Below are 46,771 nucleotides of genomic sequence, written 5' to 3' on the forward strand. Positions count from 1 at the left end.
TAGTTTTCCTATTTCTGTTATTAACAAAATAATATCTGCATCTTCCAATGATTTTTCCACATATTGCATCATAATTTTTTGCATAGGGTAAACAGGGTGAATTATTCCTGGAGTATCAGAAAATATGATCTGAAAATTCGATTCATTAATAATTCCCAATATTCTATGACGAGTAGTTTGTGGTTTATATGTTATAATGGAAAGTCTTTCTCCTACTAAAGAATTCATCAAGGTAGACTTTCCTGTATTAGGAAATCCTATAATATTAACAAAACCAGATTTATAAATCACTATTATTATTGAATATTAACATTTTCTAATTTTTCTGATTGACGAAAGACAATTCCTTGTTCTTTAAAAAAATCGATCAATATTTTATGATTTTTCTGTATTTTTTCTCCAATAATTTCTTTGGAAAGATTATTTAAAATTTCATTTTGAATTACTCTTTTTAAAGGTCTAGCTCCAAAATGAGGATCGTATCCTTTTTCCGATAAATATTCTATAGCTTCATGAGTAGATTCTATATGAACATTTTTCTTATTTAAAAGTAAATCACTTAATTTTTTCATTTGCAATTTGACAATACTTCTAATTTCTTTTCTAGAAAGAGGTTGAAACAAAATAATTTCATCAATACGATTAATAAATTCAGGTCTTACAATATTTTTTAATAAATCTATTAAAGCTTTTTTTGTAGCTTCCATTCTATTAGAAGATATTTCTTGATCTAAATTTTCCTGAATAATATCTGATCCTATATTGGAAGTCATAATAATAATAGTATTTGTGAAATTAACTGTTCTTCCTTTATTATCTGTCAATCTTCCATCATCCAAAACTTGCAAAAGAATATTAAAAACATCTGAATGTGCTTTTTCTATTTCGTCTAGTAAAATAACACTATAAGGACGTCTTCGTATAGATTCTGTTAATTGTCCACTTTCATCATAACCTATATATCCAGGAGGAGCTCCTATAAGCCTGCTGACAGAATGACGTTCTTGATATTCGCTCATGTCTATACGAACCATATTGTTTTCATCATCAAACAGATATTCTGCCAATGTTTTAGCTAGTTCTGTTTTTCCTACTCCAGTGCTTCCCATAAAAAGAAAAGATCCTATAGGTCTTTTTTCATCTTGTAATCCAGCTCTAGAACGTCGTATTGCATCTGCTACAGATTGAATAGCATCATTTTGTCCGATCACTCTTCTGTGTAATTCTTTTTCTAGAAACAATAATTTTTCTCTTTCAGTTTGCAACATTTTAGTAACGGGAATCCCAGTCCATTTGGATACTACTTGTGCTATATCTTCTTTATATACTTCTTCTTGTATCATTTTTTTTCCATTATCTTCCTGTTTTTTTAATTTCTCTTTAAATGCTTTTACTTTATTTTCCTCTTCTTTTATTTTTCCATATCTTAATTCTGCCACTTTACCATAATCTCCTGATCTTTCAGCTTGTTCTGCTTCAAATTTAAAATTTTCTATTTTATCCTTAGATTTTTGTATTCCTTCAACTAAATCTTTTTCACTTTGCCATTGAGCTTGTAATTGCATTTTTTTTTCATTTAATTTGGACAATTTATCTTTTAAAGGAATCAACTGTTTTTCATCATTTTCTCTTTTCAAAGCTTCCATTTGTATTTCCATATGCATTATTTTTCTTTGTAATACATCTAATTCTTCTGGTTTTGAATTAATTTCCATTCTTAACTTTGAAGCAGCTTCGTCGATAAGATCTATAGCTTTATCAGGTAAAAAACGTTCATTAATATAACGTTTTGACAACTCTACAGCTGCTATAATAGACTCATCTTTAATTCTTACTTTATGATGACTCTCATATTTTTCTTTAATACCACGCAAAATGGATACAGCGTCAGTAACAGAAGGTTCATCAACGTATACTTGTTGAAACCTTCTTTCTAAAGCTTTATCTACTCTAAAATATTTTTGATATTCATTTAAAGTTGTAGCACCTATAGCCCTCAGTTCTCCTCTTGCTAATGCTGGTTTTAAAATATTTGCAGCATCCATAGAACCTTCTCCTCCTCCTGCGCCAACCAAGGTATGGATCTCATCAATAAACAAAATAATTTCTCCATCTGAAGATGTGACTTCTTTGACGACAGCTTTAAGACGTTCTTCAAATTCTCCTTTGTATTTTGCTCCTGCAATTAAAGATGCCATATCTAAAGAAAAAACTTGTTTATTTCTTAAATTTTCCGGAATATCTCCACTAATAATACGATGTGCTAATCCTTCAGCAATAGCTGTCTTTCCTACTCCTGGTTCACCAATTAAAATTGGATTATTTTTTGTTCTTCTAGATAATATTTGCAAAACTCTACGTATTTCTTCATCACGTCCAATAACGGGATCTAATTTTCCTTTGTTAGCCCATTCGTTAAGATTTTTTGCATATTTGCCCAAAGCATTGTAGCTGTTTTCAGCTGTAGTAGAAATCACATTTCCGCTTTTTTTTCTAATATTTTCAATTATATCTTTAATTTTTTTATCCGTGATTTTCTGATTTTTAAGTATTTGAGAAACATTATCTGAACTCATAAAAATTCCGTAGAAAATATGTTCTACAGAAATGAATTCATCTTTTAATGTTTTAGCATAATCTTCCGCTATACTTAACATTTTTGTTACATGTGAACTCAAATGTTGAGTAAAAGATCCACTTATTATTTTTGGATAAGAAGAAATAATACGGTCTAATCCTGTTATTATTGACTGACGGTTGACTTTTAATTTATTTAAGATAAAAGGTATTATATTTTCCTCTATTTTTAAAATAGATTTCAAAATATGTGCATTTTCAATAGACTGTTGATGGTTCTTTAGTGCAATGTGTTGTGCTTCCTGTATTACTTCTTGAGATTTTATAGTAAACTTATTAGAATTCATATGAAAATGAAATTTTTTGTTCCAATTAGGTTTGATTCTATTCTGAATTGTAATATAAAAAAAATTTATGATCAGCATAGTTTTTGAAAAATATTTATTTTCGTACTATGATAAAAAAAGAAGAGGTTCAATCTATTTCAGAAAGAATTCATAAAATTCATGATATTCTAAAAATTGATAAAATCAAAGCGTCTCTTGAGAAAGAACAAAAAAAAAATACAAATTCTAGTTTTTGGAAGAATTATAAAAAAGACAAAAATTCCATAAGATATATACATAATTTGAAAAAATGCATCAATGATTTCATGGAATTAAAAAACGCTTTAGAAGAATTAGAGATTATATTTTCTCTTTCTAAAGAAGAAAATTTAGAAAAAGAATTTGAAATACAATTGTATAAAACTAAAAAATTGCTTTCAAATATAGAATTGAAGAATCTTCTATCAGAAAAAGAAGATTCATTCAACGCTATTTTGCAAATTTCTTCTGGAGCAGGAGGAACTGAAAGTTGTGATTGGACTTCCATGTTAATGAGAATGTATTTTATGTGGGCTGAGAAACACAATTATTTCGTTAAGAAAATCAATTCCATATCTGGAGACATTACTGGAATCAAGTCTGTTACTTTAGAAATCGATGGAATTTATGCTTTTGGATATTTGAAAGGAGAAAATGGAGTCCATAGATTAATACGTCTATCACCATTTGATAGCAATTCGAGACGTCATACTTCTTTTTCTTCTGTTTATGTTTATCCTATGATAGATGACAATATAGATATAGAGATTAAAATTCCTGATCTCCAATGGGAAACTTTTCGTTCTAGTGGAGCAGGAGGACAAAATGTAAATAAAGTAGAAACAGGAGTTAGGTTACGTCATCATCCAACAGGAATTACGATAGTAAATACAGAATCTCGTTCTCAAATGCAAAACAGACAAAAAGCTTTACAACTTTTAAAATCTAGATTATTTGAAATAGAAATGATTAAAAGAAACGAAAAAAAAGATCAAATAGAATCTGAAAAAAAAAAGATAGAATGGGGGTCTCAAATTCGTAATTATATTATGCATCCTTACAAACTAGTAAAAGATTTAAGAACAGGTTATGAAACTACACAAATTCAATCCGTAATGAATGGTGAAATAGACGTTTTCTTAAAAAAATTTTTGATGTATAAAAAAAACAAAGAAAATCAAATTTAACTATTTTATTCAAATGAAAATTCGTTATGCTGATCTTATAGATCAAACTTTTGATTTTCCCACTGAGGAGTTTTCTATTAAAAATAATCTACTAGAATTTCATGGAATTCCATTAATGGATCTGATCCAAAAATATGGAACTCCGTTAAAATTTACATATTTACCAATAATATCTCAAAACATAAAAAAAGCTAGAATATGGTTTGAAAAAGCTATTCGTTCTAATCAATATAACAATAAATATACTTATTGTTATTGCACAAAAAGTTCTCATTTTTCTTTTATATTAGAAGAAGCTTTGAAAAATAATATAAGCATTGAAACTTCATATGCTTATGATATAGAAATTGTAAAAAATCTTTATCAAAAAGGAAAAACTAATAAAAAAATTGAGGTAATATGCAATGGATTTAAAACAAAAAATTACATTGAAAATATATCAGAATTGATAAATAACGGTTTTTATAACACAATTCCTATATTAGATAATTCAGATGAATTAGAAAAACTAAATTTAGTTATCAATAATCCTTTTAAATTGGGTATACGTATAGCTTCTGAAGAAGAACCAAAATTTGAGTTTTATACTTCTCGATTAGGAATAGGATATAAAGACATTATTATTTTTTATTTAAACAAAATAAAAAACAATCCTAAAGTGGAACTAAAAATGTTACATTTTTTCATTAATACAGGAATAAAAGATACTGCTTATTATTGGAATGAACTTTTTAAATGTTTGCATATTTATGCTAGTTTGAAAAAAATAGCACCAGAATTAGAGATCCTGAATATAGGAGGTGGTTTTCCAATTAAAACATCGATGTCTTTCAATTATGATTATGAATATATGGTTAATGAAATTGTTTATCAAATAAAAAAATTTTGTCAAGAAGAGAATGTTTCAGAGCCACATATATATACGGAATTTGGTGCTTATACAGTAGGAGAAAGTGGAGGTATTTTATATAAAATACTTAATCAAAAACGTCAAAATGATAGAGAAAAATGGAATATGATAGATAGTTCTTTTATGACTACACTTCCTGATACTTGGGCGATCAGTCGAAGATTTATTATGATGGCTATTAATCGTTGGAATGATTGTTACGAAAGAGTTTTTTTGGGAGGATTAACATGTGATAGTGATGATTATTATAACTCAGAACAACATATGAACGCTATATATCTTCCTTGTTTTCGTGAAAAAACTCCACTTTATATCGGTTTTTTTAATACTGGCGCTTATCAAGATACAATTAGTGGATATGGAGGAGTCCATCATTGTTTAATTCCACAACCTGTTCATGTATTGATAAATCATGACGAAAAAAATAATTTGGTATATAGAATATTTCGTCAATCACAGAGACCTGAGGAAATATTAAAAATATTAGGTTATTGAAAATTTTATATGAAAAAAAAACTTTTGCAGGAATATCTAAAAAATATGCTACAATTGAAAAATCTAAAACGGTATTAATTCCTGTTCCATATGATTCCACTCAAACATGGAAAAAAGGTTCTAAAAAAGGTCCTGAAGCTTTTTTAGATGCATCTGAACATATAGAATTATATGATATTGAAACTAATTCAGAAGTATATAGAAAAGGGATTTTTATTGCACCTCCTGTTGCAAATAATTCAACATCTTCTAAAAAAATGGTTCAAAAAGTATACAATGTGACAAAAAAATACCTTTTTAAAGAAAAATTTGTAACTCTTATAGGAGGAGATCATTCTATATCAATAGGAAGCATTAGAGCTTTTGGAGAAAAATATCCAAAATTAAGTATTCTTCATATGGATGCTCACATAGATTTACGTCCTACATACAAAGGAAATCCGTATAATCATGCTTGTTCTATGCATGAAGCTTCTAAAAAATATACCTTAATACAAATAGGTATTCGTAGCATGGATATACTTGAAAAAAAATTTCTTCAAAAAGGAAACGTTTTTTATATGCATGAAATTTATCAAAACGATTTATGGATGCATAAATCCATTCAAAAATTGTCAAAATATGTATTTATTAGTATAGATATAGATGTTTTTGATCCAAGTATAGCCCCTTCTACTGGAACACCAGAACCAGGTGGATTAGATTGGTATACTACTTTAAAATTTTTCAAAAAAGTTTTTGAAAAAAAAGAAATCATAGGTTTTGATATTGTTGAACTTTTGCCTAATGAAAAAGAATCTTCTACAGATTTTTTAGCTGTCAAACTTTACTATAAATTACTATCATATAAATATGAACTAACTACATCATAATATGAATCGTAAGATTATTATAGCTATAGATGGATATTCTTCATCTGGAAAAAGTACTTTGGCAAAAGAAATTTCCAAAAGACTAAAATATAAATATATAGATACCGGAGCTATGTATAGAGGAATTACTTTATTAGCTATTAGAAAAAAAATTTTTAATAGCGACTTGTGGAATATACGAAATTTTATTCCTGTTCTAAGAGATATTAATTTTAAGTTTAGATGGAACAGAAAACTCAATGAAACAAATATTTTTTTAAATGAAGAAAATATACAATCTGAGATAAGGTCTTTAAACATTACAAAAAAAGTTAGTTTAATAGCTCAAATTCCTGAAATTCGTGAAAAATTAACTTTTATACAGAAAAATTTTGGAGAAAAAAAAGGAATTGTTATGGATGGAAGAGATATTGGACATTCTATTTTTCCCAAATCAGAATTAAAAATATTTATGAAAGGATCTATAGAGGTTCGTTCTTATAGAAGATATCAAGACCTCAAAAAAAAAGGAGAAAAAGTTTCTTATGAGGAAGTTCAAAAAAATATTATTCATAGAGATATTATGGATACTTCCAGAAAAATTTCTCCACTCAAAAAATCCATAGATTCTATAGAAATAGATAATACGTTTTTAAGCATAGAAGAACAATTAAATTTGATCTTTCAATTAATAAATAAAATCATAAAAAATAAACACATTATTGTATGAAATTATTAAATGGAAAAATAGCTATAGTAACAGGAGGTTCAGGAGATATAGGGAAGTCTATTGTAAAAACTTTTGCAAGACATGGAGCTAATGTTATTTTTACATTTTATTCCTCAATAAATGAAGCGAAAAAATTGGTTTTAGAACTCAAAGATTCGGTAGAAGCATATCAAATTGATCTTTCAGATTTAAATTCTTCAGAAAATTTAGTTGAAAAAGTCATAAAAAAATACGGAAAAATAGATATATTAGTAAATAATGCTGGCGTGGTCAAAGATAATTTTTTACTTAAAATATCGAAAGAAGATTGGGATTTCGTGATAAAAACCAACCTTTATTCTGTTTTCAATTTAACTAAATATACCATTTATCCTATGATGAAACAAAAAAAAGGAAGTATTATTAATATGAGTTCTGTTATAGGATTAACAGGAAATATTGGACAATCCAATTATGCAGCATCTAAAGCAGGAATTATTGGATTTACCAAATCAATAGCTAGAGAATTAGGAAAAAAAAATATTCGTTGTAATGCTATAGCCCCTGGATATATTGCTACAAAAATGAATTCTCATTTTCAATATAAAATAAAAGAAAATTGGATAAATAATATTCCATTAAAAAGGCCAGGTTCTCCTCAAGAGATAGCTAATTGCACTTTATTTCTTGCTTCAGATTTATCTAGTTATATTACTGGTTCTGTATTAAATGTAAATGGAGGATTAATTTAAATTATCTTAATGTATTCAAACAAAAAAGTGGTACAAAGTTTAGGTGAGATTTTAAAAAAAAAATCCATATTCAATATCGTCATATCTCCAGGATCTAGAAATGCTCCTATTATTATCCATTTTACACAAAATAAAGATTTTCAATCTTATAGCATTGTAGATGAACGTTGTGCAGGTTTTTTTGCTTTAGGAATAGCACAACAAATCAGAAAACCTGTAGTCATTAGTTGTACTTCTGGATCTGCTGTTGTCAACTATTATCCTGCAGTAACAGAAGCTTTTTATCAGAAAATTCCACTTATTTTAGTAACTGCAGATCGTCCAAAAGAAATTATAGATATTTTTGAAGGACAATCAATTCATCAGGAAAATATTTTTCAAAAACATGTAGAAACATCTGTTCAACTAACAGAAGATGAATCTCAATCAGGAATATGGTACAATGAAAAATTAATTAATGAATCCATAAACAAATGCATTTTAAAAAATAAACCTATACATATTAATATTCCTTTTTCAGATCCACTTTATAAAACAACAAATCAATTACAAGTAAAACCTAAAATCATAAAAAGTATACCTGTAAAAAATTGTTTTCTTGAAACATCCAAATCTTATAAAAGAGAACAATCTATGTGGAAAAAATATAAAAGAAAAATGATTTTATTAGGACTACATTATCCAGAGAAAAATATGGAAAAGATTTTGAGAGAATTAAGCCTAGATCCATCTATTATTATTTTGACAGAAACAACATCTCATGTATCCGGAAAATTATTCTTCTCAAATATAGATCTACTTATTTTTAATATGACTGTTAAAGAGTGGATCAGTTTAAAACCTCATATTCTATTAACTATTGGAATAAATATTATATCCAAAAAAATAAAGTTTTTTTTGAGAAAATACCCTCCAATATATCATTGGCATATAGGAGAAAATTATGAAAATTACCCAGATACTTATTATAAATTAACTACTTATTGGCCTATAACTTCAGAATCATTTTTTAAAATTTTTAAAAATTATAATCTATCTGCTTCAGATTATAGATATAAATGGGAAAAATTAAAAAAAAAAAGAATCAAAAAACATAAATTTTTTTTTAAAAAAGAAAAAAGTTTTTCTGATTTAAAAGTTTTATTTTTTGTATTTAAATCCATTCCTAATAATTCAATTCTACAATTAGGAAATAGTATGATAATTAGATATTATGAACTTTTTAATCAAAAAAAATGTTCTATTCAATCTTATTGTAATCGTGGAACATCAGGAATAGATGGGTGTGTTTCAACAGCTATAGGTTCTTCCGTAAGCAGCAAAAAAGTAGTCACATTAATCATTGGAGACATAAGTTTTTTTTATGATAGTAATGCTTTATGGAATAATTATGTTCCAAAAAATTTTCGTATTATACTCATCAATAATGGAGGTGGAAACATTTTTAGATTTATTTCAAAAACCAAATTCCCTGAAAAAATTTTCAATTTTTTTGAAACAAAACATATTTTTTCTGCAGAAAAAATATGCGAAATGTATAGTTGGAAATACGAAAAGGTGTCTAATCAACACACTATGAAAAATAGTTTGTCTTCTTTTTGGAAAAAATCAGAAAGACCTTGTCTTCTAGAGATAGATACTCATAAATACAAAAATGCAGAAATTTTGAAAAAATACTTATCTTATCTATCCTGATTTTTTTAAAATCAAAAAAATATCCCATAAGGCTTTAATTCTAGCAAAAAATTCTCTAATTTGTATTTTACTGTCAAAAGAAAGACTTTGAGCGTTAAACCCAATAACATCTAATCCTAAACAATTTCCAATAAAAATAGCTCTTTCATTGTGAAACTTTTGAGATATAATTGTAAACCTTTTTTGATTAAAAATTTTATAAACTCTTAAAACAGAATGCAAAGTATTAATTCCATGAAAATCTTCATATATAAAATAAGAAGGGATCCCTTTTCTTATTAATTCCTTCTTCATCATTTTTGGTTCATTGTAATTTTTTTCTCTATTATCTCCACTTACAATGATATAACGTATTTTTTTATGATAAAAAAGATAAAATGCAGCATCAATTCTATACTTAAAATAAGCATTTACTCCTCCTCCATGTAAATATTTAGAAGTGCCTAAAACTACACCAAATGTATTATATGGGACATAATCTATACAATCATAACTTTTTCTTGTTGACCATAAACTTATTCCAAGATAACAAGAAAGAAAAAATAAAATTATGAAAAAAAATATACGTTTTATTTTTGATTAATACAATCGTATTGTTCTAAAAAGAATCATCCTCTATAACCCATTCGCCCTGTTCTAAAAGAAACTCGGCTTGTTTAAATTTAATATTCTTCGTTTCTCCTGTAATTAAATGACGAATGTTAATTCTATTATTTCTACCCAATTTTTTTCCACTTTTACTTTTCATTAAAAAATCCATTTTTATATTATTTTTTGGAATACATAAAATATCACCTCTCATTATGGTAGATTTAAGCAAAAAAGAAACAATTTTTTTATTGATATCATAAACTCTTTCTTGAAATAAATTAAAAGCATTTTGTTTATAAACGATCAGAGGATCTTTTTGTTCAAAAACTGCATTTTGTACAGAATATCGCAAACTATCCATATCACGTAAATGTTCCTTCCATTTTTCATCCATAAAACATAATATAGTCTTTTTTTCAAATATTGATAATAAAGATCGTCCTTGGGTATTATAAAAGACCTTCAAATCTGATACAGAAACTACATTTTGCAGTCCATCAGTGAAAATAACTTGTATTTGATAATCTTCCTGATTTTTTACAATAATATTAGATATAATTGGAATGATATCTATATCAATCATTTTTTTCTTTTTTTTATCATAAAAATTGATAATGATATCATGAAGTTGATTCACACAATCACGTTCTTTATAAGATAAAAACTCTCTCTCATGAAACGGAAATTTCATATCAAAAATTTGAAGAAATTCATATTCCAAATTTTTAAAATCGTTTAGAGATTTATTGACCGAGATCATCACATCTAATAAAACATAAACCATATTAGAAATATCTAAACTCAATTCGTTACCACATAATGCATTCTTTCGCTTTTTATAAATAAATTCTCTTTGTTTATTAATTACATCATCATAGTCCAACAAACGTTTTCGCATGCTAAAATTATTATCTTCTATTTTTTTTTGTGCTTTTTCAATAGATTTTGTTAACAAAGGATGTTGTATAATATCCCCTTCTTTATGACCAAATCTATCCATAAGTTTTGAAAGTCTTTCTGAATCAATAAATAAACGAATTAGATTATCTTCTAATGAAACATAAAATTGAGAACTTCCTGGATCTCCCTGACGTCCAGATCTACCTCTTAATTGATTGTCAACTCTTCTAGAATCATGCCTTTCTGTACCTAAAACTGCTAATCCTCCATTTTTTATGACCTCTTTTGAAAGTTTAATATCTGTCCCTCTACCTGCCATATTAGTCGCTATAGTAACAGATCCAGATAATCCTGCTTTTGCTACAATATCTGCTTCTTTTTCATGCAATTTTGCATTTAAAACATTATGCGGTATTTTCCTGAATTTTAAAGCCCTACTTAAAAATTCTGAAACCTCAACAGAGGTTGTTCCAACAAGAACTGGACGTTTTTCATGTCTAGACAAATGAATAATTTTTTCTATGATTGCATTATATTTTTCTCGTTTTGTTTTGAAAACAAGATCCTGCAAATCTTTTCTTTGTACAATCCTGTGTGTAGGGATAACGACCACATCCAGTTTGTAAATATGCCAAAATTCTCCGGATTCCGTTTCCGCTGTCCCCGTCATTCCAGATATTTTTCTATACATTCTAAAATAATTTTGCAAAGTAATTGTCGCAAAAGTTTGACTGGAAGATTCTATCTGTACATTTTCTTTCGCTTCTATAGCTTGATGCAAGCCATCTGAATAACGTCTTCCTTCCATAATACGACCAGTTTGTTCATCTACTATTTTTATTTTACCACCCAAAACAACATAATCCACATCTTTCTCAAACAAAGTAAAAGCTTTAAGAAGCTGATTGATAGTATGTATTCTTTGCGATTTAATAGAAAAATTTTTCAAAAGTTTTTCTTTTTCCTTGATTTCTTTTTCTTTAGGAAGTTTATTTTTTTCTAAATCAGCAAGTTCCATATTCACATCTGGCAATACAAAAAAACTTGCATCTTCCACATTTCCAGATAAAAACTCAATTCCTTTATCTGTTAATTCTACTGTGTTATTTTTTTCATCAATCACAAAATAAAGATCTTTGTCTACTTTATACATTTCTCTTCCATAATCTTGTAAATACTGATTTTCAGTTTTTTGTAAAATCAAACGTATATTATCTTCACTCAAAAATTTAATTAAGGACTTTTTCTTTGGTAATCCACGATGAGCCTGAAATAATTTTAATCCTCCTAATTTTTTATTTCCATTTTTTATCAAATTTTTTGTTTCCTGCAAAAAACTATTAACTATTATATTTTGTTTATTAACAAGGTCTTCGACTTTTCCTTTAAATAATTCAAACTCCTCTTTATTATCTTTTTTAGGGTCTACAGGTCCAGATATAATCAAAGGAGTACGTGCTTCATCTATCAATACAGAATCAATTTCATCTATAATGGCATAATTTAATTCTCTTTGAACTAATTCTTCTTGAGAAGAAGCCATATTATCTCTCAGATAATCAAATCCAAACTCATTATTTGTTCCATAAGTAATATCTGCTTGATATGCTATCTTACGTTTTTGTACATCAGAAGATGAATAATTATCAATACAATCAACCTTTAATCCATGAAACTCCATTAAAGGGGCCATCCATCCCGTATCTCTTCTAGATAAATAATTATTAACTGTGACAATATGCACTCCTCTTCCAGATAAAGCATTTAAATAAGCAGCTAAAGTAGCTACAAAAGTCTTTCCTTCTCCTGTTGCCATTTCAGCTATTTTTCCTTGATGTAATACGACCCCTCCCATTAATTGAACATCGTAATGGACCATATCCCAAACTATTGATTTTCCATATGCATCCCACTTATTTTTCCAAATAGATTCATTTTCATCCAAAAATACATAAGACTTTTTTTCGGATAATTTTTGGTCGAAAGAGGTCGTTTTTACTACAAGTTTCTCATTTTTTTTTAAACGTTTGGCCGTTTCTTTAATTAAAGCAAAGGCTTGAGGTAAAATATTCATCAATTCTTTTTGTTCTATACTATAACGTTTTTCTCTAATTTCTTCTATACTAAAGTATATTTTTTGCAAAACGCTAATAGAACAAAATTTTTCTTGTATTTTTTTTAACAAATTTTTTTCCTCTTCATCAAATTTTTTTATAGACTCTTTTATAATTTTCTTAAAATTATAAGTTTTATTTCTCAATTCATCATCAGACAATAAAGAGATCTTTTTTTCCTCTTCTTTGATTTGAACCAAAAATTTTCTAACCTCTTTAAGGTCCCTTTCACTTTTGTTAACTAATAATTTATTTAATATTTTTCTGATAAAACTCATTCTAAGTCAAAAAATAAATAATTTAAAGTTCATATTCATCTCTATTCCAATAAAAATCTTCATCGTCACGTGGATAATCGGCCCATATATCTTCTATAGATTCAAAAACCTCTCCTTCTCCATTTTCTAATTGTTGAAGGTTTTCAACCACTTCCAAAGGGGCTCCAGTACGAATAGCAAAATCAATCAATTCTTCCTTTGTTGCAGGCCAAGGGGCATCTTCTAAATGAGAAGCTAATTCTAAAGTCCAATACATATATTGATATTTTCTATATTTAATATTAAAAAAAATCAAAAAAATGATATTTTTATATATTTGATTTTCAAAAATCAATGAACTTTTTCATAAAATTACAAGATAAAATTAGTGAATTTAAATTACAAATAAATTACATGAAAAAGTTTCCAAAAATTGTATTCATAGGGTCAACAAATTTTTCACTTTTCTCTTTAAAAGAATTATACATGAAACAATATAATATAGTAGGGGTAATTACAAGTCCTGATAATCCCATTCATAAAAATGAAAAATATTTTTCTCCTGTAAAAAAATATGCATTGGAAAATAATATTCCTTTTTTACAACCTGGAAATCTTCTTGATGATACCTTTTTAAAAAATCTGAAAGCATGGAATGCAGATATACAAATTGTTGTTTCTTTCAAAATTTTACCTAAAAAAGTGTGGGATTTACCTAAAATGGGTTCTTTTAATTTACATGCATCTCTTCTTCCACAATATAGGGGGGCTGCTCCTATCAATTGGGTCATTATTAATGGAGAAAATAAAACTGGATTAACAACTTTTTTCATAGAAGAAAAAATAGACTCTGGAAAAATTCTTTTCCAAAAAGAAATAGAAATAGGAAAAGAGGAGACTGCAGGAGAATTAGAATATAAACTCAAAAAAATGAGTGGATCTATGATTATAAAAACTTTAGAAAAAATTATGAAAAAACAAATAAAACCTATTGATCAAAAAAATATAAATTCTTTAAAGTATGCTCCAAAAATATCTACTAAAAATTGTAGAATACAATGGGACGATCCTTCTATTGAATCCATTTATAATAAAATAAGAGGATTAAGCCCTCATCCTGCTGCATGGACTTTATTATTTTTTCATAAAAAGAAATTTGTGAGATTCAAAATTTTTGTCGTAAAAAAAATACTCAAAAAACATTCTATTCCTATTGGATTAATATTCAATATATCATCATCTGAAATGCGAATATCCGTTAAAGAAGGTTTTATATCTATTATTGAAGGACAAATAGAAGGAAAAAAAAGAATGAATATAAAAAACTTAATTAATGGAATAAAAATAAGAAAAAATCTTTTTGTTCGGTAAAACAATATTTTTATTAGGTTGTATCTATTTATCCTTTATAAATATTTTATATTTGCTATCGTTAATTATAAGATTGTTTTATAGTTAATTAAAATTAAATTAATTATACAAATTCATGAACAAAACGGAATTGGTTAATTCAATAGCTGAAAAAACTGGAATAACAAAAATAAAAGCTAAAAATGTTACAGATGCATTTATTGAAACAGTAATTGAATCATTAAAAAAAGGAGATAAGGTAACCCTCGTAGGATTCGGAACCTTTTCTGTTGTAGAAAGACATCCTAGAAACGGAGTAAATCCTAGAACAGGAAAAAAAATACACATTCCAGGAAAAAAAGTGGCTAAATTCAAAATAGGAGCAGAATTAACAAAATTGTAAATTTCTTAGAAGATAAAGTTTGTTTTCTCTATACAAACTTTATCTTATTTATGGAGACAATCTATACAAAATCCATTTTTTTTCTTTTTCTAGACTGTAAACTAATCTGTCATGAAGTCTATTGGGTTGCCCCTGCCAAAATTCCATATTATAAGGTTTTATAATATATCCACCCCAATAAAAAGGACGTTTTATAATTTTTTTATCAAAAAAATTATTCCATTTATTATATTGTTTTAATAAATATTCTTTGGATGAAATGGTCGTACTTTGTTTAGACGCCCAACATCCTATTTGATTTTTTTTAGGTCTTTTTTGAAAATATTCATCCGATTTTTCTTTTTTTATTTTAGATGTTATTCCTTTAATAAGAATTTGTCTTTCTGTATTTTTCCAATAAAAAGAAATACATACTTTAGGTATGTTTTGAATGGATCTTCCTTTAAAACTATAATAATTTGTATAAAAAACAAATCCTTTTTCAGAATATTCTTTAAGCAAAACAATTCTAGTTTCTGGACCACCGTCTTTTCCTATAGTGGAAATAGACATAGCGTTAATTTCCTCATTATTTTTTTTATGGAAAAGCTTTTCTTGTTGAAACCAATTATGAAACAATTGAAAAGGGTCCTTTGGAATTTCAGATTCTAATAAAGAATTTTTATGATAATTTTTTCTATAATTACTTAAATCAAAAGTCATAATTTTTTTTTAAAAGGTATAAAACAAAAATATACTAACTTTATTATGGTGTTATGTGTTTTTTAAAAAAAAATATCAGGCGTGATAGCTCAGTTGGTCAGAGCGTTGGATTCATAACCCAGAGGTCGGGGGTTCAAATCCCCCTCACGCTATTTATATTCAGATATTAGTTAAAACACAAAAAATATGTATTTCTTTGTTTCTAGTCATTTTCTATTACAAAAATTACATACTTTATATAAAATTGTAAATTCTGAAAATTCAAGTTCAAGATATTTGATTTTTGAAATCATAGAAAATCAATTGAAAATTATTGCTTTCAGTGATTCAGAAAATATAATTAACACTTCTATCAAGGTTTATGCAAAAAAATATACAAAAGAAAAAGTAGTCGTATCTACTAAATTTATGATAGATATTTTAACCACATTTCCGAATGAAACTCTTCTTTTTAAGAAAAAAAAAAATGCACTGAATATTTTTTCTGAACAAGGATCTTATAAAATACCTATCTTTTTTCATGAGGAATCAATTGATTTTTTTCAGAAAAAAAGATCCATATTGAGATCATCTACTATGAAAATAACTTTATTTTCAAATCTTCTTTCAAAGATATTAAATCAAACGTTATTCGCTGTTGGAGATAAAAAATTTCAAACAATCCTGAATGGAGTTTTTTTTAAATTTTCTCCTTATGAAGCAAATTTTGTAGCAACAGATACTTTTCGTCTCGTGAAATATACTATCAAAAATTTGAAATTTGATAAATCTATTGAATTTACTATTCCAAAAAAATCTCTTGATATAATTAGAAAAATTTTAAAAGAGGAAAAAAAGAGCAATGTCATCATTGAATACAACAATGAGATTGATATAGTCTTTCATTTTCAAAATCATATTTTTTCATGTAGATTAATCAATGAAAAATATCCAGATTACAATTCTGTTATTCCTAATAATAATCGTGACGTTTCTCTTGTTATCAATAGACTTTTATTATTAAATACCATCAGAAGAATTTCTATTTTTTCTAAAAATAGAAAGAATTTTATTCGATTTCACTTAAATCATAATAAATTGAAAATACGTGAACAAACCTCTGTTAATAATGATAATTTTGAATCTGAAATTCAATGTAAACCGATTTTTGATGATTTAAAAAAAACAAAAAGTATAAAAATGGGTTTCAATTCTAAATTTTTAATTGAAATTTTATCTTCTTTAAATGAAAACTTTATTTGTTTCGAACTGTATCATTCAAATAAAATAGGTATTTTAAAACCTTTTTCTAATGAAGAGAGTAAAAAAGAAGAATCCATTTCTATATTGATTATGTCTACAATATGAAAATATCATTCAATTGGTTAAAAAAATATATATCTATTGATATTAATGCAGAAACAGTATCTGGTATTTTAACTGATATTGGGTTACCAGTAAAAAGTATAAAAAAAATATTCAATGAGGATGAAATAGAAGACTCTATTTTAGATGTGGAAATAACCCCCAATCGTACGGATGCTATGAGCCATTATGGAATAGCGCGTGATTTGTATGCCTTTTTAAAATTACGTAAAGACACAGTCTATTTATCCAAACCTATAATCATAAATGATGATGTATATCATCATAATAAATATCACGTTCAAGTTTTTATACAAGAAAATAAAAAATGTATCAGATATTCCGGAATGTCAATTTATGGAATAAGAATAGAACCTTCTCCCTATTGGTTAGTTTCTAGACTAGAATCTATAGGGATAAAATCTATCAACAATGTTATGGATGTTATAAATTTTGTGATGTATGAATTAGGGCAACCTATCCATGTTTTTGATATGGATCAAATAGAAGAAAAAAAAATTATCATAAAAAATGCGGAAAAAAATACATATTTTCAATCTTCAGATTGCATTAAACGAAAACTTGATGAAGAAGATCTAGTTATCTGTGATACAAAAAAGCCATTGTCTATTGCTGGAGTAATTAATAGTATTCAGTCTGATATTCATGTAGAAACTAAAAATATTTTTCTTGGAAGTGCTTGTTTTAGCCCTGTTATTATCCGTTTAATTGGAAGAAAACACTTAATAAAAACAGAATCACAATATCTTTTTGAAAGAGGGGTAGATCCGAATCAAACTGTATTTGCTTTACAAAGAACTGCCTTTATTATAAAAAGCATAACAAAAAGAAAAATATTTTTTCATATTATTGATGTTTATCCTAGTCCGATTTATCCTTCAACAATCAAACTCAGATATAATAAAATTAGAAATGTTCTAGGAAAAAAAATATCCAGAAATAAAATTAAAAAAATTTTATCATTATTGGAAATTGTAATTCATTCTGAAAATCACAAATGTTTATTTGTCTGTGTCCCCCTTTACAGAATAGATGTTAAAAGAGAAATTGATTTAATCGAAGAAATATTGCGTATCTATGGCATAAACAAAATTAAAATATCTGATCAAGTAAAAATATCTCCAATTCCTGACTTTTTTTACAAAACAGAACATAAAATACAAAAAAAGCTTTTCGAACAATTAATTTGTTATGGATTTCAGGAAATTATTTCTTCCACTATGAGATATGAAGATCAATATTCCACTTTACTAAATTCTTTTTTTAATAGAGAAAAAATTAGAATTATTAATCCAATTAATCAAAATTATAAATTTATGCGTTCCAGTTTATTATTTGGTATGATAGATTGTATAGAATATAATTCTAACAGAATCAATTATTATAATTCCAATATCAAATTTTTTGAAATAGGAAAAATATACTATAAGCAGAATGATAAATTTTTTGAAAAAACATATCTCGGAATTATTATATCACAAAAAATAGAAAAAAAATATGTTGGATTTCAGACTTTTTTTTATTTAAAAGGAATTATTGAACAAATTTTTCAAAAAAGCGGAATAAACAATTACAGTCAAATATTTTCTAAACATCCTTTATTAGAAAATAGTATTTCTATGTTATATAAAAACAAAAATCTAGTTGTACTAGGAAAATTTAAAAATAATTTTTTGAAAAAAAAAGAGATTTTTTATGCGGAAATTGATTGGGAATATTTAATTTCTATTATTCAAGAAAAAAAAATAATTTATGTTCCGTTTTCTAAATTTCCTACTTCAAGAAGAGATTTATCTTTATTAGTCGATAAAACTATTTCTTTTGAAAAAATCAATCAATTAATAAAGAAAGAAAAAAACCATGTGATTAAAAAAATTAAAATATATGATTTCTATGAAGGAGAAAATCTGCCAAAATCAAAAAGATCCTATACTGTAAGTTTCTTTTTTGAAAGTAAAAAAGAAACATTGACTGACAAAATTATTAGAAATTCCATGAAAAAAATTGAATTTTTCTTAAAAAAAGAATTGAAAGCTGAAATCAGAGAAAAAAAATAGAATTATATAAAATCAGATAGTTTTTTTAAAATTTTTTCTAGTCCAGTTTCATTTTCGATTATTCTGGATATATTTTTGATATGAATTCTTTTTTGTTTCATGCTATCTCTACATCTCATAGTTACTGTATCTGTTTCTATAGTTTTATAATCCACTGTAAAACATAGAGGTGTTCCTATTGCATCTTGTCTTCGATATAATTTACCAATAGATTCTTTTTGATCATAAATCAATTTATGATTCATTTTAAATTCATCAAATATTTTTTTTGCAATTTCTGGTAATCCATCTTTTCCAACTAATGGAAGAATAGCTCCTTTGACAGGGGATAAGTAAGAAGGAAGTTTTAGAACTATACGTATAGTTCTATTTTCTACTAATTCTTCCTTTTTAAGAGAAGAAGAAAAAATAGCTAAAAAAAGACGATCTAACCCTAGAGATGTTTCTATCACATAAGGAATATAGTTTTTTTTTGATTCAAAGACTCTTAATTTTTTTTTTGAAAAAAATTCATGTTTTTTCAAATCAAAATCTCTTCGAGAATGGATCCCTTCTATTTCTTGAAACCCAAAAGGAAAATGATATTCAATATCTGCACCTAAACTAGCATAATGTGCCAAATGATCATGATTACGTAATTTATAATTCTTTTTATCTCCCAAAATTAAGTGCCATTTTAAACGGACATTTTTCCAGTATTCATACCATCTTTTTTCTTCTTCAGGAAGAATAAAAAATTGCATTTCCATTTGCTCAAATTCTCTCATTCTAAAAAGAAATTTTCTTGCAAATATTTCATTTCTAAATGATTTTCCTATTTGAGCTATTCCAAATGGAATTTTCATTCTGGTAGATTTTTTTACATTATGAAAATTACAAAATATTCCTTGAGCTGTTTCTGGACGAAGATATAAATCTTTTTTATTTTCATTTTTTATTTTAAACATCATATTAAAATGACGAATTTCTGTCCAATTTTTCGTTTTAGAAATAGAATCAAAAATATTTAATTCATCAAATAAAATTTTGAGATCTAATAAATCCTTTTTTTTTAAAGATTGAGATAAACGAAATAATATATCTTCTTTTTTTTTAGGATGATTTGAAAATTTTTTTTCTACATGTTCTTTAATCAAAAGATCAGGACGATATCTTTTTTTGGAATCCTTATTATCAATTAATAATTCATTAAACTCATTCACGTGCCCTGATGCATTCCAAATGTCATTACGCATTAGTATAGAGGAATCTATTCCTACTATATTTTCATGAAGAATAGTCATTGTTTTCCACCAAAATTCCTTTATATTATTTTTTAATTCAATTCCATACGGACCATAATCATAAACAGCATTTAATCCTCCATAAATTTCACTAGAAGGAAAAATAAAACCATAAACTTTTGCGTGAGAAACTAAAAAATCAAAGAAATGATCATTCCATTCTTTCATGATATAAAGATAAATATCTTTCCAAATCTAATGCAGCCATGCATCCAGTCCCAGCAGAAGTAATAGCTTGCCTATAATTCGGATCCTGTACATCCCCTGCAGCAAATACTCCTGGCTTATTAGTTATAGTGCTTCCTTTTTTAACAATAACATACCCTCTATCATCCAAATCTAATTTATTTTTAAAAATTTCTGTATTGGGAATATGACCTATTGCAATAAACAACCCGCTAATTAGAAGAGTAGTAATTGTTTTTTTTTCATGATTAAATATCTTAATTCCTTCCAAAAAATCATTTCCAATGATTTTTGTGAGATTAGAACAAAATAAGACATTTATATTATTTCTTTTTGAAATATAGGATTGTAATATTTTGGATGCTATCAAATAATTTTTTCTAACTATCAAATATACTTTTTTGCAAATTTTTGATAAATAATTTGCTTCTTCTAAAGCGGTGTCTCCTCCCCCTATCACTGCTACATCTTTTCCTTTGTGAAAAAATCCATCACAAGTAGCACAAAACGAAATTCCTAATCCTATTAATTTTCTTTCTCTATCTATTCCTAAAAACTTAGGACGAGATCCTGTCGCTATAATAACTCCTCTGCTTTTGATACATTCTTTTTCTTTTTCAATAAAAATACGATGTACTCCTCCTTTCTGATTGGATAAAAATACATTTGTTACGGATTGATTTATAATTATAGTATTAAAACGTTCTGCTTGTTTTTTGCAATTTTCCATAAAATCTATTCCATCTATTCCTGCAGGAAATCCAAGATAATTATCAACGATCGTTGTAGTAGTTAATTGTCCTCCTGGCTGAAATCCTACAAATAAAATAGGATTAAGATCTGCTCTTGACGCATAAATAGCAGCAGAATAACCAGCAGGTCCAGATCCAATAATAACACAATCTTGTATTTTTTTTAGCATAAAAATATTTTTTTCTAATAAAAATTTCTTTTTTTGAACTAACTTCTGAAGTTGGTTTTATTATAATTGTCATGCATATTTTCAATCTTTTTATTAAAAAACATTTACATTTAAATCGAATCAAAAACAAAATCTATATATTTTGTTCGATTAGAAAAAAATTTTATTCATTTACTCAGGAGGAAGTCACACGACAATATATAATTTTTTTGTTAAAAAAAGTAAAAAATTACAAAAACTTGAACATATGGATAGAATTTCCTTTACAAATAAACAAACTAAATAAAAGAATAGATATTCTAGTTCAACTGAATGAAAAACCACATATACTTATTGAATGTAAAGCTCCTAAAATCCCTATAAAACAAAAAGCTTTTGACCAAATTTCCATATATAACACTGTAATACAGTCTCCTTTTTTAATGATAAGTAATGGAATAAAAAATTTTATTTTTCAAGTAGATTCGTGTAAAAAAAAGTTTTCCTTCTTAAAAAAGATTCCATAAATTTCTATCCTAAGAACATATGGAAGACATGTAATGAATAAGATCTACTAATTTTGTGGAATAACCAACCTCATTATCATACCAAGAAACTATTTTTAAAAAGTTTTGACTCAACATTATGCTAGAATTAGCATCAAAAATAGAAATTCTATCATCTCCTATAAAATCTGAAGAAACAACAGCTTCTTCCGTATATCCTAGTATTCCTTTTAATGTTGTTTCAGAAGCTTTTTTCATACAGTGTTTAACTTGATCATAATTGGTTCTATTTTTCAAAATAACTGTAAAATCTAGCACAGATACGTCTGGAACAGGAACCCTAAAAGCCATTCCAGTTAATTTTCCATTTAAATTTGGGATAATTTTTCCAACGGCATTAGCCGCTCCCGTTGATGCAGGAATAATATTATTTAATGAAGACCTTCCTCCTCTCCAATCTCTAGAAGAAACAGAATCAACAACTTTTTGAGTAGCAGTGGAAGCATGGATAGTGGTCATTAAGCCCTCTAATACTCCAAAATTATCATTTAACACTTTGACAATTGGAGATAAACAATTCGTCGTACAGGAAGCATTTGATACTATATTTTCATTTGGGTTTATTTTTGTATGATTAACTCCCATTACAAACATAGGAATATCATCTTTAGGAGGAGCTGATAAAATAACTTTTTTAGCTCCTGATTTCAAATGTGCATTAGATAAATCTCTTGTTAAAAAAAGTCCAGTAGATTCAACAACATATTCTACATTTAATTTCCCCCAATTGAGTTTATTAGGGTCCTTTTGATTAGTCACTCTTACTCTCTTTTCATTTATAACTAAATAATTTTCATCTTCTATACGAATATTTCCTTTAAAATAACCATGAACTGAATCATATTTTAATATATAAGCTAAATACTCTATAGAAACTAAATCATTTACACATACTACTTCAATATTTTTTCTATTTAAAGCAGATAATAAAACTAGTTTTCCTATTCTTCCAATCCCATTTATTCCTATTTTAATAGACATATTAAATAATTTTTTGATTTATGTTTGTAAAATTAATTTTTAACTTTCAAAAAAGTCATAAAAGCAGATGATGGAATTTCAACTTTTCCTATTTTTCGCATTTTTTTCTTTCCTTTCTTTTGTTTTTCTATAAGTTTTCTTTTACGAGAAACATCTCCTCCATAACATTTATCAGTTACATTTTTTCTTAAAGCTTTAATAGTTTCTCTTGCTATAATTTTCCCAGATATAGAAACTTGAATAGGAATACTAAATTGATGTTTTGGAATCAAAACAGCTAGTTCTTGACATATTTTTTTTGCCAAAAAGGAAGCTTTATTTTTATGAACCAAAAGAGATAAGGATTCTATTTTTTTATGATTAATCAATACAGTAATTTTTTTTAAATCTGAATTTCTATAACCAATAAAACTATAATCAAAAGAAGCATATCCTCTTGAAATTGTTTTTAATTTATCATAAAAATCAAATACAATTTCGGATAAAGGCATTTCAAATGTAATTTTTATTCTTTCAGATGTCAAATAATTTTGATTTTCAATCATGATTCCACGTTTACCGATACATAAAGATATTATACTTCCTATATAAACATCTTTAGTAAAAATAGAAACTAGAACATAAGGTTCTTCTACTTTTTTAAATTTTTCCATTTCTGGAAAATCTGAAGGATTATTAACTAAAATAACTTGATCATTTTTCATATGAACTTTATAAGAAACATTAGGAATGGTAAGAATTACAGAAATTCCATATTCTCGTTCTAAACGATCTTTAACTACTTCCATATGAAGTAATCCTAAAAAACCACAGTGAAAACCAAACCCTAAAGCAGGAGATGATTCACTACTAAAAGAAAGAGCCGAATCATTTAAATGCAATTTTTCCATAGAAGAATGTAATTCCTCATATTTATCGGAATCAACTGGATAAATACTTGCAAAAACCATAGGTTTAACCTCTTCAAATTTTTCTATAGCTTGAATAGATGGATTATTAGCGTCTGTTATTGTATCTCCTACTTTTACTTCATAAGTATTTTTTATTCCAGAAACAACATATCCAACATCTCCCGTATTAATTCTATTTTTAGAAACACGTTTTAATTTAAGGATTCCTATTTCATAAGCATAATAAACTTTTTTTGTGGACATAAATCGTAATTTCTGTCCTTTTCGAATAGAACCATTCTTGACTCTAAAAAAAGCTTCAACTCCTGTAAATGGATTATATAAAGAATCAAAAATTATAGCTTGCAAAGGGGCTTCTGGATCCCCTTTTGGATAAGGAATGCATGTTATAATCTTTTCCAAGATATTACTAATTCCTAGTCCATTTTTAGCACTGACAGGAATAATGTCTTCCTTTTTACATTGAACTAACTCCATTATTTCTTCCATTACTTTTTCAGAAATAGAATCCGACAAATCAATTTTATTCAAAATTGGAATAATAACAAGATTTTTTTTCAAGGCCAAAGAAAGATTTGATATAGTTTGAGCTTGTACGCTTTTAGTACAATCCACTACAAGTAAAGCTCCTTCACACGCAGCAATAGAACGTGATACTTCATAAGAAAAGTCGACATGACCAGGAGTGTCTATTAAATTCAGAATGTACATTTGATCATTATATTTATATTCCATTTGAACAGCGTGACTTTTAATAGTTATTCCACGTTCTCTCTCCAAATCCATATCATCTAATAACTGATTTCCTTTTCTTTCTGAAACAGTTTTTGTAAACTCTAATAAACGATCTGCCAATGTACTTTTTCCGTGATCTATATGTGCAATAATACAGAAATTGCGAATATGATGCATACATAATAAGAATTAGGTTAATAAACAAATCAAATAACCTTGAAGGGGTTCGAACCCATACCATAGGAATCGGAATCCTATATTCTATCCTAATTAAACTACAAGGTTGACTAAAAATTATTATTGAATAAATTCATCGTTTTTTGTAGTCCATTTGTTACAAAAGAAAATACTATTTTTACTCCTATATCTAATTTAGAAAATAAACAATTTATTTCTTCATTTTTCCAATTTTCTAATACATAATCATCTAACTTTTTATTCAAATGATTTTTTTTAATCCCAAAACGAAGACGTGCATAATGTGATGTTCCTATTTCTTTTTCTATGCTTTTTAATCCATTATGTCCTCCACTACTTCCCTTTCCTCTTAAACGAAAACTCCCGAAATTAAGATAAATATCATCAGATATTATAAGAACATTTTTTAAGAAAATTTTTTCTTTTATCATCCAATATTTAACAGATTGACCACTATGATTAACGAAAGTGGAAGGTTTTAAAAAAAAAATTAATTTTTTTTGAAAACTGAATTCGGAAATGAATCCGAGTTTTTTCTTTGAAAAAGAAAAAAAATGTTTTTTAGCAATTTGATCTAAAATTAAAAATCCAAGATTGTGTTTTGTTTTTTCATATAAAGATCCAGGATTTCCTAATCCAGTTATCAAAAATTTATCCATTTCAAATTTTTTTAAAAATTTTACTGAATAACAATTAATCCATTAACGAAAAATTAATGAAGAACTTTGTATACAGTCATCCCTATATCTGCGGGAGATTTAACTATATGTATTCCATTTTTTTCCATTATATTCATTTTTACTTGTGCTGTTTCTATTTTTTTTTCTATAATAGCACCAGCGTGCCCCATAGTTTTTCCTTTCGGAGCCGTTTGTCCTGCTATAAAACCTACTATAGGCTTTTTATTGTTCAATTTATTCATACATTCTGCTGCTTCAATCTCCAATCTTCCTCCTATTTCTCCAATCATAACAATACATTCAGTTTCTTTATCCTCTAAAAAAAGTTTCATAATATCTTTGATATTCATTCCAACAATAGTATCTCCTCCTATTCCAATAGCTGTAGAAATTCCATAACCCAATTTTACAATTTGATCAGCAGCTTCATAAGTAAGAGTCCCTGATCTAGAAATTATTCCTATTCTTCCTTTTTTTCTAAAAACTGAATTAGGCATAATCCCTACTTTAGATTCTTCTGGAGAAATAATTCCAGGACAATTTGGACCAATTAAACAAGACTTTTTTTCTTTTAAGAAATGTTTGACTTTAATCATATCTGAAACAGGAATTCCTTCTGTAATACAAACAATTAATTCAACATTCGCAGAAATAGATTCAAAAATAGCATCTGAAGCAAAAGAATGAGGAACAAAAATAACACTGACATTGCCTCCTGTATTTTTTATTGCTTCTTCAACAGTATTAAAAATAGGAACTCCTAAATAAACCTTTCCTCCTTTTCCTGGAGTAATCCCTCCTACTATAGAGGTCCCATAATTCATCATTTGTTCAGTATGAAATAACCCCTCTTTTCCAGTTAATCCTTGCACAAGAACTTTAATGTTTTTATCTATCAAAATACTCATAATCTTTTCTAATTTATGAAAAATTTTTACTTTATAATTTTTTTTATAAGATAATTGATCTTAACAAGTTCTTATTATATAAGAGACCAATAATTTAGTTTCTGTTTTTAAAAAAGAAATTTTATTGGTGTTATTAACAGAATCCCTTTTTTTACAATTTCTAGTTTTAAATGAAAAAAATTATTTGTTCAAGTTAAAATTTTTGTCAAGATTCATAGTAATTTTTAACTACTTTTGCCATAACTTCTGCTTCTATCACGAGTTTTTTATTTACGTAACCTTTTCCTTTCATATAAACTATTCCTCTTTTCATAGGTTCCAATAAATCAACTTTAAAAATAATTATATCTCCAGGGACTATTTTATGTTTAAATTTAACTTTATCTATTTTTAAAAAATAAGTAGAATACAATTCAGGATTGTTTAATTTATTTAACACAAGTATTCCTCCTACTTGTGCTATAGCTTCTACTTGCAAAACCCCAGGCATTATCGGTTCTTTTGGAAAATGACCTATGAAAAACGATTCATTCATAGTTACATTTTTAACTCCTGTCACGCTATTTTCCGTTAAATCTATGATTTTATCTACCATAAGGAATGGAGGTTTATGAGGCAATATTTTCATGATTTTTTTTATATCTAAGATAGGATCCTTTGATAAATTAAATTTAGGAAGATCATTCTTTTTAAAAATTTTAACTTTTTTAATTAATTTCTTTAAAAATTGCATAATAACATAATTATCAGGTTTATAAAAAATTAATCTTCCTTTTAATTTAGCTCCTGTTAAAGTTAAAAAACCTATAATATCTAAAAGAAGATGTTTAGCTATTTCATTAGATTCTTGATAGGAAAATGAACAAAAAGAAGATATAGCTTCTTCTTTCATTTTAAGTTGATTAATTGAAAATAAATTATTCAATTTTATAGATTTTTTAGTTCTTCTTTCCCGAAGAATACAAAAAGTTTTTGAACTAGCTATTTTATGTTTAAATTGATTCAGATGTTTTAAAACCGCAATTTGTCCAAATTGAGAATCAAAATCTATTATGGTTATGATTTCAAATTTTTTATCGGGAAAAGCTATGATTTCTGCTCCTGTTTTTATATTTTCATAAGAAATAATTTCTTTTATCGAATAATATTCTCTGCTTGCATTTTGTTCTATTACTCCAACTTTTTCAATTGCTTTTACAAATTCTTTTGAAGAACCATCCATAATAGGAATTTCTATGTTATCTAATTCTATAATAACATTATCTAAATCCATTCCTGTAAGAGCTGCAAGAACATGTTCAATCGTATAAATCTTAAATCCATTCTTTTCCAAAATAAGACCTTGATCTATTTTTTCTTTTAACAAAAAAGAAAAATGTGCCTTTATACAAGGTTTTTCTTTGACGTCAGTTCTAATAAAAATAAATCCTGTCTGTTCTGGAGCTGGTTTAAAAGTAATAGTCACTTTTTTGTCAGTATATAAACCAAATCCTTGCAAAGAAATTTTTTCTGCAATAGTTTTTTGCTTTTCAAACATATAATATATATATTAGATTTTTCATGAAAACAATTTATATTCTACCTAAATTTTTTTCATGAAAAATAAAAAACTTTATGTAATTTAATCATTGTTGATTGTCTATGTTTATATATGAGTTTTCCAAAACGTGTTACTTTTTTTTTTGTAGGTTTTATTATTGGACTTTTGATTCTTTTATTTTATTCTCACACTTTTAGAAAAAGATTGAATATAAAAAAGATAAAAATAGTAGATAAAAAAAACTTTTATAATCTTACGAAAAGATGAAAAGAACTTATCAGCCTTCTAACAGAAGAAAACTAAATGTTCACGGATTTATAAAACGAATGAATACAAAATCAGGTCGCGTTATTCTATCTAGAAGAAGAAAAAAAAGAAGAACAAAATTAGCAGTTTCTAATTTCAAAAAATAAAATTATAAAACTTTAAAAAATTCCAAATCTCCAATTTCTGGATATTTTTTACCATAAAAAATTTGACCTGGAGTAATAAATTCTTCATAAGCGAAAAAATTGGATAGATCTCCTATATCAACGATTTTAGAAATAAAAGAAAGATTTTTCTTTTCGAAATCAAATTCTTCAAAATTCATCAGTCCTATATCAATTATAAATTGGTTATCATCTTTTTTTATTTGAACTTTTCGATATATTTTGTCTAATAAAACATTTTTGTTTTCTGAAATGGAAAAATAATGTTCATAGTTTTTTTCAAGATTTTCTTTGTGAGAAGAAATAAAATAGAATCCTGCAAGAATGGATAATGCATTATATTTTCTAATTATCTCTTTATGATTATCTTTAGGATAATTTCCTGCTTCAAAAAGAACACAAGGAAATCCCAATTTTTGCAGATTATCTCCAGTTGCTGTAGGATAAAATTCATCAGAAAACCGACCTATAGATCCGACATCGGGTAATATTTTTTGAATTTTTTTCGCAATAAAATGTACAATTCCCATAGATTTTTTTCTATGAATAGAATCAACTTCTTTAGAAGATACAGAAGGTGATAAAAAAGATAAAATTGCAGGATTAAAATATTTATTTCCAACATTATAAATACTTCTTTGATCATGTAAATTAAATAAAATGTGAGGAGATTCTTTGTAAATTTCATGAAAAAGAACTTGCATTTCTGGAGATTGTAAACGAACAGAATCTCGGTTTAAATCAATGTTTATAGCATTTCTTCTTTGGAATTTTTCAGATCCGTCAGGATTTAACATTGGAATATATAAAACAGTTAAACTTTCTTTCAAAAATTTAACTAAATCATGATTTTCTTGTTTTGAAAAAAAATGAAAAATATCAAACATAGATTTTGTTCCCGTGGTTTCATTTCCATGCATTTGAGACCAAATAAATACTTTAATTTTTCCGATCCCCCATTTTATTTTGAAAATTTCTCTTCTTTCTACGGAAAATCCTATAGGAGTAATAGATGTAAAGCATGTATTATTATATTTTTTTATAATTTCCAACAATTTATAATGTCTAAAAATTTTGGAAGGACTAATGCTTCTATCTTTAAAGGATTCATAACTATGAAATATAGATTTTATATCAAATAATGACATAATAATTTTCTAATTTTTATATTAAAAGAGTTCTATATTTATTTTAATTGTTTTATCTTTCAATAGGATCGAAAAATAGGATCGAAAAAATGGAAAGATTATGAAAATTATCAATAAACTTTTACCAATACTAAATTAAACGATTTTGTGGATTATTGATGTATAAATATCAAAATTATATTTTCCGTCTCAAAAAAAATGATATCAAATTTCATCAATAAGTACATATTTCTTATGTCCAAAAAAAAAATGAACTTTTTTGATTATGAAGAATTATTTTAAAATAAATTACATAGAATCTATTTTATTAATAATTGCATTTACTGTTTTAAATTTTTTCAATGCAATTTTTAGAAGATTATTAATTTCTGTTAATTTACCTGAAAGTATGATATTTTCAATATTATATACTCTTCCTTTCATATTTTTATTTATTTTCATTTCTCATAGATCTCAAAAAAAAAATCTTATCATAGACTTATCTATGAAATTTTCATCATGGTATATTTATTTTATTATTTTTTTTATGATGTTTTGTATGATTATTGTCAACGAATATATTTCTTCATTAGTCCCAAGAGATGGTCCTATATTAGGCAATATGTATAAAGAAATTGAAGAATTTTTTAAAGAAGAAATTAAAAATCCAATTCCTTTTTTTTCCACGACAGTCTTATTGGCACCTATATGTGAAGAAGTTCTTTTTAGAGGAATCATTTTAAATGGAATGTTAAAAAATAAAATACATCCAATAAAAGCTATTCTTTTTTCCTCATTTTTATTTGGATTAACACACATGAACCCATGGCAATTTGTAGGAGGGTTTTTTATTGGAAGTTTTATAGGATTTATTTATTTTGTCACATCTTCCATTATAGACTGTATATTATTACATATTTTCAACAACGCTTTTGCTGTATTTAGCATGTTTTTTCTCATAAAAAATGAAGATGTTTTTTCACAAAAAACAGATATAATTTTTTGGTTCGTTTTGACGTTTTCATTCATTACAATAATTACAGGTAGTATTTTTCTATTAAAAAGAAAAAGAAAAATATGAAAAGATTTTTTTTTGTCACAAACAATATTTTTAAAGAACAAGAAATAAGAAATTTTTTTCTATCTAATCAATCTCAAAAATTTAATATATTGTCTTTGACAGATATTGATTTTAGAAATTCAATTCCTGAATTTGGAAATTTTTTTTAAAAAAACACACTATCCCTGTTTTTCAGAAAATTTTGGATTAAAAGTAGAATATTTAAATGGAAAATCTGGTATTTATTCCTCAAAATATTCTAAAACAAAAAATAACATGGAAAATATAAAAAAATTATTATCAAATGTGATAAAAGACACTTCCAAAAAAGAAGATTTTTTTGTATTTTTTGTTTAAAAATCAGTGAAAAATAAAATTATTTCTTTAAAAGAAAATCATCTGGAAAAATTTCAAAAAAAATTATTAACCACAAAGGTTTTGGATATCATCCTATATTTATTCCAAATGATCATAAACAGACTTTCTCTGAAATGAACATTGATCAGAAAAATCAAATCAGTCATAAAATCAAAGATTTCAAGAAATTAATTCAGTTTATAAATAATAGAAATTTTTAATAATGAAAAAACCTTCATTAACTATTTTGGGATGCCACTCTTCTATCCCAACAAATCAGTTTCATCCCACTGCTCAAATATTGGAAATGAAAGGGTTTTCCTTTCTTATTGATTGTGGGGAAGGAACACAAGTTCAATTAAGAAAAGCAAAAATAAAATTTAACAGAATAATACATATATTTATATCTCATCTACATGGAGACCATTTTTTTGGATTGATTGGATTGTTATCTACATTTCATTTATTAGGAAGAGAAAATTCTGTCAGAATTTACGCTCCAAAAGGATTAAAAGAAATTATAGATGTTCATTTTAAATGGTCTTACACTAGACTAAAATACTGTATAGATCATATAGAATTATCATCTAAGAAATTGGAAAAAATCATGGAAAATGAAAAAATAGAAGTTTTTTCTATTCCATTAAAACATAGAATTTATGCTAATGGATTTCTCTTTAAAGAAAAACCTAGTAATAGAAAATTAAATATGGAAGAGATTAAAAAAATTACTGATATAAAAATTGTAGACTACAAAAATCTAAAACTAGGAAAAGATTTCAAAACAAATGATGGAAGAATAATCCCAAATGAGAAATTAACGTTTGATCCTCCAAAAAGACTGTCTTACGCTTTTTGTTCAGATACTTCTTTCTCTCTTCCTATAATTGAACATATAAAATGTGTAGATTTATTATACCATGAATCTACTTTTTTGAAAACAGAAGAAAGTAGAGCGATCAATACAGGACATTCTACAGCCAATCAGGCTGCTCATATAGCAAAGAAAGCTAAAGTCAAAAAATTGTTATTAGGACACTATTCAAATCGATTTCCTAATATCAAAGAATTCGAAAAAGAAGCAAAAGAAATCTTTATTAATGTAGAAGCATCAGAACCCTTAAAAACATATTATTTATAATCTGAAATCATTTCATTTATTCTTCTTGAAGAAAAAAAAGATATAATAATCCCTATTGTAAGAATAATACTTATAACTATACAAGAATCTAACATTGTTACTTTTACAGGAAAAGAAATTTTTCCTATTACTTTAATAAGTTGATATTTCTTTTGGATAAAGGACATTATATATGCCAGAAATAAACCACTAAAACATCCAAAAATAGTAATTAAGAAGCCTATATGTAAAAAAATAGTTTTGATTTTGCATAAAGAAAAACCAATGTACCATAATGTAAAAAGTTCTTTTATTTTATCTAATTGCAAAATAAAAATAGCACTAAATAAATTGAATCCAGTAATCAAAGTCATTAAACTAAATAAAAAATAAACAAATATTTTTTCTGTATTCAGAACTTTGTAAAAAGCTTTTTCTTTTTCTGTTCGTGTTATTATATCAAAATTTGATCCCAATTTTTCTATCAAAATATTTTTTATTTTTTGAATGTCAGCTTTTTTATGAATTTTTATTTCTAATGTTTGAATTCCCTTTTCTTTTATTATATTCTGAATTTCAGATAAATTACAAAACAAATATTCTATATCCATTTTTCTACTAAATTGAAAAACACCTTTTATAGAAATTTTTTTTTGAATAAAAAATGGAATAAAAGTATTATGATCCTTTTTGTAAGAAAAAAATAGAATTTTATAAGGAATTTTGATCTGTTTTCTAAATATTATTGGAAAATAAAATGTCATAGAAGACCATCCTACATACACATTTAAAGAACCAGGACATAAAGTATTTTTTAAATCTATTTTTTTGAATTTTTCCATAACTTTTTCATATTCTGTATCTACCCCTTTTAAAGAAAAAAAATATTTTTTATTGTTATAATGCAAAAAAACTTTTTTTTCCATAGTTTTAGAAAAAGCGATGATTCCTTTTATAGATTTTATTTTTTTTGTGATAATTCCGTTATCAGAAAATAAATCTCCTTTATTAGAAGAAATGATAATGTCAGGATAATGAATTTGATAAAATTTTTTATTCAAATTTTCTAATCCAGAAAAAACAAATAAAATTATAGCCAGAGAAAATGTGGAAACATTAAGAGATAAAACAGATAAAAAAACAATAACATTTACAATGTTCGTTTTTTTTTTAGAAAAAAAATAGCGTACAGATATATAAAATTCTGTTTTCAAAAACTTAATCTTTTATTGATACAAAAAATCTAATCTTGGGATTTTTTTCACACGATATCTAAGTCTTTTAGAAAGTAATTTTCTATAAAATCTAGATTTGGAACGTATAAATTCTAAAATTTCCTTATTAAAATAAGGAAAAATTCTGATATAGACTTTTATTAAATTCATATCGGGAGTTATGCATACTTTAATCAAAGTAACCAAAAATTTTTCGTTATTTTTATTTCTAATTTCTTCTTCTTCATTCAGAATTTCTGCTATTTCTATAGAAAATATTGAAGATAATTTTTCATTTTTAATGAAATTCATTTATTTAATAATAGTTTTGACGAAAATTATAAATGATATAAAAAAAAATTCAGAAAAATTTGTAACAGGAAAAATAATATTGTAAAATTGCAAGAAACCCATTTTTTCACTGGTCCCATAGCTCAGTTGGTTAGAGCACCTGACTCATAATCAGGGAGTCGCTGGTTCAAATCCAGCTGGGACCATTTTTCCACTTGTAACCGGGGAGGGATTCGAACCCACAACCTACAGTTTAGGAAACTGTTGTTCTATCCTATTTGAACTACCCAGTCTTTTTTCTTGATATAACAGAAACAACTGATCTATTTTTTTTTATTTTCTTAAAATAAACATATCCACTTTTTATAGCATATAAAGAGTGATCTTTTCCTATTCCTACATTTTTTCCAGGGTGATGTTTAGTTCCACGTTGTCGAACTATTATGTTTCCGGAATTCGCATATTGATTTCCATATATTTTAACACCTAATCTTCTTCCGATTGAATCTCTTCCATTTCTAGAACTTCCTGAACCTTTTTTATGAGCCATTTTTAATTTTTGTTTTTTTCTAAAAAAGAAATCACTTTAATTTTTGAAAAAATAGGTCTAAATCCATTTTTTACTTTATATCCTTTTCTTCTATTTTTTTTGAAAATAATAATTTTACTTCCTTTTATATGTTGTAATATTTCTACTTGAACACTTATATTTTCTAAAAAAGGATCTCCAAAAAAAGGAATTCCTTTTTTAGAAAACAAAAAAACTTGGTTTAAAAACATTTTATCTCCCAAATTCATAGAAGAAATATAAGGAACATAAACATATTTATTTTCAATAAGTTGGAATTGCTTCCCTTGTATATTTACAATAGCGTAAGTCATAAAATTTTTAATACTTTAATAACAATTTTTTTGCTTTTAAAAGACCTTCAAATAAACAATCTATTTCTTTAAAAGTATTATACACAGAGAAACTAGCACGAACCATCCCTGAAACTTTAAAAAAGTTCATTAATGGCTGAGCGCACAAATGTCCTGTACGAACAGAAATCCCTAAACGATCTAAAACACTTCCTACATCAAAACAATGTAATTTATTTAAATTAAAAGAAATAATACTGGATTTTTGAGAAAAATCTTTAGTTTCTCCATATAATTGAATTCCATCTATGGAACTTAAACTTTGGATTGCATATGACAAAAGTTTTTCTTTATAAGATTGAATATTTGATATTCCAATTTTTTCCACAAAATCTATAGCCGATCCCCATACAATGATTCCTTCTATATTTGGAGTCCCTGCTTCAAATTTAAAAGGTAAATCGGAATAAGTTGTTTTTTCAAAACTAACATTTTCAATCATTTCTCCTCCAAATTGATAAGGAGAAATAGTTTCCAATATTTCTTTTTTTCCATATAAGACTCCAATTCCAGTAGGTCCATACATTTTATGTGCAGAAAAAACATAAAAATCTGTATTTAAATCTTGCATGTTCAAATCTAAATTAGAAGGAACTTGAGCTCCATCAATCAAAACTAAAGCGCCATATTCATGAGATTTATCAATAATATATTTTATAGGATTAATTATTCCTAAAACATTAGATATATGACTAATAGATACTATTTTTGTTTTTCTTGAAATTAAAAATTCAAAAGACTTTAATTGGAAGAAACCATTTTCATCAATGGGGATTATTTTTAAAATAGCACCTTTTTTTTCACAAAGAATTTGCCATGGAACAATATTTGAATGATGTTCAGAACAAGAAATAATAATTTCGTCTCCTTTTCCTATCAAAGAACTAATACTACAAGCGACTAAATTAATGGATTCTGTAGTCCCTTTTGTAAAAACAATTTCTGAAGAATATTTTGCATGAATAAATTTCTGAATTTTTTTTCTTGTATTTTCTACTTGTATTGTAGCTTTTTGACTAAGATAATGCAATCCACGATGAACATTAGCATTCATTATAGAATAATAATTTTGAGTGGCTTGAATAACCTGTAAAGGTTTTTGAGTAGTAGCCGCATTATCTATATAAACCAAAGGATTTGAATAAACTTTTTCATTTAAAATTGGAAATTGATTTCTTATTTTCTGTATTTCTTCTTCTGAAAACATATATAGATTATAAGTGTTTATTTAATTTTTTTTTCATTTTTTGAATGAAAAATTTTTTCAATTCAAAAATATGAATAAGGTTTAATATTTCTTCTATAAAAGAGAATAACAATAACATTTTTCCTTTTTTTTCAGAAATTCCTCTTGATTGGAGATAAAATAACTCTTCTTCTTGAAGATTTCCTATAGTGCAACCATGTGAACATTTCACATCTTCAGAATAAATTTCTAATTGAGGTTTAGTATACATATACGCTTCATCAGAAAGAATAATATTGCTATTTTTTTGAAAAGCATTTATCCCTTGAATACGTTCATTAACAATTATTTTTCCACTAAAAATACCCTTAGATTTATCTAACAAAATATTCTTGTATAATTGATAACTATAAGCATTGGAATATAAATGATCTATCAAAGTATGATGATCTACAAATTGATTTTCTGATAAAAGAGAAATTCCATACAAATAAGAACAAGTTTTTTCTCCACTAGAATAAAATTTCAAATTGTTTCTAATAAAATTTCCTTGAAAAGAAAAAGTGTAAACGGAACATTTGCTATACTTTTTTTGTTTTAAAAATGTATTATCTATTATAGATGTTTCCCCAAAATTATCTTGTATCTTATAATAATCAATTTTACTATGATTTGAAGCGTAAACTTCACTGACTGAATTTATAAAAATTAAATGTTTTTTTAAACATTTATAATGTTCAATCACTTTAACATAAGAATGTTCTCCTACTATAATTAAATTTCTAGTATTCAAAAAAATTTTTTGGGATTCTAAACCAGTAGAAATATGCAATATTTCTATAGGTTTTTCTAAAAATATATTATCAGGTATATAAATATATACACCATCTTTTGAAAAGATGGTGTTTAAAGTATAGAAAACATTATACTTATAAGAAAATTTTCCATAATAATTTTTAATTTGATTTTCTTTTTGTGAAGCTATATTTGATAATATAACATGATTTTCCACTCCAGATAGTCGAGAAAGAGAAGAATTATATTTTCCATCTATAAAAATCAAAAGAAAAGATTTTTCTCTTTTTAAAAAAATTAATTCTTTAATTTTTCGGAATTCTACATCTTGATGTTTTCCTTCTTTACTTCCATAAACTATATGATAATCCTGATTTATAATTGGATTAATATCTGTATTTTTCCACTCTTCATTTTCAGTAAAAGAAGGAAATCCTTTTTTTTGAAAAAAATCAATGTGTTCTTTTTGCAGAAAGGAAATATAAGAATTTTCTTCTTTTTTGGAAAAAAATTTATCAATTAATAAAATTATTTTTTCTTTTAACTGCATTGAATTAAAATTATAACGAACAATCTTTTTTTTTGACAATCCAGTCATATCCCTCTTTTTCTAATTTTTCAGCTAATTTTTTATTTCCCGATTGAATAATTTTACCATTATATAAAATATGTACAATATAATCTGTTAGAATATGATCTAACAATCTCTTATAATGAGTAATAATTAAAACAGAATTTTTTTTATTTCGATAAGTATTAATTCCCTGAGAAACTACACGTAAAGCATCTATATCTAATCCTGAATCTACCTCATCTAAAATTGATAATAAAGGATCTAACATTATCATTTGAAATATTTCATTCCGTTTTTTTTCTCCTCCTGAAAATCCTTCATTTAGAGAACGATAAACAAAATCTTTTTCAATATTTAATCTGGAAGAAGTCTCTTTTATTTTCAATAATATTTCTTTAGCAGATATTTTATTCAGATCTCTTGCTTTTCGTATAGAATTTATAGATGTTTTTATAAAATTAATAACGGAAATTCCTGGTATTTCTATTGGATGTTGAAAAGAAAGAAAAATTCCCAAATGTGCGCGTTCTTCTGGAGATAAATTTATCAAATTTTTATTCAAAAAATAAATATCTCCTTCAGTTATTCTATACTCTTTTTTTCCGGCTACTATAGAAGCAAGAGTACTTTTTCCAGAACCATTGGGTCCCATGATCACATGAGTTTCTCCTGCATTTATTTCTAAATTAATTCCTTTCAGAACTTCTTTATCTTCTATAGATACATGTAAATTTTTTATACTTAACATAATTATTTGAACGTTACCCAACAGACCCCTCCAAAGATATTTCTAAAAGTTTTTGAGCTTCTACTGCAAATTCCATAGGCAATTTTTTTAAAATTTCACTGCTAAAACCATGAACTATTAAAGAAATAGCTTTTTCTGTATCAATCCCTCTTTGATTGCAATAAAAAATTTGTTCTTCTCCTATCTTTGAGGTAGTTGCTTCGTGTTCTACTTGAGAAGTAGAATTATTATATACATGAATGTATGGAAAAGTATGCGCTCCACATTGATCTCCTATTAATAAAGAATCGCATTGAGAAAAATTTCGTGAATGAACGGCTTGAGAAGTCATTTTAACCAATCCTCTATAATTATTTTGGGCTTTCCCTGCAGATATTCCTTTTGATATAATTACACTCTTTGTATGTTTACCGATATGTATCATTTTGGTCCCCGTATCTGCTTGTTGGAAATCTTTAGTCAAGGCTAAAGAATAAAATTTTCCCATAGAAAAATCTCCTTTCAGAATACAAGATGGATATTTCCAAGTGATAGAAGAACCTGTTTCTACTTGTATCCAAGATATTTTTGCTTTTTTTTCACATAATCCACGTTTTGTAACAAAATTAAAAACTCCTCCTTCTCCTTTTTTATTTCCGGGGAACCAATTTTGAACAGTAGAATATTTGACTTCAGAATTTTCCAAAGCTATAATTTCCACGACAGCTGCATGTAATTGATTTTCACTTCTTTGAGGGGAAGTGCATCCTTCTAAATAACTCACATAAGAATCTTTATCTGCAATTATCAAAGTTCTTTCAAATTGACCTGTTCCTTTTTCGTTAATGCGAAAATATGTTGATAATTCCATAGGACAACGAATTCCTTTTGGAATATAACAAAAAGAACCATCTGAAAAAACAGCGGAATTAAGAGCTGCATAAAAATTATCCTTTTTTGAAACTACTGAACCTAAATATTTTCTAACAATATCTGGATATTCCTTTAAAGCATCATTAATAGAACAAAATATTATTCCTTTATCTTTCAATTTTTTCTGAAATGTAGTGGCTAAAGAAACGGAATCTAATACGATATCTGTAGCTACTCCAGAAAGGCTTTTTCTTTCTTCTATAGGAACTCCTAATTTTTCAAATGTATTTATTAATTCTGTATCTACTTCTTCTAACTTATTTAAGTTTATTTTTTTTTTAGGAGCGGAATAATAACTTATTTCTTGAAATTTTGGAACATGATATTTTATATTCGCCCATTTTGGAGTTTTCATTTTTTTCCACATATAATAGGATTCTAATCTCCATTCTAACATCCATGTTGGTTCATTTTTTTTTTCCGTTATTAGGCGAATAATATCCTCATTTAATCCTATAGGGATTTTATCTGATTCTATTGGAGTATAAAATCCATATTTATACTCAGATTCAGTAAAATCTTTTAGTATTTTGTTGTTTTCTTTCATTATGATTTATGATGAAAAACTTTTTCCACACCCACAAGTATGTTTTGCGTTAGGATTTGTAAAATAAAATCCTTTTCCATTTAATCCATCTGAATACTCCAACGTTGTTCCTTCTAAATAAGGAATACTATTTTGATCTATCAATATATTCATTTCTTGATGCTGAAAGAGTTTGTCTCCTTTTTGTTTTTCTTGATCAAAAGTCAGTTCATATGACATCCCTGAACATCCTCCACTTTTAACACCAAACCTTACGAAAGAAACATTATGAGAAAAACCTTCCTCTTTCATAAGAGTAATTAATTTATTTTTAGCTTTTTCAGATATAAAAACCATAATACTTTTAATTTTTTTTAATTTTAAAGTTAAAGACAAAGATATATATAATCAATTTTCATTTTTTTAATTTAAAAACCAAGTTATTTTTGTGATTCCTTCTTTTATTCCCCATTTTTCTGACATTCCAGCATTAATTTCTAAAACATATTTTATTTTCGAAGAAAAATCAACTATTTCAAAATCTCTCATAGGACTAACATCCTTATTCACAAAAATTACAGTATCAAATTGATTTATATAAATAATATCTAAAGGAATTCTCATATTCTTCATATCAATCTTTTTATATTCTTCTTGGTTATTTAGCAAAAACAACATTCCTCTATTTTCTTCCAAAAAAGATCTGTATTTTAATCCATTCATTTTTTCTGTATCTCTATATGCTAATTCTATATCTATTTTTTTGATGATAGAATTTTTATTTCTCATATATAATTCTCCATGTCTAATGAATTTTATTTCCAATAGATCTCCCACTCCCATATTTAAATCTAAAAAAAAATCATGATCACTTCTTTCAGAAGAAAGAATAAAAAGTAATAAAAACACTATCAGTGGAAAAAAAACATTAATTTTTTTCATGATAACAAAAAATATTTTTGATTCTTAATTTAAGAAGAAATAATCCAAAAATAATACAAGGAATACTTAGACATTGTCCTGTGTTTAAATATAAAAAATTAAAAACTTCCTTTCCTTGTGGTTCTTTTAAAAATTCTAATATAAAACGTGCAGACCAAAGAAAAGTAAAAAATATACCAGATAAAAATCCATCTTCAATTTTTCTTCTTTTATTATTATATAAATGCCACAACAATAAAAAAATGAATAGATAACTAATCGATTCATATATTTGCGCAGGATGTCTAGGGACTATTTCTCCATATTCTGTATCCATTTGTACAAATTTCACTGCCCATGGCAATTTAGCATTACATGGTTTTCCTACTATTTCAGAATTAAAAAAATTTCCTATCCTAATAAAAACAGCTGATATAGAGACAGATATACATAGTCTATCACATATCCAAACAAAAGATTTTTTAAGTATTTTTTTACTATAAAAAAAGCTGGATAAAATAATTCCTATAGTAGCCCCATGGCTAGACAATCCTCTGTAACCAATAAATTCATAACCCTTTATCAAACCTAATAAAGAGTGACGATTGTTTTCTCTAATAGGAAGTAATGCTTCTATCCAATGATCCGAAAAATATGAAAAATCATAAAAAAAAACTTGTCCTAATCTCGCTCCAATAATAGTTCCAAGGAAAGTGTATATTAACAAAGGATCCAAATATTTTTGATGTATATTTTCACTTTTATAAATGAATTTCATTATACACCATCCTAACAAAAAAGAAATGATAAACATTAGACTATAAATGTGGATAGAAAAGCCTTTCCATAAATAAAATTTATAAATTGGATCCCAATTAATATATTCTAACATTTTCATACAAAATTAAATCTTAGGAGGATCAAAACCTGAATCCCCCCATGGATTGCATTTAATAATTCTTTTAAGGCCCATGAAAATAGATCTAAAAATGTTAAATTTTTTCATAGACTGAATCATATAATCTGAACATGTAGGAACATATCTGCAGTTATTTCCTATCCATGGAGATATACCTACTTGGTAAATTTGAATACTTTTTAGAAAAAATTTTTTGATAATCTTCATGCAATAAAAATTTGATTTTTTTTAATGAAATTCAAAGAAGAACCAGCTTTAAACCATTGAATCTGCCTTTCATTATAAGAATGTTTAACTCGAATTTTTTCTTTATCTCCATTATAATGAATCAATTCCACATTTATATTTTCTTTTGGGGTAATATCTCTTATATAAAAATTAAAAATATCTTCCTCTTGAATTTTTTGATAATCAGAAGGATTTAGAAAGGTTAAAGCTAAAACTCCTTGTTTTTTTAAATTATTCTCATGTATCCTGGAAAAGGATTTAACAAGAACAACACGAACTCCTAAAAAACGAGGTTCCATTGCTGCATGTTCTCTTGAAGAACCTTCTCCATAATTCTCCTCTCCTACAATCAAGGAGTGAATATTTTTTGATTTGTAAAATTTAGCTATATCAGGAACCGTTCCATAATTTCCTGTTATAATATTTTTTATTTTGTTTCTTTTATGATTAAAAGCATTAACAGCCCCTATTAATAAATTTTCAGAAATTTTTTCCAAATGACCTCTATACCTTAGCCAAGGTCCAGCCATTGAAATATGATCAGTCGTACATTTTCCTTTAATTTTCATTAAAAGTCTTACATTAAGCAAATGATCTCCATTCCATGCTGGAAATGGAGATAAAATTTGTAATCTCTTCGAATTTTTTTTTATTATTACAGATAACTTATCTTTATCTCCTGAAGGAAATTCATATCCTAATTCCTCTATTTTAAAATTTCTTTTAGGAAGTTCCATCGCCTTAGGTTTTTCAAACTTAACATATTCACCCTTATCATTTTTTAATGTATCCTTTCTAGGATCAAAAGTTAAATCTCCAGAGAAAACCAAAGCAGTAACAATCTCCGGAGAAGCAATAAAAGCATATGTATTTGGATTTCCATCATTACGAGATGAAAAATTTCTATTAAAAGAGTGAATAATCGTATTTTTCACATTATTTTTATCACTATTTCTAAACCATTGTCCAATGCAAGGGCCACAAGCATTAGAAAATATTTTTGCTCCAATAGATTGAAAATCATAAATAAAACCTTTTTCTTTCATCAAATAGTAAACTTTATTTGATCCTGGTGTTACTAAATATTCAGAAGATATTTTTAATTTTTTATTTTTTGCTTGTTGAACAATAGATATTGCTTTTGATAAATCTTCAAAAGAAGAATTTGCACATGAACCAATTAATCCAACTTCTATCTTAGTTGGCCAATTGTTTTTCACCGCTTCTTCTTTCATTTTAGAAATAGGAGTCGCTTTGTCAGGAGTAAAAGGACCATTAATATATGGTTCTAAAACATCTAGATCTATTTCTATTACTTGATCATAATAATTATGTGGATTACGATAAACTTCTATGTCTGCTTTCAGAAAATCTTTCATTTTTTCAGTCATAGTAGAAACTTTTTCTCTTTCATTTTTATCCAAATAATTTTTCATTCTAATATCATATGGGAATAAAGAAGCAGTCGCTCCTATTTCTGCTCCCATATTACATATTGTCGCTTTCCCTACACAAGAAATATGGCTAATTCCTTCTCCAAAATATTCAATAATATGATTTGTAGCACCTGAAACTCCAATCATTCCAGATAATTTTAGTATTATATCTTTGGGGGAAGTCCACCCATTCATCTTTCCTTTTAAATGAACTCCAATTATTTTAGGAAACTTAACCTCTAAAAAATAACCAGACATAACCTCTGCAGCATCAGCTCCTCCTACTCCTATTGCTAACATCCCTAATCCTCCAGCATTAGGAGTGTGAGAATCAGTTCCTATAATCATACCTCCAGGAAAAGCATAATTTTCTAAAATAATTTGATGAATGATTCCTGACCCCGGCCCCCAAAAATCTATTCCATATTTATGTGATGCCGATTTTAAAAAATTATAAATTTCTTCATTTTCTTTTATAGCATTTAATAAATCTATCTTTGATCCACTTTTTGCATATATCAGATGATCACAATGAATAGTAGTAGGCAAAAATGTTTTACATTTTTGTGTTTGCATAAATTGAAGTAACGTCATTTGAGCAGTTGCATCTTGCATGGCAAGACGATCTGGTAAAAAATTCATGTAACGTTGATTTCTAAAATTTTTTGATTTAGAATCTATTTCTTTTACATTTAATAAATGAGAATAGAAAATTTTCTCTGAATAAGTCAAAGGATGATCTATTATATTCCGAATTTTTTCAATTCGAAATTGAAAATTCGAATAAAAATTTCGAATCCTATCAAGATCAAAAACCATAAAATTATTTTTATTTAATTGTAAATTTAAGAAATTGTGTAACTTTTGCAAGTTAAGACAATAATATAGGAATTATGTTTTTTTTAAAAAAAAATTTATTTTTCTATGAAAATCTAGTGGGTTGTCTACATGAATCCAATGTTTAGATTTTTTTACGGTTATAATTTCTGCTTTTGGAAATAAATTGAGAATAGAATCATAATCTTTTGGTAAAAGGTAATCTGAGTTTTCTCCCCGCAAAAAAAGTGAAGGGCCATTGTATAAACCTTTTCCAATTTTCTGACGAATTAAACAATCATAATTTTTTTCAATGCCAAATAAAAAAAAATGAAAACCAAGTTTACCGTCTTTTTGTCTATGAGTACATTTTGAAAAAAACAATCGCATTTCTACATCAGGAATCCATGGTTTTAGAAAAGCATCAAGATCTTTTCTTGTTTTTATGGTATCAAAATTAACTTTTTTTAAAACATGAATTAAATTTTCTTGATCTGCATTCCTATAAGCATTAGGACTGATATCTACAATAATAATTTTTTTTGGAATAAGAGGATACTTTATCGAAAATTTCATCACAGCCCTTCCTCCCATAGAATGTCCTAACAATATAGGATTATCTAAATCGTAATAGGATATATAATTCAATATATCTTTTGATATTACATCATAATCCATTTTTTCTGAAAAAAAACTCTTTCCATGATTTCGAATATCTATTAAATGAATTTGATAATTTTTGTCAAATTTTTTAGCAAAAGAATTCCAATTTTCTCCATTTCCAAATAATCCGTGAAAAACCAGGATAGGAGAACCAGATCCTAAAATTTTAGAATGTAATATCATATTTATCATATCATTTTACTCTGTCCCTTTAATGTTTCTTTATGAATTCTTTTCAAATAACTTTGAATTGTGTTTTCTAATCCCATGTATAAAGACTCGCTAATTAAAGCATGTCCTATAGATACTTCTGCTAGATTCGGTATTTTTCTAATTAAAAAAGAAATATTATCTAAATTTAGATCATGTCCAGCGTTGACAAGCATATGATTTTTAATAGCTTCTTTCGCTGTTTCAATATAGGGATTAATACTATCCCATTCTTTTTTAGAATATCCGACAGAAAAATTTCCAGTATACAATTCTATTCTATCCGATCCCGTTTTAGCCGCAGATACAACCAATTTAGGATCTGGATCTAGGAATATAGAAGTTCTAATTCCATGATTCTTTAATATTTTTATCTTTTGAGTTAAAAAATGACAATGAAAAATCGTATTCCATCCTGAATTTGAAGTAATAGCATTCTTATGATCAGGAACTAAGGTCACTTGATCTGGTTTTACATTCAATACGAGTTTCATGAATTTTTCAGTAGGGTTTCCTTCAATGTTTAATTCCGTCTTTATCACAGAATTAATATCGTAAACATCCTGATATGTAATATGTCTTTCATCAGGACGTGGATGAATAGTAATTCCTTGACATCCAAATTTTTGAACATCTATTGCTATCTGTAAAAGATTGGGGATATTTCCTCCTCTTGCATTTCTTAATGTCCCTATTTTATTTAAATTAACACTTAACTTTACCATTTAAAAAAATTCTTTCTTAGTGACTTGTGTCACTTCTAAATTAAACTCTCTAGCAGCTGTCAGTAAATGATCAAAAACACTAGCTTGTATTTGTTCATATTTAATGGATTCAGAAGTGTTTGTAAAACAGTATAATTCAACAGGAAGTCCATAAGGAGTAGGCTCTAAGTGTCTGACCATAAGTGTTTCTAATTGTGATATTCGTGGATGTTGATGCAAATATTCCAATGCATATTGACGAAATAGACCAATGTTCGTTAATCTTCTTCCATTAAGATCTATGCGAATATCAACATTTTTTTCTTTATTGAAAATATTTATTTCTTTTTGTTTTTTTTGAATATAATTTTTAATTAAGTAAACATGTTGAAATTTTTTTAATTTATCTGAGTTACAAAAATGAAAAGATTGTATATTAAATAATATGGATCTTTTGATTCTACGTATGTTCTTTTGACGCATGACTTCAAAATTAGTTACAGCTGTAGAAATTAAATCATAAGTTGGCACACTGGTTATAGTTTTATCAAAATTCTCTATTTTTGCAGAAGTTAAATTGATTTCTATAACCGTTCCTTCTATACTGTATTTTGGAATTCCTATCCAGTCTCCTACTTTTATCATTTTAGTAGAAGCCATTTGTACCCCAGAAACAAATCCCAGAATAGTGTCCCTAAAAACTAATATAACAATAGCTGTTATAGCTCCTAAACTAGTAAGTACAGTAATTAAATCATTTTTTGTAAGGATAGCAATGATAACTAAAACGCAAAATATAATGGATATAATTTTTAGTAATTGTGAAAAAGAACGGACAGCTATGGTTTGATGATTGTTTTCACTTGTAGCTATTCTCATTATGGAATTTACAACTCTAATTAAAAATTGTAAAACGATTAAAACAAATAAAATATCGAATGTTTTTTCTAAATAAATGACAATTGTATGATAATTTCTAAAAAAAGGTTCAATTAATAGAAAACCAATAGATAAAGGGAAAAAATGGGATAAACTATCAAAAACTTTATTTTCATATAAAATGTTATCCCAAACAAAATGAGTAGAGCTCACAATTCTTCTTCCTATAAAACGGACCCCTCTATTGAAAATAAATTTTAAAATTATTAATAATACAGTAAAAAATAAGATTTTACCAATTACAATAAGAGTTATAGTTCCCCATTTTTTCAAGTCAAAATTATGAGAAAACTCATAAAATCCTTGAATTTGAAAAATTTTTGCTAATATTTTTTCAGTTTTATAACACATAAACTAAATTCTTATTCTATGATTGTGTAAGTTTTTTTTCAAAAATTTTATTTTTATTTCTTATGTTTTGTTAGATTGAATAATATAATAGATATTGAATTTATTTATTGTGAAAGATAAAAATTTTGATTCAATTTTTAAATTTTAAATTTT

The 46,771-nt window shown here is 26.2% G+C and carries 49 protein-coding genes and 4 tRNA genes (1 of these 53 running past the window's edge); 20 read left to right on the top strand and 33 right to left on the bottom strand.

Going from position 1 to position 46,771, the window contains the following annotated elements; all coding sequences use genetic code 11:
• Together era and clpB are read right to left on the bottom strand one after the other, a co-directional pair.
• Window positions 1-291, bottom strand: partial view of a GTPase Era gene (gene era / locus H0H47_RS02885; RefSeq protein WP_185865978.1) — the start only. 588 nt of this gene lie to the left of the window's left edge; 291 of the gene's 879 nt are visible here — the first part of the coding sequence; its start codon is at window positions 289-291; its stop codon lies beyond the left edge, outside the window.
• A 5-nt stretch (window positions 292-296) separates the two neighbouring features.
• Window positions 297-2,924, bottom strand: coding sequence for an ATP-dependent chaperone ClpB (gene clpB, locus H0H47_RS02890; protein ID WP_185865979.1), 2,628 nt, complete (start codon window positions 2,922-2,924; stop codon window positions 297-299).
• Window positions 2,925-3,031: 107 nt separating this feature from the next.
• On the opposite strand from clpB, the gene prfB reads away from it, so the two are divergent.
• Genes prfB through menD form a run of 6 tightly spaced genes read left to right on the top strand, consistent with a single transcriptional unit; the run spans window position 3,032 to window position 9,541 of the window.
• On the top strand, window positions 3,032-4,129 hold the full coding sequence (gene prfB / locus H0H47_RS02895; protein ID WP_185865980.1) for a peptide chain release factor 2: 1,098 nt from the start codon (window positions 3,032-3,034) through the stop codon (window positions 4,127-4,129).
• Between the two features lie 13 nt (window positions 4,130-4,142).
• Window positions 4,143-5,534 carry a type III PLP-dependent enzyme domain-containing protein gene (locus H0H47_RS02900; protein WP_185865981.1) on the top strand — a complete coding sequence of 464 codons (1,392 nt, stop codon included), beginning with the start codon at window positions 4,143-4,145 and terminating at the stop codon, window positions 5,532-5,534.
• Complete coding sequence (gene speB, locus H0H47_RS02905) at window positions 5,531-6,406, top strand: agmatinase (protein ID WP_185865982.1); 876 nt, start codon at window positions 5,531-5,533, stop codon at window positions 6,404-6,406. Before H0H47_RS02900 ends, speB begins: the two co-directional genes overlap by 4 nt.
• A 1-nt stretch (window position 6,407) precedes the next feature.
• Window positions 6,408-7,115 carry a (d)CMP kinase gene (gene cmk / locus H0H47_RS02910; protein ID WP_185865983.1) on the top strand — a complete coding sequence of 236 codons (708 nt, stop codon included), beginning with the start codon at window positions 6,408-6,410 and terminating at the stop codon, window positions 7,113-7,115.
• Window positions 7,112-7,846 carry a 3-oxoacyl-[acyl-carrier-protein] reductase gene (fabG, locus tag H0H47_RS02915; RefSeq protein WP_185865984.1) on the top strand — a complete coding sequence of 245 codons (735 nt, stop codon included), beginning with the start codon at window positions 7,112-7,114 and terminating at the stop codon, window positions 7,844-7,846. The genes cmk and fabG overlap by 4 nt, the downstream gene beginning before the upstream one ends.
• A 9-nt stretch (window positions 7,847-7,855) precedes the next feature.
• Window positions 7,856-9,541, top strand: coding sequence for a 2-succinyl-5-enolpyruvyl-6-hydroxy-3-cyclohexene-1-carboxylic-acid synthase (gene menD, locus H0H47_RS02920; protein ID WP_185865985.1), 1,686 nt, complete (start codon window positions 7,856-7,858; stop codon window positions 9,539-9,541).
• Here menD and H0H47_RS02925 read toward each other — a convergent pair.
• Genes H0H47_RS02925 through H0H47_RS02935 form a run of 3 tightly spaced genes read right to left on the bottom strand, consistent with a single transcriptional unit; the run spans window position 9,533 to window position 13,680 of the window.
• Window positions 9,533-10,114: a SanA/YdcF family protein gene (locus H0H47_RS02925; RefSeq protein WP_317168683.1), complete on the bottom strand. Its 582-nt coding sequence runs from the start codon at window positions 10,112-10,114 to the stop codon at window positions 9,533-9,535. The two genes, menD and H0H47_RS02925, sit on opposite strands and share 9 nt — an antisense overlap.
• A 25-nt stretch (window positions 10,115-10,139) precedes the next feature.
• Window positions 10,140-13,424 (bottom strand): preprotein translocase subunit SecA, encoded by a 3,285-nt coding sequence (gene secA, locus H0H47_RS02930; protein ID WP_185865986.1) that lies wholly within the window; start codon window positions 13,422-13,424, stop codon window positions 10,140-10,142.
• A 22-nt stretch (window positions 13,425-13,446) separates the two neighbouring features.
• Window positions 13,447-13,680, bottom strand: coding sequence for a DUF2795 domain-containing protein (locus tag H0H47_RS02935; protein WP_012821710.1), 234 nt, complete (start codon window positions 13,678-13,680; stop codon window positions 13,447-13,449).
• A 77-nt stretch (window positions 13,681-13,757) separates the two neighbouring features.
• On the opposite strand from H0H47_RS02935, the gene fmt reads away from it, so the two are divergent.
• Together fmt and H0H47_RS02945 are read left to right on the top strand one after the other, a co-directional pair.
• Entirely contained in the window at window positions 13,758-14,774 is a 1,017-nt protein-coding gene (fmt, locus tag H0H47_RS02940) for a methionyl-tRNA formyltransferase (protein WP_394366924.1), read from the top strand.
• Window positions 14,775-14,889: 115 nt separating this feature from the next.
• Complete coding sequence (locus H0H47_RS02945) at window positions 14,890-15,156, top strand: HU family DNA-binding protein (protein WP_012840599.1); 267 nt, start codon at window positions 14,890-14,892, stop codon at window positions 15,154-15,156.
• 48 nt (window positions 15,157-15,204) lie between these two features.
• Here H0H47_RS02945 and pdxH read toward each other — a convergent pair whose 3' ends face one another.
• Window positions 15,205-15,858 (bottom strand): pyridoxamine 5'-phosphate oxidase, encoded by a 654-nt coding sequence (pdxH, locus tag H0H47_RS02950; RefSeq protein ID WP_185865987.1) that lies wholly within the window; start codon window positions 15,856-15,858, stop codon window positions 15,205-15,207.
• Window positions 15,859-15,936: 78 nt separating this feature from the next.
• On the opposite strand from pdxH, the gene H0H47_RS02955 reads away from it, so the two are divergent.
• The 3 genes from H0H47_RS02955 to pheT all read left to right on the top strand — a co-directional run bounded on the left by H0H47_RS02955 (window position 15,937) and on the right by pheT (window position 19,280).
• Window positions 15,937-16,010 (top strand) — tRNA-Met (locus H0H47_RS02955).
• 34 nt (window positions 16,011-16,044) lie between these two features.
• Window positions 16,045-17,205, top strand: a complete 1,161-nt coding sequence (dnaN, locus tag H0H47_RS02960) for a DNA polymerase III subunit beta (RefSeq protein ID WP_185865988.1) — start codon at window positions 16,045-16,047, stop codon at window positions 17,203-17,205.
• The gene (gene pheT, locus H0H47_RS02965; protein ID WP_185865989.1) at window positions 17,202-19,280 is read left to right on the top strand and encodes a phenylalanine--tRNA ligase subunit beta; all 2,079 of its coding nucleotides are present in this window, start codon (window positions 17,202-17,204) and stop codon (window positions 19,278-19,280) included. Before dnaN ends, pheT begins: the two co-directional genes overlap by 4 nt.
• Window positions 19,281-19,282: 2 nt before the next feature.
• On the opposite strand, the gene H0H47_RS02970 is transcribed toward pheT, so the two are convergent.
• Together H0H47_RS02970 and trxB are read right to left on the bottom strand one after the other, a co-directional pair.
• The gene (locus tag H0H47_RS02970; protein WP_185865990.1) at window positions 19,283-20,731 is read right to left on the bottom strand and encodes a glycine--tRNA ligase; all 1,449 of its coding nucleotides are present in this window, start codon (window positions 20,729-20,731) and stop codon (window positions 19,283-19,285) included.
• Window positions 20,715-21,671, bottom strand: a complete 957-nt coding sequence (gene trxB / locus H0H47_RS02975) for a thioredoxin-disulfide reductase (protein ID WP_185865991.1) — start codon at window positions 21,669-21,671, stop codon at window positions 20,715-20,717. The genes H0H47_RS02970 and trxB overlap by 17 nt, the downstream gene beginning before the upstream one ends.
• Window positions 21,672-21,742: 71 nt before the next feature.
• Between trxB and H0H47_RS02980 the strand changes: the two genes are divergently transcribed.
• Window positions 21,743-22,177 carry a type I restriction enzyme HsdR N-terminal domain-containing protein gene (locus H0H47_RS02980; RefSeq protein ID WP_185865992.1) on the top strand — a complete coding sequence of 145 codons (435 nt, stop codon included), beginning with the start codon at window positions 21,743-21,745 and terminating at the stop codon, window positions 22,175-22,177.
• A gap of 9 nt (window positions 22,178-22,186) precedes the next feature.
• Here H0H47_RS02980 and gap read toward each other — a convergent pair whose 3' ends face one another.
• The 6 genes from gap to fabZ form a co-directional block, all read right to left on the bottom strand.
• Window positions 22,187-23,197, bottom strand: coding sequence for a type I glyceraldehyde-3-phosphate dehydrogenase (gene gap, locus H0H47_RS02985; RefSeq protein ID WP_185865993.1), 1,011 nt, complete (start codon window positions 23,195-23,197; stop codon window positions 22,187-22,189).
• A 32-nt stretch (window positions 23,198-23,229) separates the two neighbouring features.
• The gene (gene lepA, locus H0H47_RS02990) at window positions 23,230-25,020 is read right to left on the bottom strand and encodes a translation elongation factor 4 (protein ID WP_185865994.1); all 1,791 of its coding nucleotides are present in this window, start codon (window positions 25,018-25,020) and stop codon (window positions 23,230-23,232) included.
• A 34-nt stretch (window positions 25,021-25,054) separates the two neighbouring features.
• Window positions 25,055-25,128 (bottom strand) — tRNA-Arg (locus H0H47_RS02995).
• A 2-nt stretch (window positions 25,129-25,130) separates the two neighbouring features.
• Window positions 25,131-25,700 carry an aminoacyl-tRNA hydrolase gene (gene pth / locus H0H47_RS03000; protein ID WP_185865995.1) on the bottom strand — a complete coding sequence of 190 codons (570 nt, stop codon included), beginning with the start codon at window positions 25,698-25,700 and terminating at the stop codon, window positions 25,131-25,133.
• A gap of 53 nt (window positions 25,701-25,753) precedes the next feature.
• Window positions 25,754-26,629: a succinate--CoA ligase subunit alpha gene (gene sucD / locus H0H47_RS03005; protein ID WP_185865996.1), complete on the bottom strand. Its 876-nt coding sequence runs from the start codon at window positions 26,627-26,629 to the stop codon at window positions 25,754-25,756.
• A 205-nt stretch (window positions 26,630-26,834) separates the two neighbouring features.
• A complete protein-coding gene (gene fabZ / locus H0H47_RS03010) occupies window positions 26,835-28,166 on the bottom strand; it encodes a 3-hydroxyacyl-ACP dehydratase FabZ (protein ID WP_185865997.1) in 1,332 nt (443 codons plus the stop codon).
• 114 nt (window positions 28,167-28,280) lie between these two features.
• Here fabZ and H0H47_RS03165 point away from each other — a divergent pair, with 114 nt between their 5' ends.
• Window positions 28,281-28,436 carry a hypothetical protein gene (locus H0H47_RS03165; protein WP_238785083.1) on the top strand — a complete coding sequence of 52 codons (156 nt, stop codon included), beginning with the start codon at window positions 28,281-28,283 and terminating at the stop codon, window positions 28,434-28,436.
• Window positions 28,433-28,582: a 50S ribosomal protein L34 gene (rpmH, locus tag H0H47_RS03015; RefSeq protein ID WP_185865998.1), complete on the top strand. Its 150-nt coding sequence runs from the start codon at window positions 28,433-28,435 to the stop codon at window positions 28,580-28,582. Before H0H47_RS03165 ends, rpmH begins: the two co-directional genes overlap by 4 nt.
• Window positions 28,583-28,584: 2 nt before the next feature.
• On the opposite strand, the gene H0H47_RS03020 is transcribed toward rpmH, so the two are convergent.
• The gene (locus H0H47_RS03020; RefSeq protein ID WP_185865999.1) at window positions 28,585-29,748 is read right to left on the bottom strand and encodes a M14 family zinc carboxypeptidase; all 1,164 of its coding nucleotides are present in this window, start codon (window positions 29,746-29,748) and stop codon (window positions 28,585-28,587) included.
• 288 nt (window positions 29,749-30,036) lie between these two features.
• The gene (locus H0H47_RS03170; protein ID WP_238785084.1) at window positions 30,037-30,189 is read right to left on the bottom strand and encodes a hypothetical protein; all 153 of its coding nucleotides are present in this window, start codon (window positions 30,187-30,189) and stop codon (window positions 30,037-30,039) included.
• Between the two features lie 97 nt (window positions 30,190-30,286).
• Between H0H47_RS03170 and H0H47_RS03025 the strand changes: the two genes are divergently transcribed.
• From H0H47_RS03025 to H0H47_RS03035, 5 genes are all read left to right on the top strand, one after another.
• A complete protein-coding gene (locus H0H47_RS03025; protein ID WP_238785085.1) occupies window positions 30,287-30,808 on the top strand; it encodes a CPBP family glutamic-type intramembrane protease in 522 nt (173 codons plus the stop codon).
• Window positions 30,805-30,957 (top strand): Maf family protein, encoded by a 153-nt coding sequence (locus H0H47_RS03175; protein WP_238785086.1) that lies wholly within the window; start codon window positions 30,805-30,807, stop codon window positions 30,955-30,957. Before H0H47_RS03025 ends, H0H47_RS03175 begins: the two co-directional genes overlap by 4 nt.
• Entirely contained in the window at window positions 30,941-31,144 is a 204-nt protein-coding gene (locus H0H47_RS03195) for a non-canonical purine NTP pyrophosphatase (RefSeq protein ID WP_262887357.1), read from the top strand. Before H0H47_RS03175 ends, H0H47_RS03195 begins: the two co-directional genes overlap by 17 nt.
• A gap of 65 nt (window positions 31,145-31,209) precedes the next feature.
• Complete coding sequence (locus H0H47_RS03200; protein ID WP_394366934.1) at window positions 31,210-31,365, top strand: non-canonical purine NTP pyrophosphatase; 156 nt, start codon at window positions 31,210-31,212, stop codon at window positions 31,363-31,365.
• Window positions 31,366-31,367: 2 nt separating this feature from the next.
• Window positions 31,368-32,285: a ribonuclease Z gene (locus H0H47_RS03035; RefSeq protein ID WP_185866001.1), complete on the top strand. Its 918-nt coding sequence runs from the start codon at window positions 31,368-31,370 to the stop codon at window positions 32,283-32,285.
• Here the strand turns inward: H0H47_RS03035 and H0H47_RS03040 are convergent.
• Together H0H47_RS03040 and H0H47_RS03045 are read right to left on the bottom strand one after the other, a co-directional pair.
• The gene (locus H0H47_RS03040; protein WP_185866002.1) at window positions 32,276-33,478 is read right to left on the bottom strand and encodes an ABC transporter permease; all 1,203 of its coding nucleotides are present in this window, start codon (window positions 33,476-33,478) and stop codon (window positions 32,276-32,278) included. The two genes, H0H47_RS03035 and H0H47_RS03040, sit on opposite strands and share 10 nt — an antisense overlap.
• Window positions 33,479-33,490: 12 nt before the next feature.
• On the bottom strand, window positions 33,491-33,790 hold the full coding sequence (locus H0H47_RS03045) for a ribosome-binding factor A (protein ID WP_185866003.1): 300 nt from the start codon (window positions 33,788-33,790) through the stop codon (window positions 33,491-33,493).
• A gap of 111 nt (window positions 33,791-33,901) precedes the next feature.
• Between H0H47_RS03045 and H0H47_RS03050 the strand changes: the two genes are divergently transcribed.
• Window positions 33,902-33,975: transfer RNA gene (locus tag H0H47_RS03050), tRNA-Ile, on the top strand.
• 12 nt (window positions 33,976-33,987) lie between these two features.
• Here the strand turns inward: H0H47_RS03050 and H0H47_RS03055 are convergent.
• From H0H47_RS03055 to H0H47_RS03125, 15 genes are all read right to left on the bottom strand, one after another.
• Window positions 33,988-34,062: transfer RNA gene (locus tag H0H47_RS03055), tRNA-Arg, on the bottom strand.
• Window positions 34,053-34,319: a 50S ribosomal protein L27 gene (gene rpmA, locus H0H47_RS03060; RefSeq protein WP_185866004.1), complete on the bottom strand. Its 267-nt coding sequence runs from the start codon at window positions 34,317-34,319 to the stop codon at window positions 34,053-34,055. The genes H0H47_RS03055 and rpmA overlap by 10 nt, the downstream gene beginning before the upstream one ends.
• Window positions 34,320-34,321: 2 nt before the next feature.
• The gene (gene rplU, locus H0H47_RS03065) at window positions 34,322-34,651 is read right to left on the bottom strand and encodes a 50S ribosomal protein L21 (protein WP_185866005.1); all 330 of its coding nucleotides are present in this window, start codon (window positions 34,649-34,651) and stop codon (window positions 34,322-34,324) included.
• Between the two features lie 7 nt (window positions 34,652-34,658).
• Window positions 34,659-35,897 (bottom strand): aminotransferase class V-fold PLP-dependent enzyme, encoded by a 1,239-nt coding sequence (locus H0H47_RS03070; RefSeq protein ID WP_185866006.1) that lies wholly within the window; start codon window positions 35,895-35,897, stop codon window positions 34,659-34,661.
• 7 nt (window positions 35,898-35,904) lie between these two features.
• Window positions 35,905-37,269 carry a Fe-S cluster assembly protein SufD gene (sufD, locus tag H0H47_RS03075; RefSeq protein ID WP_317168673.1) on the bottom strand — a complete coding sequence of 455 codons (1,365 nt, stop codon included), beginning with the start codon at window positions 37,267-37,269 and terminating at the stop codon, window positions 35,905-35,907.
• Window positions 37,232-37,993 (bottom strand): Fe-S cluster assembly ATPase SufC, encoded by a 762-nt coding sequence (gene sufC, locus H0H47_RS03080; protein WP_185866007.1) that lies wholly within the window; start codon window positions 37,991-37,993, stop codon window positions 37,232-37,234. The genes sufD and sufC overlap by 38 nt, the downstream gene beginning before the upstream one ends.
• A 13-nt stretch (window positions 37,994-38,006) precedes the next feature.
• Window positions 38,007-39,452 (bottom strand): Fe-S cluster assembly protein SufB, encoded by a 1,446-nt coding sequence (gene sufB / locus H0H47_RS03085; protein ID WP_185866008.1) that lies wholly within the window; start codon window positions 39,450-39,452, stop codon window positions 38,007-38,009.
• Between the two features lie 6 nt (window positions 39,453-39,458).
• Window positions 39,459-39,788, bottom strand: a complete 330-nt coding sequence (locus H0H47_RS03090; RefSeq protein ID WP_185866009.1) for a HesB/IscA family protein — start codon at window positions 39,786-39,788, stop codon at window positions 39,459-39,461.
• 66 nt (window positions 39,789-39,854) lie between these two features.
• Entirely contained in the window at window positions 39,855-40,373 is a 519-nt protein-coding gene (locus H0H47_RS03095) for a DUF192 domain-containing protein (protein ID WP_185866010.1), read from the bottom strand.
• On the bottom strand, window positions 40,360-41,250 hold the full coding sequence (gene lgt / locus H0H47_RS03100) for a prolipoprotein diacylglyceryl transferase (RefSeq protein WP_394366925.1): 891 nt from the start codon (window positions 41,248-41,250) through the stop codon (window positions 40,360-40,362). Before lgt ends, H0H47_RS03095 begins: the two co-directional genes overlap by 14 nt.
• A 6-nt stretch (window positions 41,251-41,256) precedes the next feature.
• Window positions 41,257-41,478, bottom strand: a complete 222-nt coding sequence (yidD, locus tag H0H47_RS03105; RefSeq protein WP_185866012.1) for a membrane protein insertion efficiency factor YidD — start codon at window positions 41,476-41,478, stop codon at window positions 41,257-41,259.
• Window positions 41,475-43,754, bottom strand: coding sequence for an aconitate hydratase (locus tag H0H47_RS03110; RefSeq protein ID WP_185866013.1), 2,280 nt, complete (start codon window positions 43,752-43,754; stop codon window positions 41,475-41,477). Before H0H47_RS03110 ends, yidD begins: the two co-directional genes overlap by 4 nt.
• Window positions 43,755-43,826: 72 nt before the next feature.
• Window positions 43,827-44,597, bottom strand: a complete 771-nt coding sequence (locus H0H47_RS03115) for an alpha/beta fold hydrolase (RefSeq protein WP_185866014.1) — start codon at window positions 44,595-44,597, stop codon at window positions 43,827-43,829.
• Window positions 44,598-44,602: 5 nt separating this feature from the next.
• The gene (locus H0H47_RS03120) at window positions 44,603-45,349 is read right to left on the bottom strand and encodes a pyridoxine 5'-phosphate synthase (protein ID WP_185866015.1); all 747 of its coding nucleotides are present in this window, start codon (window positions 45,347-45,349) and stop codon (window positions 44,603-44,605) included.
• Window positions 45,350-46,618 carry a mechanosensitive ion channel family protein gene (locus H0H47_RS03125; protein ID WP_185866016.1) on the bottom strand — a complete coding sequence of 423 codons (1,269 nt, stop codon included), beginning with the start codon at window positions 46,616-46,618 and terminating at the stop codon, window positions 45,350-45,352.
• Window positions 46,619-46,771 lie beyond the last annotated feature (153 nt).

The organism is Blattabacterium cuenoti (assembly GCF_014252075.1).
In the GTDB taxonomy this organism is placed as follows: Bacteria; Bacteroidota; Bacteroidia; order Flavobacteriales; family Blattabacteriaceae; genus Blattabacterium; species Blattabacterium cuenoti_AC.

What these genes read in the sequence shown, in the direction of transcription:
- rplU (WP_185866005.1), bottom strand. Translation starts at nt 34,651, where the DNA reads ATGACTTACGCTATTGTAAATATACAAGGGAAGCAATTCCAACTTATT.
- H0H47_RS03165 (WP_238785083.1), top strand. Translation starts at nt 28,281, where the DNA reads ATGAGTTTTCCAAAACGTGTTACTTTTTTTTTTGTAGGTTTTATTATT.
- H0H47_RS03090 (WP_185866009.1), bottom strand. Translation starts at nt 39,788, where the DNA reads ATGGTTTTTATATCTGAAAAAGCTAAAAATAAATTAATTACTCTTATG.
- fabG (WP_185865984.1), top strand. Translation starts at nt 7,112, where the DNA reads ATGAAATTATTAAATGGAAAAATAGCTATAGTAACAGGAGGTTCAGGA.
- dnaN (WP_185865988.1), top strand. Translation starts at nt 16,045, where the DNA reads ATGTATTTCTTTGTTTCTAGTCATTTTCTATTACAAAAATTACATACT.
- H0H47_RS03025 (WP_238785085.1), top strand. Translation starts at nt 30,287, where the DNA reads ATGATTATTGTCAACGAATATATTTCTTCATTAGTCCCAAGAGATGGT.
- pdxH (WP_185865987.1), bottom strand. Translation starts at nt 15,858, where the DNA reads ATGACTTTTGATTTAAGTAATTATAGAAAAAATTATCATAAAAATTCT.
- H0H47_RS02935 (WP_012821710.1), bottom strand. Translation starts at nt 13,680, where the DNA reads ATGTATTGGACTTTAGAATTAGCTTCTCATTTAGAAGATGCCCCTTGG.
- fabZ (WP_185865997.1), bottom strand. Translation starts at nt 28,166, where the DNA reads ATGTTTGAAAAGCAAAAAACTATTGCAGAAAAAATTTCTTTGCAAGGA.
- clpB (WP_185865979.1), bottom strand. Translation starts at nt 2,924, where the DNA reads ATGAATTCTAATAAGTTTACTATAAAATCTCAAGAAGTAATACAGGAA.
- gap (WP_185865993.1), bottom strand. Translation starts at nt 23,197, where the DNA reads ATGTCTATTAAAATAGGAATAAATGGGATTGGAAGAATAGGAAAACTA.
- H0H47_RS03115 (WP_185866014.1), bottom strand. Translation starts at nt 44,597, where the DNA reads ATGATATTACATTCTAAAATTTTAGGATCTGGTTCTCCTATCCTGGTT.
- H0H47_RS03170 (WP_238785084.1), bottom strand. Translation starts at nt 30,189, where the DNA reads ATGAAAATAAATAAAAATATGAAAGGAAGAGTATATAATATTGAAAAT.
- trxB (WP_185865991.1), bottom strand. Translation starts at nt 21,671, where the DNA reads ATGCTAAAAAAAATACAAGATTGTGTTATTATTGGATCTGGACCTGCT.
- yidD (WP_185866012.1), bottom strand. Translation starts at nt 41,478, where the DNA reads ATGAAGATTATCAAAAAATTTTTTCTAAAAAGTATTCAAATTTACCAA.
- H0H47_RS03095 (WP_185866010.1), bottom strand. Translation starts at nt 40,373, where the DNA reads ATGAAAAAAATTAATGTTTTTTTTCCACTGATAGTGTTTTTATTACTT.
- sufB (WP_185866008.1), bottom strand. Translation starts at nt 39,452, where the DNA reads ATGAAAGAAAACAACAAAATACTAAAAGATTTTACTGAATCTGAGTAT.
- menD (WP_185865985.1), top strand. Translation starts at nt 7,856, where the DNA reads ATGTATTCAAACAAAAAAGTGGTACAAAGTTTAGGTGAGATTTTAAAA.
- prfB (WP_185865980.1), top strand. Translation starts at nt 3,032, where the DNA reads ATGATAAAAAAAGAAGAGGTTCAATCTATTTCAGAAAGAATTCATAAA.
- H0H47_RS02980 (WP_185865992.1), top strand. Translation starts at nt 21,743, where the DNA reads ATGCATATTTTCAATCTTTTTATTAAAAAACATTTACATTTAAATCGA.
- H0H47_RS03020 (WP_185865999.1), bottom strand. Translation starts at nt 29,748, where the DNA reads ATGTCATTATTTGATATAAAATCTATATTTCATAGTTATGAATCCTTT.
- H0H47_RS03045 (WP_185866003.1), bottom strand. Translation starts at nt 33,790, where the DNA reads ATGAATTTCATTAAAAATGAAAAATTATCTTCAATATTTTCTATAGAA.
- secA (WP_185865986.1), bottom strand. Translation starts at nt 13,424, where the DNA reads ATGAGTTTTATCAGAAAAATATTAAATAAATTATTAGTTAACAAAAGT.
- H0H47_RS03175 (WP_238785086.1), top strand. Translation starts at nt 30,805, where the DNA reads ATGAAAAGATTTTTTTTTGTCACAAACAATATTTTTAAAGAACAAGAA.
- lepA (WP_185865994.1), bottom strand. Translation starts at nt 25,020, where the DNA reads ATGCATCATATTCGCAATTTCTGTATTATTGCACATATAGATCACGGA.
- cmk (WP_185865983.1), top strand. Translation starts at nt 6,408, where the DNA reads ATGAATCGTAAGATTATTATAGCTATAGATGGATATTCTTCATCTGGA.
- pheT (WP_185865989.1), top strand. Translation starts at nt 17,202, where the DNA reads ATGAAAATATCATTCAATTGGTTAAAAAAATATATATCTATTGATATT.
- sufC (WP_185866007.1), bottom strand. Translation starts at nt 37,993, where the DNA reads ATGTTAAGTATAAAAAATTTACATGTATCTATAGAAGATAAAGAAGTT.
- H0H47_RS03110 (WP_185866013.1), bottom strand. Translation starts at nt 43,754, where the DNA reads ATGGTTTTTGATCTTGATAGGATTCGAAATTTTTATTCGAATTTTCAA.
- H0H47_RS03070 (WP_185866006.1), bottom strand. Translation starts at nt 35,897, where the DNA reads ATGTTTTCAGAAGAAGAAATACAGAAAATAAGAAATCAATTTCCAATT.
- H0H47_RS02945 (WP_012840599.1), top strand. Translation starts at nt 14,890, where the DNA reads ATGAACAAAACGGAATTGGTTAATTCAATAGCTGAAAAAACTGGAATA.
- H0H47_RS02970 (WP_185865990.1), bottom strand. Translation starts at nt 20,731, where the DNA reads ATGAAAGAATGGAATGATCATTTCTTTGATTTTTTAGTTTCTCACGCA.
- lgt (WP_394366925.1), bottom strand. Translation starts at nt 41,250, where the DNA reads ATGAAAATGTTAGAATATATTAATTGGGATCCAATTTATAAATTTTAT.
- pth (WP_185865995.1), bottom strand. Translation starts at nt 25,700, where the DNA reads ATGGATAAATTTTTGATAACTGGATTAGGAAATCCTGGATCTTTATAT.
- rpmH (WP_185865998.1), top strand. Translation starts at nt 28,433, where the DNA reads ATGAAAAGAACTTATCAGCCTTCTAACAGAAGAAAACTAAATGTTCAC.
- sufD (WP_317168673.1), bottom strand. Translation starts at nt 37,269, where the DNA reads ATGACTGGATTGTCAAAAAAAAAGATTGTTCGTTATAATTTTAATTCA.
- H0H47_RS03035 (WP_185866001.1), top strand. Translation starts at nt 31,368, where the DNA reads ATGAAAAAACCTTCATTAACTATTTTGGGATGCCACTCTTCTATCCCA.
- sucD (WP_185865996.1), bottom strand. Translation starts at nt 26,629, where the DNA reads ATGAGTATTTTGATAGATAAAAACATTAAAGTTCTTGTGCAAGGATTA.
- rpmA (WP_185866004.1), bottom strand. Translation starts at nt 34,319, where the DNA reads ATGGCTCATAAAAAAGGTTCAGGAAGTTCTAGAAATGGAAGAGATTCA.
- H0H47_RS03125 (WP_185866016.1), bottom strand. Translation starts at nt 46,618, where the DNA reads ATGTGTTATAAAACTGAAAAAATATTAGCAAAAATTTTTCAAATTCAA.
- H0H47_RS03120 (WP_185866015.1), bottom strand. Translation starts at nt 45,349, where the DNA reads ATGGTAAAGTTAAGTGTTAATTTAAATAAAATAGGGACATTAAGAAAT.
- fmt (WP_394366924.1), top strand. Translation starts at nt 13,758, where the DNA reads ATGAACTTTTTCATAAAATTACAAGATAAAATTAGTGAATTTAAATTA.
- H0H47_RS02900 (WP_185865981.1), top strand. Translation starts at nt 4,143, where the DNA reads ATGAAAATTCGTTATGCTGATCTTATAGATCAAACTTTTGATTTTCCC.